General features: G+C 68.2%; 54 protein-coding genes and 1 tRNA gene (2 of these 55 cut by a window edge). 30 read left to right on the forward strand and 25 right to left on the reverse strand.

Annotation, left to right across the window (positions count from 1 at the left end):
• Together sbcB and GT347_RS24395 are read left to right on the forward strand one after the other, a co-directional pair.
• On the forward strand, positions 1-182 hold the final stretch of the coding sequence (gene sbcB, locus GT347_RS24390) for an exodeoxyribonuclease I (protein WP_160554659.1). It extends 1,285 nt beyond the left edge of the window; only the last 182 of its 1,467 coding nucleotides appear in the window; its start codon lies off the left edge, out of view; it ends in the stop codon at positions 180-182.
• Positions 183-206: 24 nt separating this feature from the next.
• Positions 207-1,448, forward strand: a complete 1,242-nt coding sequence (locus tag GT347_RS24395; RefSeq protein WP_160554660.1) for a cystathionine gamma-synthase family protein — start codon at positions 207-209, stop codon at positions 1,446-1,448.
• Between the two features lie 71 nt (positions 1,449-1,519).
• Here GT347_RS24395 and GT347_RS24400 read toward each other — a convergent pair whose 3' ends face one another.
• Positions 1,520-1,873, reverse strand: coding sequence for an SWIB/MDM2 domain-containing protein (locus tag GT347_RS24400; protein WP_160554661.1), 354 nt, complete (start codon positions 1,871-1,873; stop codon positions 1,520-1,522).
• A gap of 225 nt (positions 1,874-2,098) precedes the next feature.
• Here GT347_RS24400 and GT347_RS24405 point away from each other — a divergent pair, with 225 nt between their 5' ends.
• From GT347_RS24405 to GT347_RS24480, 16 genes are all read left to right on the forward strand, one after another.
• Complete coding sequence (locus tag GT347_RS24405; RefSeq protein WP_160554662.1) at positions 2,099-2,512, forward strand: gamma-glutamylcyclotransferase family protein; 414 nt, start codon at positions 2,099-2,101, stop codon at positions 2,510-2,512.
• A 235-nt stretch (positions 2,513-2,747) separates the two neighbouring features.
• Positions 2,748-4,067, forward strand: coding sequence for an isocitrate lyase (gene aceA, locus GT347_RS24410; protein WP_160554663.1), 1,320 nt, complete (start codon positions 2,748-2,750; stop codon positions 4,065-4,067).
• Between the two features lie 241 nt (positions 4,068-4,308).
• Positions 4,309-6,216 (forward strand): threonine--tRNA ligase, encoded by a 1,908-nt coding sequence (gene thrS, locus GT347_RS24415; protein WP_160554664.1) that lies wholly within the window; start codon positions 4,309-4,311, stop codon positions 6,214-6,216.
• Positions 6,217-6,377: 161 nt separating this feature from the next.
• Positions 6,378-6,905, forward strand: coding sequence for a translation initiation factor IF-3 (gene infC / locus GT347_RS24420; protein ID WP_229722480.1), 528 nt, complete (start codon positions 6,378-6,380; stop codon positions 6,903-6,905).
• A gap of 197 nt (positions 6,906-7,102) precedes the next feature.
• A complete protein-coding gene (gene rpmI / locus GT347_RS24425; protein ID WP_160554665.1) occupies positions 7,103-7,306 on the forward strand; it encodes a 50S ribosomal protein L35 in 204 nt (67 codons plus the stop codon).
• Between the two features lie 26 nt (positions 7,307-7,332).
• Positions 7,333-7,692: a 50S ribosomal protein L20 gene (gene rplT / locus GT347_RS24430; protein WP_160554666.1), complete on the forward strand. Its 360-nt coding sequence runs from the start codon at positions 7,333-7,335 to the stop codon at positions 7,690-7,692.
• Positions 7,693-7,798: 106 nt separating this feature from the next.
• Positions 7,799-8,851: a phenylalanine--tRNA ligase subunit alpha gene (gene pheS / locus GT347_RS24435; RefSeq protein ID WP_160554667.1), complete on the forward strand. Its 1,053-nt coding sequence runs from the start codon at positions 7,799-7,801 to the stop codon at positions 8,849-8,851.
• A gap of 42 nt (positions 8,852-8,893) precedes the next feature.
• Positions 8,894-11,332, forward strand: coding sequence for a phenylalanine--tRNA ligase subunit beta (gene pheT, locus GT347_RS24440; protein ID WP_160554668.1), 2,439 nt, complete (start codon positions 8,894-8,896; stop codon positions 11,330-11,332).
• An 11-nt stretch (positions 11,333-11,343) separates the two neighbouring features.
• Positions 11,344-11,670, forward strand: coding sequence for an integration host factor subunit alpha (locus GT347_RS24445; RefSeq protein ID WP_160555504.1), 327 nt, complete (start codon positions 11,344-11,346; stop codon positions 11,668-11,670).
• Between the two features lie 90 nt (positions 11,671-11,760).
• Positions 11,761-12,240: a MerR family transcriptional regulator gene (locus GT347_RS24450; protein WP_160554669.1), complete on the forward strand. Its 480-nt coding sequence runs from the start codon at positions 11,761-11,763 to the stop codon at positions 12,238-12,240.
• Between the two features lie 17 nt (positions 12,241-12,257).
• Positions 12,258-12,334: transfer RNA gene (locus GT347_RS24455), tRNA-Pro, on the forward strand.
• Between the two features lie 308 nt (positions 12,335-12,642).
• A complete protein-coding gene (locus GT347_RS24460; RefSeq protein ID WP_229722481.1) occupies positions 12,643-12,948 on the forward strand; it encodes a hypothetical protein in 306 nt (101 codons plus the stop codon).
• Between the two features lie 46 nt (positions 12,949-12,994).
• Complete coding sequence (locus GT347_RS24465) at positions 12,995-13,561, forward strand: ankyrin repeat domain-containing protein (RefSeq protein ID WP_160554671.1); 567 nt, start codon at positions 12,995-12,997, stop codon at positions 13,559-13,561.
• A 192-nt stretch (positions 13,562-13,753) separates the two neighbouring features.
• The gene (locus tag GT347_RS24470; RefSeq protein ID WP_160554672.1) at positions 13,754-14,653 is read left to right on the forward strand and encodes a transporter substrate-binding domain-containing protein; all 900 of its coding nucleotides are present in this window, start codon (positions 13,754-13,756) and stop codon (positions 14,651-14,653) included.
• A 55-nt stretch (positions 14,654-14,708) separates the two neighbouring features.
• Complete coding sequence (locus GT347_RS24475) at positions 14,709-15,584, forward strand: MurR/RpiR family transcriptional regulator (protein WP_160554673.1); 876 nt, start codon at positions 14,709-14,711, stop codon at positions 15,582-15,584.
• Positions 15,585-15,706: 122 nt separating this feature from the next.
• Positions 15,707-17,044, forward strand: coding sequence for an aspartate aminotransferase family protein (locus GT347_RS24480; RefSeq protein WP_160554674.1), 1,338 nt, complete (start codon positions 15,707-15,709; stop codon positions 17,042-17,044).
• A 5-nt stretch (positions 17,045-17,049) separates the two neighbouring features.
• Here GT347_RS24480 and GT347_RS24485 read toward each other — a convergent pair whose 3' ends face one another.
• Positions 17,050-17,550 carry an FxDxF family PEP-CTERM protein gene (locus GT347_RS24485; RefSeq protein ID WP_160554675.1) on the reverse strand — a complete coding sequence of 167 codons (501 nt, stop codon included), beginning with the start codon at positions 17,548-17,550 and terminating at the stop codon, positions 17,050-17,052.
• Positions 17,551-17,666: 116 nt separating this feature from the next.
• Positions 17,667-21,566: a trifunctional transcriptional regulator/proline dehydrogenase/L-glutamate gamma-semialdehyde dehydrogenase gene (gene putA, locus GT347_RS24490; RefSeq protein WP_407704122.1), complete on the reverse strand. Its 3,900-nt coding sequence runs from the start codon at positions 21,564-21,566 to the stop codon at positions 17,667-17,669.
• Between putA and GT347_RS24495 the strand changes: the two genes are divergently transcribed.
• Complete coding sequence (locus tag GT347_RS24495; RefSeq protein WP_229722482.1) at positions 21,529-22,032, forward strand: Lrp/AsnC ligand binding domain-containing protein; 504 nt, start codon at positions 21,529-21,531, stop codon at positions 22,030-22,032. The two genes, putA and GT347_RS24495, sit on opposite strands and share 38 nt — an antisense overlap.
• A 43-nt stretch (positions 22,033-22,075) precedes the next feature.
• On the opposite strand, the gene GT347_RS24500 is transcribed toward GT347_RS24495, so the two are convergent.
• A complete protein-coding gene (locus GT347_RS24500; protein WP_160554677.1) occupies positions 22,076-22,267 on the reverse strand; it encodes a hypothetical protein in 192 nt (63 codons plus the stop codon).
• Between the two features lie 290 nt (positions 22,268-22,557).
• On the opposite strand from GT347_RS24500, the gene GT347_RS24505 reads away from it, so the two are divergent.
• Positions 22,558-22,839: a hypothetical protein gene (locus GT347_RS24505; RefSeq protein ID WP_160554678.1), complete on the forward strand. Its 282-nt coding sequence runs from the start codon at positions 22,558-22,560 to the stop codon at positions 22,837-22,839.
• Here GT347_RS24505 and GT347_RS27885 read toward each other — a convergent pair.
• From GT347_RS27885 to GT347_RS24520, 4 genes are all read right to left on the reverse strand, one after another.
• Entirely contained in the window at positions 22,836-22,967 is a 132-nt protein-coding gene (locus tag GT347_RS27885) for a hypothetical protein (RefSeq protein WP_268236185.1), read from the reverse strand. The genes GT347_RS24505 and GT347_RS27885 overlap by 4 nt on opposite strands.
• 176 nt (positions 22,968-23,143) lie before the next feature.
• On the reverse strand, positions 23,144-24,367 hold the full coding sequence (locus tag GT347_RS24510; protein ID WP_160554679.1) for an MFS transporter: 1,224 nt from the start codon (positions 24,365-24,367) through the stop codon (positions 23,144-23,146).
• 2 nt (positions 24,368-24,369) lie between these two features.
• Positions 24,370-24,810 (reverse strand): MarR family winged helix-turn-helix transcriptional regulator, encoded by a 441-nt coding sequence (locus GT347_RS24515; protein WP_160554680.1) that lies wholly within the window; start codon positions 24,808-24,810, stop codon positions 24,370-24,372.
• A 65-nt stretch (positions 24,811-24,875) separates the two neighbouring features.
• On the reverse strand, positions 24,876-25,763 hold the full coding sequence (locus GT347_RS24520) for a LysR family transcriptional regulator (protein ID WP_160554681.1): 888 nt from the start codon (positions 25,761-25,763) through the stop codon (positions 24,876-24,878).
• Positions 25,764-25,861: 98 nt separating this feature from the next.
• Between GT347_RS24520 and metE the strand changes: the two genes are divergently transcribed.
• Positions 25,862-28,153: a 5-methyltetrahydropteroyltriglutamate--homocysteine S-methyltransferase gene (gene metE, locus GT347_RS24525; protein WP_160554682.1), complete on the forward strand. Its 2,292-nt coding sequence runs from the start codon at positions 25,862-25,864 to the stop codon at positions 28,151-28,153.
• 62 nt (positions 28,154-28,215) lie between these two features.
• On the opposite strand, the gene GT347_RS24530 is transcribed toward metE, so the two are convergent.
• Positions 28,216-28,620: a hypothetical protein gene (locus GT347_RS24530; protein ID WP_160554683.1), complete on the reverse strand. Its 405-nt coding sequence runs from the start codon at positions 28,618-28,620 to the stop codon at positions 28,216-28,218.
• Positions 28,621-28,898: 278 nt separating this feature from the next.
• On the opposite strand from GT347_RS24530, the gene GT347_RS24535 reads away from it, so the two are divergent.
• The 3 genes from GT347_RS24535 to GT347_RS24545 all read left to right on the forward strand — a co-directional run bounded on the left by GT347_RS24535 (position 28,899) and on the right by GT347_RS24545 (position 32,074).
• Positions 28,899-30,680 (forward strand): glycoside hydrolase family 15 protein, encoded by a 1,782-nt coding sequence (locus tag GT347_RS24535; protein ID WP_160554684.1) that lies wholly within the window; start codon positions 28,899-28,901, stop codon positions 30,678-30,680.
• The gene (locus GT347_RS24540; protein WP_160554685.1) at positions 30,677-31,195 is read left to right on the forward strand and encodes a GyrI-like domain-containing protein; all 519 of its coding nucleotides are present in this window, start codon (positions 30,677-30,679) and stop codon (positions 31,193-31,195) included. The genes GT347_RS24535 and GT347_RS24540 overlap by 4 nt, the downstream gene beginning before the upstream one ends.
• Positions 31,196-31,303: 108 nt before the next feature.
• Positions 31,304-32,074, forward strand: a complete 771-nt coding sequence (locus GT347_RS24545; RefSeq protein ID WP_160554686.1) for a class II aldolase/adducin family protein — start codon at positions 31,304-31,306, stop codon at positions 32,072-32,074.
• Positions 32,075-32,086: 12 nt separating this feature from the next.
• Here GT347_RS24545 and GT347_RS24550 read toward each other — a convergent pair whose 3' ends face one another.
• Both GT347_RS24550 and GT347_RS24555 read right to left on the reverse strand, forming a co-directional pair.
• Positions 32,087-33,676 (reverse strand): gamma-glutamyltransferase family protein, encoded by a 1,590-nt coding sequence (locus GT347_RS24550; protein ID WP_160554687.1) that lies wholly within the window; start codon positions 33,674-33,676, stop codon positions 32,087-32,089.
• 45 nt (positions 33,677-33,721) lie between these two features.
• Entirely contained in the window at positions 33,722-34,702 is a 981-nt protein-coding gene (locus GT347_RS24555) for a Bug family tripartite tricarboxylate transporter substrate binding protein (RefSeq protein ID WP_160554688.1), read from the reverse strand.
• 185 nt (positions 34,703-34,887) lie between these two features.
• Between GT347_RS24555 and GT347_RS24560 the strand changes: the two genes are divergently transcribed.
• The gene (locus GT347_RS24560; protein WP_160554689.1) at positions 34,888-35,571 is read left to right on the forward strand and encodes a GntR family transcriptional regulator; all 684 of its coding nucleotides are present in this window, start codon (positions 34,888-34,890) and stop codon (positions 35,569-35,571) included.
• 4 nt (positions 35,572-35,575) lie between these two features.
• Here GT347_RS24560 and GT347_RS24565 read toward each other — a convergent pair whose 3' ends face one another.
• Together GT347_RS24565 and GT347_RS24570 are read right to left on the reverse strand one after the other, a co-directional pair.
• Positions 35,576-36,469, reverse strand: a complete 894-nt coding sequence (locus GT347_RS24565; protein ID WP_160554690.1) for an NAD(P)-dependent oxidoreductase — start codon at positions 36,467-36,469, stop codon at positions 35,576-35,578.
• Positions 36,470-36,498: 29 nt separating this feature from the next.
• Positions 36,499-37,476 (reverse strand): 2-hydroxyacid dehydrogenase, encoded by a 978-nt coding sequence (locus tag GT347_RS24570; RefSeq protein ID WP_160554691.1) that lies wholly within the window; start codon positions 37,474-37,476, stop codon positions 36,499-36,501.
• A gap of 87 nt (positions 37,477-37,563) precedes the next feature.
• Between GT347_RS24570 and GT347_RS24575 the strand changes: the two genes are divergently transcribed.
• The 4 genes from GT347_RS24575 to GT347_RS24590 all read left to right on the forward strand — a co-directional run bounded on the left by GT347_RS24575 (position 37,564) and on the right by GT347_RS24590 (position 41,636).
• Complete coding sequence (locus GT347_RS24575) at positions 37,564-38,370, forward strand: FadR/GntR family transcriptional regulator (RefSeq protein WP_160554692.1); 807 nt, start codon at positions 37,564-37,566, stop codon at positions 38,368-38,370.
• An 80-nt stretch (positions 38,371-38,450) separates the two neighbouring features.
• Positions 38,451-39,470, forward strand: coding sequence for an NAD(P)-dependent oxidoreductase (locus GT347_RS24580; RefSeq protein WP_229722483.1), 1,020 nt, complete (start codon positions 38,451-38,453; stop codon positions 39,468-39,470).
• Positions 39,467-40,615: a mandelate racemase/muconate lactonizing enzyme family protein gene (locus GT347_RS24585; protein ID WP_160554693.1), complete on the forward strand. Its 1,149-nt coding sequence runs from the start codon at positions 39,467-39,469 to the stop codon at positions 40,613-40,615. Before GT347_RS24580 ends, GT347_RS24585 begins: the two co-directional genes overlap by 4 nt.
• A 37-nt stretch (positions 40,616-40,652) precedes the next feature.
• A complete protein-coding gene (locus tag GT347_RS24590; RefSeq protein WP_160554694.1) occupies positions 40,653-41,636 on the forward strand; it encodes a tripartite tricarboxylate transporter substrate binding protein in 984 nt (327 codons plus the stop codon).
• Positions 41,637-41,660: 24 nt separating this feature from the next.
• Here GT347_RS24590 and GT347_RS24595 read toward each other — a convergent pair whose 3' ends face one another.
• From GT347_RS24595 to GT347_RS24650, 12 genes are all read right to left on the reverse strand, one after another.
• Complete coding sequence (locus GT347_RS24595; RefSeq protein WP_160554695.1) at positions 41,661-43,646, reverse strand: 3-hydroxybutyrate oligomer hydrolase family protein; 1,986 nt, start codon at positions 43,644-43,646, stop codon at positions 41,661-41,663.
• Positions 43,647-43,651: 5 nt separating this feature from the next.
• Complete coding sequence (locus GT347_RS24600) at positions 43,652-44,617, reverse strand: Bug family tripartite tricarboxylate transporter substrate binding protein (protein WP_229722485.1); 966 nt, start codon at positions 44,615-44,617, stop codon at positions 43,652-43,654.
• A gap of 137 nt (positions 44,618-44,754) precedes the next feature.
• The gene (locus GT347_RS24605) at positions 44,755-46,212 is read right to left on the reverse strand and encodes an FAD/NAD(P)-dependent oxidoreductase (protein WP_160554696.1); all 1,458 of its coding nucleotides are present in this window, start codon (positions 46,210-46,212) and stop codon (positions 44,755-44,757) included.
• Positions 46,209-46,511, reverse strand: coding sequence for a (2Fe-2S)-binding protein (locus GT347_RS24610; RefSeq protein ID WP_160554697.1), 303 nt, complete (start codon positions 46,509-46,511; stop codon positions 46,209-46,211). The genes GT347_RS24605 and GT347_RS24610 overlap by 4 nt, the downstream gene beginning before the upstream one ends.
• Positions 46,495-47,655: an NAD(P)/FAD-dependent oxidoreductase gene (locus GT347_RS24615; protein ID WP_160554698.1), complete on the reverse strand. Its 1,161-nt coding sequence runs from the start codon at positions 47,653-47,655 to the stop codon at positions 46,495-46,497. The genes GT347_RS24610 and GT347_RS24615 overlap by 17 nt, the downstream gene beginning before the upstream one ends.
• A gap of 113 nt (positions 47,656-47,768) precedes the next feature.
• A complete protein-coding gene (locus tag GT347_RS24620) occupies positions 47,769-48,668 on the reverse strand; it encodes a LysR substrate-binding domain-containing protein (protein ID WP_160554699.1) in 900 nt (299 codons plus the stop codon).
• 65 nt (positions 48,669-48,733) lie between these two features.
• On the reverse strand, positions 48,734-49,543 hold the full coding sequence (hpaI, locus tag GT347_RS24625; RefSeq protein ID WP_160554700.1) for a 4-hydroxy-2-oxoheptanedioate aldolase: 810 nt from the start codon (positions 49,541-49,543) through the stop codon (positions 48,734-48,736).
• Between the two features lie 22 nt (positions 49,544-49,565).
• A complete protein-coding gene (locus tag GT347_RS24630) occupies positions 49,566-50,528 on the reverse strand; it encodes an NAD(P)-dependent oxidoreductase (RefSeq protein WP_160554701.1) in 963 nt (320 codons plus the stop codon).
• Positions 50,529-50,537: 9 nt separating this feature from the next.
• On the reverse strand, positions 50,538-51,527 hold the full coding sequence (locus GT347_RS24635) for a Bug family tripartite tricarboxylate transporter substrate binding protein (protein ID WP_160554702.1): 990 nt from the start codon (positions 51,525-51,527) through the stop codon (positions 50,538-50,540).
• A 53-nt stretch (positions 51,528-51,580) separates the two neighbouring features.
• A complete protein-coding gene (locus GT347_RS24640) occupies positions 51,581-53,140 on the reverse strand; it encodes a UxaA family hydrolase (protein WP_160554703.1) in 1,560 nt (519 codons plus the stop codon).
• 10 nt (positions 53,141-53,150) lie between these two features.
• Complete coding sequence (locus GT347_RS24645; protein ID WP_160554704.1) at positions 53,151-54,149, reverse strand: tripartite tricarboxylate transporter substrate binding protein; 999 nt, start codon at positions 54,147-54,149, stop codon at positions 53,151-53,153.
• A gap of 64 nt (positions 54,150-54,213) precedes the next feature.
• Positions 54,214-55,314, reverse strand: a complete 1,101-nt coding sequence (locus tag GT347_RS24650) for a tartrate dehydrogenase (RefSeq protein ID WP_160554705.1) — start codon at positions 55,312-55,314, stop codon at positions 54,214-54,216.
• A gap of 88 nt (positions 55,315-55,402) precedes the next feature.
• Between GT347_RS24650 and GT347_RS24655 the strand changes: the two genes are divergently transcribed.
• Positions 55,403-56,039, forward strand: the 5' portion of a protein-coding gene (locus GT347_RS24655) for a LysR substrate-binding domain-containing protein (protein ID WP_160554706.1). It continues 293 nt past the right edge of the window; only the first 637 of its 930 coding nucleotides appear in the window; it begins with the start codon at positions 55,403-55,405; its stop codon lies beyond the right edge, outside the window.

The following is a 56,039-nucleotide window of genomic DNA, read 5'->3' on the forward strand; positions in this document are numbered from 1 at the left end:
ACCGCGCCGCGCGGCTTTTCGAAGGCGTTGGCGGAGCGCGCACCGTCGATGACTACCTCGCCGCCCTGGATGTGCTGGGCGAGCAGGCCAGCGAAGCAGAAGACGGCCCCGACGAGCGCACCGAAACCATTCTCTCGGCGCTTTACGATTACGCCGAAGCCGTCGTGCCCGAGCGCGACTGAACCGTCCTGCAGCAAAGCAAAACCATGACCAGTCACCGCGGGTTCACCACCGACGTCGTGCATTCCGACAAAGCCTTCGGCTCGGAAGACGGCAGCGTCCACAAGGCCATCCACACCTCGACCCAGTACGGGTTCGACAAGGTGGAGGACCTGATCGGCGTCTTCCAGGGCACGAAAAAAGGCGCCTACGTCTACTCGCGCCAGGGCACTCCCACCACGGCCGCCCTGGAAGCCAAGCTCACGCAGATGGAAGCCGGTGTCGGCACCGTCTCGTTTGCCAGCGGCATGGCGGCAATCTGCGGCGTCTTTCTGACCTTGCTGCGCGCCGGCGACCACCTGGTGGCCAGCCGCGCCGTCTTCGGCAATACCAACAGCATCTTTGGCACCCTGGGCGATCTCGGCATCGGGGTCTCGCGGGTGGATGCGAGCGAAGTCGAGCATGTGGCCGCGGCCATCACGCCCGCCACGCGGATGGTGTTCGTCGAGACGCTGTCCAATCCGGGCACGCAGATCGCCGACCTGGAAGGCATTGGGCGTCTGTGCCGCGAGCGCGGCCTGCTGTTCGTGGTCGACAACACCATCCTGTCGCCGTACTTGTTCCGGCCCGGATCCACCGGCGCCGGGCTGGTGGTGCATTCGCTCACCAAGTCGATCTGCGGCCACGGCAATGCGCTGGGCGGTGCGGTGGTCGATACCGGGCTGTTCGACTGGTCGGCCTATCCCAACATCAGCGAGGTCTACCGCAAGGGCGACACGCGCCAATGGGGCTTGACGCAAATTCGCAAGAAGGGCCTGCGCGACATGGGCGGAACCCTGTCTGCCCAGCACGCACATGCGATTTCGGTGGGTGCCGAGACCTTGGCGCTGCGCATGCGCCAGACCAGCGCCGCGACGCTGGAAATCGCCCGCTATCTCGAAGCCCATCCGGCCATCGCCAAGGTCTACTACCCCGGCCTGTCGTCCCATCCGCAGCATGAGCGTGCGCAGAAGCATTTCCTGGCCGCGGGCTGGTTGCTGTCTTTCGAATTGAAGAATGCCGACGCCTGCCTGGCGTTCATCGATCGTTTGCAGCTGGCGGTGAAGGCCACCGGGCTGGGCGATACACGTACGCTGGTCATCCCGGTCGCCCACACGATCTTTTGGGAGGCTGGCGCGGCAGTCCGTGCGCAAATGGGCATCAGCGACGGCATGGTCCGGCTCTCGGTGGGCCTGGAGGAAACCGCCGACCTGATCGCGGATCTGCGCCAGGCACTGGAGCGGGCTTGAGCCCAGCAAGGGCGAAAAAAAGGTCTCCGGCAGGAGACCTTTTTTTGCTGCGTGGGCAACGCAGAGGCGTCTTAGCTGACGTGCTTGCCGATCAGGGAAGCCAGTTCGAACATCGAGACCTGGTCCTTACCGAAGATGGCCTTGAGCTTGGCATCGGCGTTGATGTTGCGCTTGTTGGCCTTGTCCTGCAGGTCGTGCTTCTTGATGTAGGTCCACAGCTTGCTGACCACTTCGGTGCGCGGCAGCGGGGTGGCACCCACAACGGCGGCCAGTTCGGCGCTGGGCGTCAAGGCCTTCATGAAGGCGGCGTTGGGCGTGCGCTTGACGGCGGCCTTCTTGGCCGGGGCCTTCACGGCAGCTTTGGTTGCCGGAGCTGCGGCCTTTTTCGCCGGTGCTTTAGCCGGCGCTTTTTTTGCAGTTGCCATGATTCTTCTTCCTAAGGGATTGGTGTGTCGTCACCGGTGGAAAACCTTCTTTCCACTGGCTGCGCGCATGCTACTGGAGAAAAAACGCGTTTCCAAGTGGATTACGTTTTTTTCAAACGAGGACGTGGCAATGTTGCACTCGTGTTTCACCTCTGGTGGAGCCTACCGGACAGCACGGCAGCCCCGGTCGCCGCGGTCCCCCCAAACCTTCAGGAGCGAGCTTTCATGACAACCCAGGACCAGGCATGCGCGGACACGGGTCGATACGTGTTTGTCTACGGCACCTTGCGCCGCGGCGAGGTCAATGACATCAACCTGCTTCGGCCTGCGCCGAAGTATCTGGGAGCCGCCAGCATTCCCGGCCGGCTCTATTCCATGGGCTGGTATCCCGGCTTGGTGATGGACGGCTGCATGGCGGTCGTCGGCGAGGTCTACAGCGTGAGTCATTCGGTCGAGCAACGTCTGGATGAAATTGAAGGGCTGCTACCCGAGCCGACCGGCGAATATGCCAAGCGCGAACTCGAAATCGAGGTGAATGGCAAGCTCATCCGCTGTTTTGTCTATGAGATTGCGCCTGCGCTGGTTGCACACCTTGAACCACTTGCCGATGGCGACTGGCTGGCGCGTCAACCGGACTGAAATTTCGCTGGATGGGGTGAATTTCACATGGCGACAAACATGGATGCTGCACTGCACCAATATTTTTCAATATGGAATATTGAATTTCTCATTGTGAAATTATTTCATAAGTAATTGAGTTTAAAGGAAAAAAACTTAATCCTGTCTGGAGAATTTGCGCGCTTTCGAAGTGCCGCGGTACATAAAGTGGAACCCAGCGCGCCATGTCGGCGTTGCATATTTGAAGGAGTCCACCGTGCCCCATACCCTCAGCGAACAGCTCAGCCGTGAGCAACAAATCACCGCCCTGGAAAAGGATTGGGCGAGCAATCCGCGCTGGAAAGGCATCCGACGCGGATATTGCGCCGCGGACGTAGTGCGCCTGCGCGGCTCTTTTCCGATCGAATACACGCTTTCGCACCGTGGTGCCGAGAAACTGTGGAATCTGCTGCATACAGAGCCCTATCTCAATTGCCTCGGTGCACTGACCGGCGGTCAGGCCATGCAGCAGGTCAAGGCGGGCATCAAGGCGATCTATCTGTCCGGTTGGCAGGTGGCCGCCGACAACAACAGCTACGCGGCGATGTATCCCGATCAGTCGCTGTATCCAGTCGATTCGGTTCCAACGGTGGTCGAGCGCATCAACAGCAGTTTCCGTCGCGCCGATGAAATCCAGTGGGCACGGGGAAGCAATCCGGGCGACGCCGGGCATGTCGACTACTTCGCACCCATCGTGGCGGATGCCGAGGCGGGCTTCGGTGGTGTGCTCAATGCCTTCGAGCTGATGAAGGCGATGATCCGTGCCGGCGCGGCAGGTGTGCATTTCGAGGACCAACTGGCTTCCGTGAAGAAGTGCGGCCACATGGGCGGCAAGGTGCTTGTGCCGACCCAGGATGCGGTCCAGAAACTGGTGGCCGCCCGCCTGGCTGCCGACGTCTGCGGCACGCCGGCACTGGTCATCGCCCGGACCGATGCGGAAGCCGCAGACCTGCTGACCAGCGACCATGACGACAACGACAAGCCCTTCCTGACCGGCGACCGCACCGCCGAGGGCTTCTACAAGACCCGCAAGGGCATCGATCAGGCGATCTCGCGCGCCATCGCCTATGCGCACTATGCCGACCTCGTCTGGTGCGAAACCGGCACGCCTGATCTGGCCTTTGCCAAGCGCTTCGCGGATGCGGTGCACAAGGTGCATCCCGGCAAGATGCTGGCCTACAACTGCTCGCCATCGTTCAACTGGAAGAAAAACCTCGACGACGCGACCATCGCCAAGTTCCAGCGGGAGCTGGGCGCCATGGGCTACAAGTACCAGTTCATCACCCTGGCCGGCATCCATTCGATGTGGTTCAACATGTTCGATCTGGCGCAGGATTACGCCAGCCGCGGCATGTCGGCCTATGTCGACAAGGTGCAGCAACCGGAGTTCGCCGCACGCGAGCGCGGCTACAGCTTCGTCTCGCATCAGCAGGAGGTGGGCACCGGTTATTTCGACGAGGTCACCACGGCGATCCAGGGTGGGCGTTCGAGCGTCACGGCGCTGACCGGCTCCACCGAGGAAGAGCAATTCCACTGAGGGCACTGGCTGGGACCGCGGTGTTAAACTCGCGCGCTCCAGACCATCCATCAGCAAGAGCGAGAAAGGCAAACTGGTTATGACACCGCGAACTCCCTCGGAGACTTCCTCCGGCCGCTAGGCCGATGGGTTCGCGTTTGCCTGCTCGAGGAGCCCTTGCGGCTCGCCTGATCAAAAGCGCGGATCTCCGCGCTTTTTTCGTTTCCATCCCCCGCTTTTTTCTCGCTCTGATTGGCACGCCATGATCCAGATCACGCTCCCCGACAATTCGCAGCGCAGCTTCCCCGGCCCGGTCTCGGTGGCCGACGTTGCCCGCTCCATCGGCCCCGGCCTCGCCAAGATGACCGTCGCCGGCAAGATCGACGGCCGCCTGGTGGACGCCAGCGACCTCATCGAACACGACGCCCGCCTGCAGATCATCACGCCCAAGGATGCCGAAGGCGTCGAGATCATCCGCCACTCCACCGCCCACCTGGTCGGCCATGCCGTCAAGCAGCTCTATCCCACGGCACGCATGGTGATCGGCCCGGTGATCGACGAGGGCTTCTACTACGACATCGCCTACGAGCGCCCCTTCACGCCCGAGGACATGGCCGCGATCGAAGCCCGCATGAAACAGCTGATCGCGCAGGACTACGACGTCGTCAAGAAGATGACGCCCCGCGCCGAGGTGATCGAGGTGTTCCAGTCGCGCGGCGAAGACTACAAGCTGCGCCTGGTCGAGGACATGCCCGACGAGCAGGCCATGGGCCTGTACTACCACCAGGAATACGTCGACATGTGCCGCGGCCCGCACGTGCCGAACACGCGTTTCCTCAAGGTCTTCAAGCTGACCAAGCTGGCCGGCGCCTACTGGCGCGGCGATGCCAAGAACGAGCAGCTGCAGCGCATCTACGGCACGGCCTGGGCCGACAAGAAGGACCTGGAGGCCTACATCCTGCGCATCGAGGAGGCCGAGAAGCGCGACCACCGCCGCCTGGGCAAGGAGCTCGACCTGTTCCACATCGACGACGTGGCGCCGGGCGTGGTGTTCTGGCACCCCAAGGGCTGGGCGATCTGGCAGGCGGTGGAGCAGTACATGCGCCAGGTCTACCGCGAAACGGGCTACTTGGAAGTCAAGGGGCCGCAGATCCTCGACCGCAGCCTGTGGGAGAAGACGGGCCACTGGCAGAACTACCGCGAGAACATGTTCACGACGGAGTCGGAAAAGCGCGACTACGCACTCAAGCCGATGAACTGCCCGGGCCATGTGCTCATCTTCAAGAGCGACCTGCGCAGCTACCGCGACCTGCCGCTGCGCTATGGCGAGTTCGGCCAGTGCCACCGCAACGAGCCCTCGGGCGCGCTGCACGGCATCATGCGCGTGCGCGGCTTCACGCAGGACGACGGCCACGCCTTCGTCACCGAAGACCAGATTCTGGACGAATGCGTTGCCTTCACGGAAACGCTGCAGCGTGTCTACCAGGACTTCGGCTTCACGGACATCCTCTACAAGATTGCAACGAGGCCGGACAACCGTGTCGGCTCGGACGAACTCTGGGACAAGGCCGAGCATGCCTGCATCGAAGCGCTCAAGCGCTCCGGGGTGGAGTACCAAATTTCCCCGGGCGAGGGCGCCTTCTACGGCCCGAAGATCGAATACACGCTGCGTGATGCCATCGGCCGCCACTGGCAGTGCGGCACGATCCAGGTCGACTTCAACACGGCCGAGCGCCTGGGTGCCGAATACGTTACCGAAGCCAATGGCCGCGCACATCCCGTGATGCTGCACCGGGCCATCGTCGGCAGCCTGGAGCGCTTCATCGGCATGCTGATCGAACACCATGCCGGGGCGCTTCCGTCCTGGCTGGCGCCGATGCAGGTTTCCATCCTCACGATCACCGACAGCCAGGCCGAATACGCCCGCAGCGTTGCGAAAACACTGCGCGCGCAGGGGCTTAGGGTTCAGCTGGATCTGCGCAACGAGAAAATTAACTATAAAATACGGGAGCATTCAATGCAAAAGCTGCCTTACATCGCCGTGATCGGCGACAAGGAAATGGCAGCAGGAGCCGTGGCAGTGCGCGCCCGTGGTGGCGTCGACCTCGGTGCAATGTCGGTGGCGGCCTTCGCCGAAAAGGTGGCCTCGGACATCGCTCTCAAGATCTGATCGCCGGTTTCGTCGGGAAACCGGCGAACCTGCATTTCTTACGCGCTCCAAGAGATTTCGCTACGCTGTTGTAGTGTCTTTAAAAGGATTGAGCCATCGCTACTGAATTTCGTGACCGTCGCCAACGCGAGGAACGCAAGCATCGCCTGAACCGGGAAATCATGGCGCCCGAAGTGCGCCTGTCCGGGCCGGAGAACGAGCCCTTGGGCATCGTCAGCCTGGCCGAGGCTTTGCGAATGGCCGGCGAACTCGACGTCGACCTGGTTGAAATTGCTGCCACGGCGATCCCGCCGGTGTGTCGTCTGATGGACTACGGCAAGTTCAAGTACCAGGAGCAGAAGCGCGCTGCCGAGGCGAAAGCCAAGCAGACGGTCATCGAGATCAAGGAAGTGAAGTTTCGCCCCGGCACCGACGACGGCGACTACAACATCAAGCTGCGAAACATCCGCCGCTTCCTGGAAGAAGGCGACAAGTGCAAGATCACCCTGCGTTTCCGCGGCCGTGAAATCACGCACCAGGAAATCGGCATGGCGCTGCTGCAACGCATCCGTACCGACTTGGCCGACACCATCCTGATCGAGCAGTTTCCAAAGCTCGAAGGCCGGCAGATGATCATGATGATCGCTCCCAGCCGCAAGAAGGCTGCAGCAGCGAAGACGGCTTCCGAAGCGTCTTCTGCCGCAGCCTGAGCCGGATCGGCGACAATCGCGGGTTGATGCAAAAAATTCGCCGGGCGGAAACGTTCGGCAATCGGCCGGGAACTGATCTTCTTCAGATTCCCGGACCGCGCGGCACCTTCGGGTGACGCAACACAAGTGGCTCGGGGCCAACAAGTCCACGAAAGCAGTTTTCGAGGCGCCTCACGAGCACGATCAAGGAGCATTTCATGCCCAAAATGAAGACCAAAAGCAGCGCGAAGAAGCGCTTCCGAGTTCGTCCAGGCGGTACCGTCAAGCGCGGCCAGGCCTTCAAGCGTCACATCCTGACCAAGAAGACCACCAAGAACAAGCGCCAGCTTCGCGGCTCCGTCGCAGTGCACGAGACCAATATGGGCCACATGGCCCAGATGCTCCCGTTCGCCGGCCTGTAATCAACTGACGAACAAGGAGTAATTCAATGCCTCGCGTCAAACGTGGTGTAACGGCTCGCGCCCGCCACAAAAAGGTTCTCAAGCTCGCCAAGGGCTTCCGCGGTCGCCGCGGCAATGTCTTCCGCATCGCCAAGCAGGCGGTGATGAAGGCGGGTCAATACGCATACCGTGACCGCCGCACCAAGAAGCGTGTGTTCCGTCAGCTGTGGATTGCCCGTATCAACGCTGCCGCACGTGAACTCGGCATGACCTACAGCCAATTCGCCAACGGCCTGAAGAAGGCTGCCATCGAGATCGACCGCAAGATGCTGGCCGACCTCGCGGTGCACGACAAGGCTGCCTTCGGCAGCATCGTCGACCAGGTGAAGGCCAAGCTGGCGGCCTGACGGTTAGACGCCGGTCCATGCACTGCTGGTGTCTGGACCGGACACGACTTTTGAAGGCTAGGGCTTGATCGGGCACTAGCCTTTTTTCATTTCTACCAAAGCATTTATGAACGAGTTGGACGCGCTGGTCGCCAGTGCCTCGCAGGCTTTCTCCGCCGCCGGGACGCCCGTCGATCTGGAAAACGCCAAGGCGCAGTTCCTGGGCAAGTCGGGCCGCATCACCGAGCTGATGAAGGGCATGGCCACGCTGGCGGTCGATGAGAAGAAGGCGCGCGGCGCCGTCATCAACACCGCCAAGCAGGCGATCGAGGCCGCGCTCAACGCGCGCCGCCAGGCCCTGGCCGATGCCGAGCTCGAACGCCAGTTGCGCTCCGAGTCGCTGGATGTGACCCTGCCCGGCCGCCAGCGCGGCGAGGGCGGCCTGCATCCCGTCTCGCTCACCCTGGAGCGCATCGAGGGCATCTTCGGCTCCATGGGCTTCTCGGTGGCCGAGGGCCCGGAGATCGAGACCGACTGGTTCAACTTCACCGCGCTCAACACGCCGGCCGACCATCCGGCGCGTTCGATGCATGACACTTTCTACGTCGAAGGCGGCGCGGCCGATGCGCCGCTGCTGCTGCGCACCCACACCAGCCCGATGCAGGTGCGGCATGCGGTGCAGCACGTCAAGCGCCATCGCGCAGCCATCGATGCCGGCCAGGCCATGCCGGAGATCCGCGTGATCGCTCCGGGCCGAACCTACCGCGTGGACAGCGACGCCACCCACTCGCCCATGTTCCACCAGTGCGAAGGCCTGTGGATCGGCGAGAACGTCAGCTTCAAGGACCTGAAGGTCGTCTTCACCGACTTCTGCCGCACCTTCTTCGAGCGCGACGATCTGGTGCTGCGTTTCCGTCCCAGCTTCTTCCCCTTCACCGAACCCAGCGCCGAGATCGACATCCAGTTCGCCAGCGGCCCGCTGGCCGGGCGCTGGCTGGAAGTCGCGGGCTCCGGCCAGGTGCATCCGAACGTGGTGCGCAACATGGGCCTGGATCCCGAGCGCTACCTGGGCTTTGCCTTCGGCATGGGCCCGGACCGCCTCACCATGCTGCGCTACGGTGTGAGCGACCTGCGCCTGTTCTTCGACGGCGACATGCGTTTCCTGCGCCAGTTCCAATAAGCCGCACGCACCAGAGCGATACGAAGAAGAGAGAAGCGACAGATGCAATTTCCGGAATCCTGGCTGCGTGCCTTCTGCAACCCATCCCTGGACACGCAGGCGCTGGCCAATACCCTGACCATGGCGGGCCTCGAAGTCGAGGAACTGCAGCCGGTGGCCCCGCCTTTCAGCCGAATCGTGGTCGGCGAGATCCTCTCGACCGAGCAACATCCCAATGCCGACCGCCTGCGTGTGTGCCAGGTCGAGGCAGGGCAGGGCGCGCCGCTCACCATCGTGTGCGGCGCCGCCAATGCCCGTCCCGGCATCCGGGTGCCCTGCGCCCTGGTCGGTGCGGCGCTGCCGCCCGGCGCGGACGGCAAGCCTTTCCTGATCAAGGTCGGCAAGCTGCGCGGCGTGGAAAGCCACGGCATGCTGTGCTCGGCACGCGAGCTGGGCATCGGCGAAGGCAACGAAGGGCTGCTGGAACTGCCCGCCGATGCGCCCGTTGGCACCGACCTGCGGCAATACCTGCGGCTCGACGACACCCTGTTCACCCTCAAGCTCACGCCCAACCTGGCGCACTGCCTGAGCCTCTACGGCATCGCGCGTGAACTGTCGGCCCTGACCGGCGCTCCGCTGCTGACGCCCGCCTTGCCCCAGGCCGCCGTGGCACACGAGGCCACGCTGGCCGTCGACATCCAGGCCAGCGACCTGTGCGGCCGCTTCAGCGGCCGTGTCATGCGTGGCGTGAATCCGCAGGTGAAGACGCCGGCATGGATGGTCGAGCGCCTCGAGCGCTGCGGCCAGCGCAGCGTCTCGCCGCTGGTCGACATCTCGAACTACGTGATGTTCGAATACGGCCAGCCCACACACATCTTCGACCTGGACAAGATCCACGGCGGCCTGCAGGTGCGCTGGGCGAAGGAGGGCGAAAGCCTCAAGCTGCTCAATGGCAACACGGTGGCGCTGGATGCGCAGGTCGGTGTCATCGCCGATGGGCAGCAGGTCGAGTCGCTCGCCGGCATCATGGGCGGCGATGCCACCGCCGTGTCCGACGGCACCACCAACATCTACATCGAGGCTGCCTTCTGGCACCCGCGTGCGGTCGCGGGCCGTTCGCGCCGTTTCAATTTCTCGACGGATGCCGGCCACCGCTTCGAACGCGGCGTGGATCCGGGCCAGACGGTCGCGGCGATCGAACGCATCACCGCGCTGGTGCAGCAGGTCTGCGGCGGCACCGCCGGCCCGATCACCGACATTGCCCCCAACGTGCCCGCCGCCAAGCCCGTAACGATGCGCCCTGCGCGCGCCGCCAAGGTCAGCGGCATGCCGCTGAGTGCGCAACAATGCGCCGACGCGCTGGCCTCGCTCGGCCTGCCGGTGGTCACCGACGCCGCCGGCAGCCTGGTGGTCACGCCGCCGTCCTGGCGCTTCGACATCACGATCGAGGAAGACCTGATCGAGGAGATCGCGCGCATCGTCGGCTACGAGAACCTGCCGACCACGCCGCCGCTCGGCCCGATCACGCCGCATCTGCAGCCCGAAGCCAAGCGCGGCCCCTTCGCCGTGCGCCGTGCGCTGGCCGCGCGGGGTTATCAGGAGACGATCAATTTCAGCTTCGTCGAGGAAAGCTGGGAACGCGAACTGGCCGGCAACACCGACCCGATCCGCCTCCTCAATCCCATCGCCAGCCAGATGAGCGTGATGCGCTCTTCGCTCATCGGCTCCCTGCTGCAGGTGCTGAAGTTCAACCTCGACCGCAAGCTGCCGCGCGTGCGTGCCTTCGAGCTGGGCCGGGTGTTCCTGCGCGATGCGTCGGTGGCCGACAGCGACACCACCGTGCAAGGCTTCGACCAGCCGATGCGTGTGGCCGCCGCCGCTTGCGGCCCGGCGGATGCGCTGCAGTGGGGCAGCGCCGAACGCGCGGTCGATTTCTACGACCTGAAGGGCGATGTCGAGGCCTTGCTCGCGCCGCGCCAGCCGAGCTTCGTCGCGGCCGAGCATCCGGCATTGCATCCCGGCCGCTGCGCCCGTGTTGTGCTGGACGGCCGCGAGATCGGCTTCGTCGGCGAGCTCCATCCGCGCTGGCGCCAGGCCTGGGGCTTCGCCCAGGCGCCGGTGCTGTTCGAGCTGGACCTGGCCGCGGTCGGCCAACGGGTTGTGCCCGCGCCGCAAGGTGTGGCCAAGCACCAGGACGTGGAGCGGGACATTGCCATCGTCGTGCCGGAAGCGCGGGATTACGCCCAGATCCGCGCCGCGGCGCTGGCCGACTCGGCCGACGGCATCCTGCGTCGCGTCGAGCTGTTCGACGTCTACCGCCCCAAGCCGGCCAAGGACGGCACATTCCCTGTGGGCGGCTTGGCACAGGGCGAGAAAAGCCTGGCCCTGCGCCTGACGCTCAACGGCGGCGATGCCGCCCTGACCGAAGAGCAGATCGAGGCCGCGGTGCAGGCCGTGCTGGCGCGGCTTGCCGCCGAGACTGGCGCGCGACTGCGCGCATGAAAGAGCTGATCATGGAAGCCCATCCGGAAGAATTCTCGGTCGAGAGCCTGGAGACCCCGGCGCTCACCAAGGCCCAACTGGCCGAGTTGCTGTTCGACCGCATCGGTCTGAACAAGCGCGAGTCCAAGGACATGGTCGACGCCTTCTTCGAGCTGATCTGCAGCAGCCTGATCGAGGGACAGGACGTGAAGATCTCCGGCTTCGGCAACTTCCAGATCCGCACCAAGGCGCCGCGGCCGGGGCGCAATCCGCGCACCGGCGAATCCATCCCGATCGAGGCGCGGCGCGTGGTCACCTTCCACGCCAGCCACAAGCTGAAGGAACAGCTGCAGAGCTGACACACGCAGGCCCGCTGAGGGGCCCTGTGGCCGCTTGTCGCTGTGCACGGCGATGCGTTAACCTCGCAGCCCTCCAAACCTGAGCTATCCATGGCCAGCACTCCTCTTCCCGCCATCCCTGCCAAGCGCTACTTCACTATCGGTGAGGTGGGCGAACTGTGCGAGGTCAAGCCGCATGTGCTGCGGTACTGGGAGCAGGAGTTCACGCAGCTGCGGCCCATGAAGCGCCGCGGCAACCGGCGCTACTACCAGCACCACGAGGTGCTGATGATCCGCCGCATCCGCGATCTGCTCTACGAACAGGGCTTCACCATCAGCGGCGCGCGCAACAAGCTGCAGGAGTGGATGCAGGCCGAGCGCGGAGCGCGCTCCGCGCTGGCTTCGTCCCTGCCGATGTCCGTCGCATCCGGTGAGCTTGAGGGCACCGACGCCACGGGAGAGTTGGAAGACAGGACGCAATTCGAACCTCTGCCGGTGCCTGTCGCGCCCCGTGCGCCCTTGTCGCTGGCGGCGGTCCGAAAAGAACTTTTGGCGATTCGTTTGTTGCTGGCCGAACCGCTGCAAATTTGATGCTAGAATTTGAGGCTCGGCGTGTAGCGCAGCCTGGTAGCGCACTTGCATGGGGTGCAAGGGGTCGTGAGTTCGAATCCCACCACGCCGACCATTCATTCCTTCGGGAAATAAAAGGGTCAGGACCAAAAGTCCTGACCCTTTTTTCATTGCCTCCTTGCTCAGGTTGGAGTCGATCCGCACCACAACCATGAGGTAACGGCAGCAGCCACTGACCTGCCCGGCGTCGCAAAATGCCGCAGGAGCAGGGCTGGATGGAGGGTGAAGATGTATTTATTCGAACGGCGTATTACCGCGCGGCGTGCGAGTGATTTTCAGCCGGCCGCAACACAGGGCTGGCCAGCGTCCGAGCGGCGACGCAGAGACCGTCGGGCCGCTGCGCATCGCAGGGCGGTGCAGATCTTGAGTCTCAACAGCCCGCTCTTCGCACAAGGGCTGGCGATTCGCATCACCAAGGTCAACTACGTGCTGGAAGCGGACCATTTCACCTGGCATGCGCAGGTGAACATCGGTGAAGTGAATGGCTTTCTGGGGGGATCGGGCCAGATGCGGCATGAGGCGGCCGACCCCGCGCCTTACATCACGCTGGCACTGCTGGAGAAGTTGCGCGAGTGGCTGCTGGTGCTGGGTGACCCGGCTCCGGTGGCGCACCAGACCGCTTCAGGCACTAGAAGCGCAGACACCGAGGGCGCCGGCTTACAAGCCTGAAACCAGCGCTCGCGTAGCTTCAGAGCTTTAACAGGAAAGCTGCAGCATGAGCGACGAGAACACAGCCACACCACCGGCCTTGGTGGCCAGCGAGCAGGATGTGCTGGACTTCGCCCACCGGATGTTCGACCTCGCCCGCGCCGGCGACGCTGCCGCGCTGCAGCCCATGCTGGAGCGCGGCCTGCCGGCCAATATGAGCAACCACAAGGGCGACACCTTGCTGATGCTGGCCAGCTATCACGGGCAGCTGGAAGCCTCTCGCCTGCTTCTGGAACACGGCGCCGATCCCAACCGCTTCAACGACATGGCGCAGACGCCGCTGGCAGGCGCGGCCTTCAAGGGCAATCTGCCCATGGCCGAACTGCTGCTGGAGCGGGGCGCCGAAGTGAACTTCGCGCCGCCGGGCGGCAAGACGCCGCTGATGTTCGCGGCCATGTTCAACCGCCGCGAAATCGTCGATCTGTTGCTCCGGCTGGGTGCCGATCCCAATACGATCAGTTCGGACGGCATGACAGCGCTCTCGCTGGCCAGGACCATGGGCGCGACCGATACCGCGGCGCAACTGGAGGGCCTGGCGGGCCAGGCGCCAGGCCGTCCGCTCGACACCGCCTGAATTCGTGCGCGAGGTCCGGGGTCGTGCTCCGCATTGGTGCATTTGTTCCATAAATGGAAATTAACGAACAAACGTTGCAAATTTTCCATTGATGGATATATTCGTTGCTGTTGAATTTGTGTTGCAACAAACGTTGCCGCATCGGATTCGGCACTCGACCACCACCAATGCATGTCCGGGGAACCCAAGACCATGTCTTTCGCATCTCTTTTCCAGCGTCTGCTGCCCTGCGCCTTGCTGGCCGTATCGGTCATCGGTGCCCAGGCGCAGGACGCCAGCACCTTCAGGAAGATCCAGCAGAGCGGCGCCATCACCTTCGGCTACCGTGAATCGTCCTTCGGCTTCTCCTACCTCGATGGCGGCAGCAAGCCGGTCGGCTACAGCATCGACATCTGCAACCGCATCGTCGAGGCGATCAAGGCCGAGCTGAAGATGCCGGCCATCGAGATCCGCTACCAGGCCGTCACCTCGGCCAACCGCATTCCCCTGGTGGCCAACGGTACCGTGGACATCGAATGCGGCTCCACCACCAACCTGGTCGAACGCCAGCAGCTGGTGGCGTTCTCGCCGGACATCTTCCGCTACAACGTGCGCACCCTGGTCAAGGTGGATTCCGGTATCCGCAGCATCGCGGACCTGCAGGGCAAGGCGGTGGTGACGACCGCCGGAACCACTTCGCTGCGCCTGCTGCGCGACGCCGACCGCGGCCGCAACCTGGAGATCACGCCGCTGTCCGGCAAGGACCACAGCGACTCCTTCCTGCTGGTGGCCAACGGCCGGGCGGCGGCCTTCGTGCTCGACGACATCCTGCTGGCCGGCCAGATCGCCAATGCGCAGAACCCCAAGGATTACGCCATCGTCGGCGAGAGCCTGCGCACCGAGAACCAGTCGCTGATGTTCCGCAAGGACGACCCCGCCTTCAAGGCGCTGGTCGACAAGGTGGTGGGCGGCATGATGGCCTCCGGCGAAATGGAGAAGCTCTACAACAAGTGGTTCATGTCGCCGATCCCGCCCAAGGGCATCAACATCAACTATCCGATCAATGCCGACACCCGGGATGCCTTCCTGCATCCCAGCTCCAAGGGCATCTGAGGAGGGGAGGGCCGCTGTAACATTCGATTCATTCGAGACTACAGCGTGCCGCCCCATGAGAGCCAAGCAGACCATCCTGGATGCCTTCCCGTCGCTGAGCCCCAGGCTGCAGGCCGCCGCGCGTTTCATCGTCGATCATCCCAACGAGGTGGTGATTTCTTCGATGCGCACCCTGGCCGAGCGCGCCGGCTCGCAGCCCGCCACCTTCGTGCGCCTGGCCCAGCAGCTCGGCTACGCCGGCTGGCCGGAACTGAAGGCCGCCTTCGCCACCGACATGGGCTTGAGCGCCGACGGCTACGGCGAGCGGGCCAAGTCGCTGGCGGCGCGGGGCTCGAAGCGCGAACTGCTGGGCGAGATGTTCGATGTGCTGCGCAAGAACCTCGACGACACGCTCGATCATTCTGCGGCGATGCTGCCCAAGGTGGCCGAGCTGATGAAGAAGGCGGCGGTGGTGCATGTCGCCGGCTTCCGGGCCAGCGCGCCCATCGCCTACAGCCTGTTTTATGGCTACCGGCTTTTCCGCCAGTCGGTATTGCTGCTCGATGGCCAGCATGGCGGGCTGGAGATGCAGGCGCGGGCCATCGCCAAGGCGGATCTGGTGTTCGTCGTGAGTTTCGCGCCGTACTCGCGCGAGGCATTGGAGGTGATGGCAGCGGCCAAGGCGGCCGGCGCGAAGACCGTGGCGCTCACCGACAGCAGCGCTTCGCCGCTGGCGCTGGAGGCGGATCTCACCGTGCTGTTCTCGGTCGACAGCCCGTCCTTCTTTCCCTCCGTCACCGCGGGTGTGGGGCTGGTCGAGGCGCTGCTGGAGCTGCTGGTCGCCGCGGGCGGGGACGGTGTCGCCCGAGCCATCGACAAGACCGAACAGAGCCTGTTCGATTCCGGCGCCTACCTGAAACAGCCCACCCGCAGGCTGCACGCCAAACCCTGACACGCGGCGCCCCGGTGCGGCGGGGCCGTCTTGCGTCTTGTTGGAATCAAACGTTGCAATAAATACTTAAATTGATATAGTTGTTGCAAATCAACCGGGGCTGCCGCCCCCCCGAAAAAACCATGAGCAGGATCATCCATCGAAGCCTCCGGTCCACACCGCCGGTCGCGGCCTCCGCAGAAGGCATCTACATCACCGACCAGTCGGGCAAGCGTTACCTGGACGCCTGCGGCGGAGCGGCGGTTTCCTGCCTGGGGCATCGCCATCCGGATGTGATCGCCGCCATGCATGCGCAGATCGACCGGCTGGCCTACACGCACACCAGCTTCTTCACCAGCGAGGTGTCCGAGGAACTGGCCGATCACCTGGTGGCCCATGCGCCGGCGGGGCTGGACCAGGTGTATTTCGTCTCGGGCGGTTCCGAAGCGGTGGAGGCGGCCCTGAAGCTGGCGCGCCAGTACTTCGTCGAGATCGGCCAGCCGCAGAGAACCCGCTTCGTGGCCCGCCGGCAGAGCTACCACGGCAACACCCTGGGTGCGCTGGCGGTGGGCGGCAACGAATGGCGGCGCCAGCAGTTCGCGCCGCTGCTGATGGATGTGGGCCGGGTCTCGCCGGTCTACGAATACCGCGACCGTCGGGAGGGCGAAAGCCAGGACGGCTACACCGCGCGCCTGATCGCCGAACTCGAGGCCGAATTCCAGCGCCTGGGGCCGCAGAATGTGATCGCCTTCGTCGCCGAAACCGTCGTCGGTGCCACCGCCGGCGCGGTGCCGCCGACGCCGGGCTACTTCCGCGGCGTGCGTGAACTCTGCGACCGCCACGGCATCCTGCTGATCGCCGACGAGGTGATGAGCGGCATGGGCCGTACCGGCACGCTGCATGCCGTGGAGCAGGAGGGCGTCGTGCCCGACCTGATGACCATCGCCAAAGGCCTGGGCGGCGGCTACCAGCCGATCGGGGCGGTGCTGGCCAGCGGCCGGATCGTCGAGGCGATCCGCCAGGGCAGCGGTCTGTTCCAGCACGGCCATACCTATATCGGGCATCCGACGGCGGCGGCTGCGGCGCTGGCGGTGCAGAAGGTCATCCAGCGCGACGGCCTGCTGGCCCAGGTGCGCACACGGGGCGAGCAGTTGCGCGGCGCGCTGCTGCGGCGGCTGGGCGAGCACCCCTGCGTGGGCGACATCCGCGGCCGCGGGCTCTTCATGGGCGTGGAACTGGTGAAGGACCGCGACTCCAAGGCGCCCTTCGATGCCGCCGACAAGGTCAACCAGAAAATCAAGCAGCAGGCCATGGCCAATGGCCTGCTGGTCTATCCGATGGGCGGCACGATCGATGGCAGACGCGGGGACCACGTGCTGCTGGCGCCGCCCTTCATCGTGAGCGAGGCGGACATCGAGGACATCGCCGACCGGCTGGGCAGCGCGATCGAGCTATGCCTGGGCCGGGCGGCCCGCTCGTGAGCCGTTCAGCCGCGGCTGCGCTTCTGGCGCTGCCGAACCAGCATGCCCATCACGCCCACGCCGGCCAGCAGCATCGCGTACGTCTCGGGCTCGGGGATGGCCGCCACCCTGAAGGTGGTCATGTAGTCGCCGGTGCCGATGCCGGCGACCTTCAGGCTGTACGAAATGCCGGGCTTGAGCACCGTGCTCAGGTAACCGGTGCTGGCCACGGCGTCCGCATGGACGGTGCCGGTGGTCGTGGTCGTGCCGTCGAACAGCGAGATGCTGTTGATGACCGTCCCGCCGCCGCTCACGATCAGCGCCAGCGAGCCCATGGAGGCCGCGGACATGGAGCCGATCGTGAAGTTGAAGATGTCCGAGAAGGACGGGCTGACGGTCGAACTCGGCTCGTAGGTGGTGCCCAGCGACAGCACGCCGAGGTCGTAGGTCGCGGCGCTGGCCGACAGGGCGGAACCCAGTGTCAGCAGTGCGACCAGCGCAGTCTTCTTCAATGCGTTCCGTGACATGAAGGCCTCCAAATGAAAAAGGAGTTGATATGACTGATACGAAATGTCTCTCCGGTTCAAAGTGGTTGCAATAGTCCGTTCGGACCTTGCGATGCCAACATGCCTTGCCGCGAAACTCAGGCGATCGTCATCAGGCTGGCATTGCCGCCGGCGGCAGCGGTATTGGTGCTGACCGAGCGTTCGGTCAGCAGTGCTTCCAGCGCCATGCCGCCCGCGCCGTCACCGTCGCCGATGGCGAAGCGGCGCAGGCTGACGATGGCCCCCTCCCGGCTTGCCAGGCGGGCGCCGGTGTCCAGCAGGCCCGCCCGGTCGCCCTGGTGGAGAACCAGGTCGAAATCCACGCCAGGGGCGCTCCAGTCGCTGGCCAGGGCGATCTTTTCCTGCACCTGCGGCGGCAGGGTGGAGCGCAGTGCTTGCGTGGCCGTGCTGCTGGGCCAGATCGCCCGGCTGCCCACCGCCAGCACCCCGGCGAGCTGGAACAGCAGGGCCTCGTCCGAATCGGCCAGGCACAGCGCGGCCTCGCGGGGCTGCAGGGCGTAGAGATTGCGCTCGCCGGTGGGCCCGGCGAGCAGCCGCGCGCCGCGCGCCGCGGCCAGGCCGGCGATGCGGCGGCACTGCGCGGCGAGGCGGTGCTCGTCGGGCCGCCGGTCCAGCCAGCCGAGCAGGGCCTGGAAGGCGGGCCCATCGGCCACCGGCGGCTCACCGGCCGACGAGCCCGGCAGGCCGCTGGCGGCGGCGCGCGCCAGCACGTCGTCCGGACGCGCAGACAGCAGCCGGTACAGGTACAGCGGCCCGCCTGCCTTGGGGCCGGTGCCGGAGAGGCCTTCGCCGCCGAAGGGCTGCACGCCGACCACCGCGCCGACCATGTTGCGGTTGACATAGACATTGCCCACATGGGCGCTGCGCAGCACCTGGGCGATGGTTTCGTCGATGCGGGTGTGCAGGCCCAGGGTCAGGCCGTAGCCGATGGCGTTGATCTGCGCGAGCAGGCCGTCGAGATCGCGGCGGGCGAAGCGCACCACATGCAGCACCGGGCCGAAGACCTCGCGGCGCAGTTCGTCGATGCTGTTCAGCTCGATCACCGTGGGCATCACGTAGGTGCCCTGGTCCAGCGTGCCCTGCGGGCAGCGGCCCAGGCGGTGCACCCGGCGGCCGCGCTGGCGCATGGCGGAGATGTGGGCCTCGATGTTGTCGCGGGCCTCGGCGTCGATCACCGGGCCGACGTCGGTCTCCAGCAGGGCCGGGTCGCCGACCCTGGCCTGGTCCATGGCGCCGCGCAGCATGGTCAGCAAGCGCTCGGCCACGTCGTCCTGCACACATAGCACCCGCAACGCGGAGCAGCGCTGGCCGGCGCTGTCAAATGCCGAGGCCACGATGTCGGTGACGACCTGTTCCACCAATGCGGACGAGTCGACGACCATGGCGTTCTGCCCGCCGGTCTCTGCGATCAGCGGCACCGGCGTGCCGTTCGGGCCCAGGCGGGCCGCCAGCGTGCGTTGCAGGATGCGGGCGACTTCCGTCGAGCCGGTGAACAGCACACCCTGTACGCGGCCGTCGGCCACCAGGCGCGCGCCGACCGTGGCGCCGTCACCCGGCAGCAGCTGCAGGGCGGCGGCCGGCACGCCAGCGGCGTGCAGCAGGCGCACCGCTTCGGCGGCCACCAGGGGCGTCTGTTCCGCGGGTTTGGCCAGCACGGTGTTGCCGGCGGCCAGCGCGGCGCAGACCTGGCCGACGAAGATGGCCAGGGGGAAGTTCCAGGGGCTGATGCACACCACCGGGCCCAGGGGGCGGTGCGTGCCGTTGTCGAAATCGGCGCGTGCCTGTGCGGCATAGAAGCGCAGGAAGTCGATCGCCTCGCGCACCTCGGAGATGCCGTTGGCGAAGGTCTTGCCGGCCTCGCGCGCCAGCAGACCGAGCAGCTCGGGCAAGCCTTGCTGCAGCAGGTCGGCGGCGCGCTCCAGCGCGGCGGCACGTTCGGCGGGGGCGGTGGCGGCCCAGACGGGCGCGAAGTCGGCGGCGCTCTGCAGGGCTGCATCGACTTCCGTCGCGCTGGCCTGGCGCACCTGGCCGACCACGTCGCGCAGCCTGGATGGGTTCAGTACTGGCTGCCATGCCGACGATTCCGAGGCCAGCGCCGGCTGCGCCGTCCATTCGCGTTGGGCGCTGGCCTGCAGTTGTGGCTCCAGCGCCTGCAGGGTGTTTTCGTTGGACAGGTCCAGCCCGGCCGAATTGCGCCGCGCCGCGCCATAGAGGCCGGCGGGTTGGGCGATGGCCGGATGGGGCAGGCCGATGCCGCCTTCCTCAGCCGCCATGCGCTCGACCGCCGCCACCGGGTCTTCCACCAGCAAGTCCAGCGAGATCGTCGGATCGGCGATGCGGTTGACGAAGGAGGTGTTGGCGCCGTTCTCCAGCAGGCGGCGCACCAGGTAGGCGAGCAGGGTTTCGTGGGTGCCGACCGGCGCGTAGATGCGGCAGGGGCGGCCCAGCTTGCCATCCTCGCTGCGGCCGACCACCTGCTCGTACAGCGGCTCGCCCATGCCGTGCAGGCACTGAAATTCGTACTGCCCGGGCTGGTAGCTCGCCGGGTCCGCCATGGTGTAGATGGCGGCCATGGTGTGCGCGTTGTGGGTGGCGAACTGGGGATAGATCTGCGCCGGCGCGGCCAGCAGCTTGCGGGCGCAGGCGAGGTAGGAGACGTCGGTGTAGACCTTGCGGGTGTAGACCGGAAAGCCGTCCTGGCCGTCCACCTGGGCGCGCTTGATTTCGCTGTCCCAGTAAGCGCCCTTGACCAGGCGCACCATCAGGCGCTGGCCGCTGCGGCTGGCCAGATCGATCACATAGTCGATGGCATGGGGGCAGCGCTTCTGGTAGGCCTGGATCACGAAACCGATGCCGTTCCAGCCGGCCAGGGCCGGTTCGAAGCAGAGCTTTTCCAGCAGGTCCAGCGACAGCTCCAGGCGGTCGGCTTCCTCCGCGTCGATGTTCAGGCCGATGTCGTAGCGGCGCGCCAGCAGGGCCAGGTCGCGCACGACCGGGTAGAGCTCTTGCATCACACGTGCGTATTGCGACCGGCTGTAGCGCGGGTGCAGGGCCGACAGCTTGATCGAGATGCCCGGGCCTTCGTACACGCCGCGGCCGGCCGATGCCTGGCCGATGGCGTGGATGGCCTGCTCGTAGGACTGCCGGTAGCGATCGGCATCCTCGGCCGTCATCGCGGCTTCGCCCAGCATGTCGTAGGAATAGCGGAAGCCGCGGGCCTCCAGGCCGCGGGCGTGCTGCAGCGCGTCCTGGATGGTTTCGCCGGTGACGAACTGCTCGCCCATCAAACGCATCGCCATGTCCACGCCCTTGCGGATCATCGGCTCGCCGCCCTTGGCGATCAGCCGGGTCAGCAGGGAAGACAAGGAGGTTTCGCTGTGGGTGGCGACCAGCTTGCCGGTCAGCAGCAGGCCCCAGGTGGCGGCGTTGACGAACACCGAGGGGCTGCGGCCGGCGTGTTCGCGCCATTGGCCGTGGGCGATCTTGTCGCGGATCAGGGCGTCGCGCGTGGCCTTGTCGGGAATGCGCAGCAGCGCCTCGGCCAGGCACATCAGCGCCACGCCCTCCTGGGAGGACAAGGCGTATTCCTGCAGCAGGCCCTGCACCAGGCCGGCCCGGCCGGCGGAGTTTTTGCGGTCGCGCAGGCGCTGTGCGATCTCGCGCGCCAGGGCGTTGGCGCGCCCTGCGGTGGTGGGGTCCATCCGGGCTGCGGACAGCAGATGCTGCATGGCCTCAGCCTCCGGCAAGCGATAGGCCGCGGTGATGCGCTGCCGCAGCTCCGTCGCGGCTGCGGGGCCCTGGGCAAAACCGGTGAAGGGCGCGGTGGAACTCGGAAAGACGGGCGTGGTCATGGGGCAGTGCTGCAGAGCGGTAGGTAAGCTGGTGTAATCCGCATGATGCAACCTATGAGACCGAATAAATATTCGATGTGAAGCCGCTGTGACGAACAATTCACTAGAGCAGGCCGGTGAGGCCATCAAACTCGACCGCCTGGACCTGCGCATCCTGAGCGCCCTGCAGGCCGATGGCCGCATCTCCAACCTCAAGCTGGCCGAGGCCATCGGCCTTTCGCCCACGGCGGTGCTGGCGCGGGTGCAGCGGCTGACCCGCGAGGGCTACATCCTGGGGTACGAGGCCCGCCTGAATCCGATCAAGCTGGGCGTGGGCATGCTGGTCTTCGTGGAGGTGCTGCTGGACCGCACCACACCCAATGTGTTCGATGCCTTCAACGCGGCCGTGCAGATCCGCCCGGAAATCATGGAGTGCCACATGGTGGCCGGCGGCTTCGATTACCTCTTGAAGACCCGCAGCGCCGACATGAACGACTACCGCAACTTCGCCGGCACCGTGCTGTGGCAGCTGCCGGGAGTCCGCGAGACACGGACCTATGCGGTGATGGAGGAGGTGAAGAACTCGGCCCGGCTGGCGCTTCCGCAGGGCTGAGTGTTGTGAAGGGAGTGTGGTCGAGGGGGGCGCGGCCGGCAGCTCAGTGGATAGCGCGTGCCAGCCAGAAGGTGAAACCCACCATGGAGGCGCCGAGCCCGGTGGTCCAGCCGATCAGCTTCCAGGTCTGGGCGTTGAGTTCCTTGACCAGGATCCAGGTCTGCTGGTTGAGTTCCTTGTGCAGCGCCACGCTGATGTTCGCCACATCGGACTTCGTTGCGTAGTTGGAAACCATGATGTTCAAGTCCTTCTCGATGGAGCCGAGGCGTTCGCAGGTTTTTTCGGCGAAGGCTTAGAGCTGGGCGACGCGCAGTTCCATGATGCCGCCATTTTCCGGAGGCTCGCCGTTGTCGGCAAGCTGGCGTTTCCGGCTTGCGAAATGATGAGCTGTCATGGGCATCAAGGATTCGAGGTTACGGAGTCAGGCAACATTCTTGCCGCCGGCCGAGCAACCCATGGCACCGTTCGTCGCCCAGACGAACCAGCCAGCGGGCATACTGCGATGCCCAACTCCGATTGCTACCTGTGTCCGACCGACAGCCGATCTCCGGCACCCTAGAAATCGAGGGCTCCCAGTACCCGTTCCGCGGCGCATACGGCCCACAGATCGAGTCGGGCGGCGGCCGGCTGGCCTGGAGCGCCGAGGTCGATGGCCTGGGCCTGCTGCCCGGCAGCGGCCTGGTGGCCTATCCCGGCGGCTACAAGGGCGCCAATGCGCGTGCCGTCACCTACTTCGTGCAGGACCACTTCCAGGGCCGTGTGCGCCTGCGCGACTTCGAAGCCCGCAACGGCGCCGAACGCGTCTAGTCGCAGACCATGCGCATGGTGCGCGCCAGGTCGCGCATCTCCAGGCGGACAAAAGCCAGGGCGATGCTTTCGGCCGGATGGCCGCCGTTGCACCACAAGCGGTTGACCTGGCCGGTACCGGTCACCATGTCGATCGCCCCTCGCCAGCAATCGTCGATATAGACGGCTTTGGGGAAAAGAGTGGCGCCATGAATGTGCAGCGGGAGATGCATGCCGCAAGTGTCTGTCGCAGCAGCATTTTCGATGCATGGCAAAAGGCCGGAAAACCCCGCTTATTCGAACCGCTGGACCGGCCTTCCCAAGCTCAGGCCGCGGCTTGAGATGCCTTCGGCCCGGCGCGCCGCAGGTAGAGCATGCCGATCGCGGCCACCAGCGCACCCGCCGCCGCGCCCACCACCATCGCCCAGCGGGCGCCGCAGGTGTCGGCCACGTAGCCGATCAGCGGCGCGCCCAGCGGCGTGCCGCCCAGCAGCAGGGCCAGCAGGATGGCCATCACCCGGCCGCGCATGGCCGGCTCGGTGCCCAGCTGCACGAGGGTGTTGGTGGTGGTGTTGAAGGTCTGCGCGCACAGCCCCAGCACCACCAGCACGCAGGCGAATACCGCCTCGTTGGGCGAGGCCGCGGCCAGCAGGCAGCCCCCGCCGAACACGCTGGCCGCCAGCACCAGGAAACGGAACTGCGGCTGCGCCCGGCCGGCCGACATCAGCGCGCCGGTCACCGAGCCGATCGCCATCGCCGAACTGAGCAGCCCGAAGGCGCTGGCGCCCAGGTGGAACACACCCACGGCCATGGTCGAGATGAAGATCGGGAAGTTCAGCCCGAAGGTCGCGAAGACGAACAGCATCAGCAGCGCGGCCTTGAGGTCCGGACGCTTCCAGACATAGATCGCGCCCTCGGCCAAGCCGCTGGCGCCGCGCGGCGAGGCGGCACGCCGGTGCAGGTCGGGAATGCTCAAGCGGCGCAGCGACACCAGAACCGCCACGAAGGAGGCCGCATTGAGCAGGAAGACCCAGCCCGCGCCCATGCCCGCGATCAGCACCCCGGCACTGGCCGGCCCGATCATGCGGGCGGCGTTGAAGGAGGCCGAGTTCAGCCCCACCGCATTGGGCAGGTCCTCCTCGCCCACCAGTTCCGAGACGAAGGTCTGCCGCGCCGGCGCATCGAAGGCGCTGGTGCAGCCGAGCAGGAAGGCGAAGACGTACACATGCCAGAGGTGCACCAGCCCGCTCAGCGTCAGCAGCCCCAGCACCGCGGCCAGCAGGCCCATCATCGCCTGGGTGCACATCAGCAGCTTGCGCCGGTCCAGCCGGTCGGCGGCCAGGCCGGTGATCGGCAGCAGCAGCATCTGCGGGCCGAACTGCAGGCCCATCACAATGCCGACGGCGGTGGCGCTGTGGTCGGTGAGCATGGTCAGCACGATCCAGTCCTGCGCCGTGCGCTGCATCCAGGTGCCGACGTTGGACACCAGGGCGCCCATGGCCCAGATGCGGTAGTTGCGGCCGCGCAGCGAGCGGAAAGTGGCGCGCATGTTCAGGGCTCCAGCAGGCGTTTGAGCAGGGCCACCGCCTGCTGGAGACAGGCCTGTTCGGCCTCGTCCATCTTCTGGCCGATGGCGCGGTAGAGCCAGTCGGCGCGGGCGGCGCGGTTGTCCTGCACCGCCTTCAGCCAGGCGGGGGTGAGGGCGATCAGGGTCTGGCGGCCGTCCTGCGGATCGACGCTGCCGGCGAGCACGCCCGCAGCCTTCAGCCCCGCCACCGTCTCGCTCATCGACTGCGGCCGCATGCCCTCGGCCTTGGCCAGGGCGCTCACCGTGGCGGGGCCGTCGCGCTCCAGCCGCAGGATCACCTGCAGCTGGCTCCAGCTGAAATCGCCGATGGTGGATTCCTCGCGCAGGCGCTTGCGCAGGCTGCTCAGCAGCAGGCGAAGTTCGGCGGCCAGGGCATGGCGGTCGTCGTCGGCGGATGGGGGCATGGGTCTTGGTGTTTTTATGCAGGCAACCTGTGCAGTCTACCTGCATATCCCGACCCGTGCACGGCTCAGGCCGAAGACGCCCGCGCCAGCTCCACGAAGGCCTTCAGGTAGTCGATCTCCGTTTCCGTCTCGCGTGCGCCGAGAAAGATCTGCTTGGCGATGCCGCGCGGCCCCAGGCGCACCGGCACCACGTCCATGCGATCGGCGTACTCCAGCGCCAGCCAGCGGGGCAGGGCGGCGACGCCCCGGCCGCTGGCCACCATCTGCAACATGATGTCGGTGGTCTCGATGGTCTTGTGGCGGCGCGGGGCCACACCGGCGGGCATCAGGAACTGGTTGTAGATGTCGAGCCGGTCGGTCGCCACCGGATAGGTCACCAGCACCTCCTCGCCCAGATGCCGCGGCTTGATGTAGGGCTCGCCGGCCAGGCGATGGCCCCTGGCCACCACCAGCACCTGCTCGTAGTCGAACACCGGCTCGAAATGCAGGCCGGGCTTGTAGAGCGGATCGGGCGTGACCAGCAGGTCGACCTCGTAGCCGAACAGCGCGCCTATGCCGCCGAACTGGAATTTCTGCTTCACATCCACATCCACATCCGGCCAGGCGGCCAGATAGGGCGACACGATCTTCAGCAGCCACTGGTAGCAGGGATGGCATTCCATGCCGATGCGCAGCGTGCCGCGCTCGCCCTGGGCGAACTGGCGGATGCGGTCCTCGGCCAGGTCCAGCTGCGGCAGCACCCGGTTGGCCACCGCCAGCAGGTACTGGCCGGCCTGGGTGAGGCGCAGGCTGCGGCCCTCGCGCAGCCAGATGTCGGTGCCCAGGTGCTTTTCCAGCTTCTTCATCGCATGGCTGAGCGCCGACTGGGTCAGGCACAAGACGCCGGCCGCAGCGGTCAGCGAGCCTTGTTTCTCGACCTCGCGCACGATCAGGAGATGGGATCGCTCCAGCATGGTCTATGAATCCAGTTCATGGAATGTTGAAATAAGACCATTTTACGTCATGGATTTGCCTGCTTACGATGCGCCCCATCCCATCACAGACGACCCGCATGACCCTCACCCACAACCTCGGCTTTCCCCGCATCGGCGCCCGGCGCGAACTCAAGTTCGGCCTGGAGGCCTACTGGAAGGGCGAATCCGGCCGCGAAGAACTCCAGGCGCTGGGCGCCCGGCTGCGCCGCCTGCATTGGAGCCAGCAGGCCGGACTGGACTTCGCCCCGGTCGGCGATTTCGCCTTCTACGACCAGGTGCTGGACATGAGCTTCACCCTCGGCAACCTGCCCGAGCGGGTGCAAGGCTTCCACGGCGATCCGCTGGACAACTATTTCCGCGTGGCCCGCGGCCGCTCGGCTCAGGGCGGGCAGGACCACGGCGCCTGCTGCGGCGGTGTCGCGGCCGGCGAGATGACCAAGTGGTTCGACACCAACTACCACTACATCGTCCCCGAGTTCACCGCCGCCACCCGGTTCAGCCTCGATGCCTCGCGACTGCTGGCGCAGCTGGCCGAGGCCCGCGCCCAGGGCGTCAAGGCCAAGCCGGTGATCATCGGCCCGGTCAGCTATCTGTGGCTCGGCAAGAGCAAGGACGGCAGCGATCGCCTGGCCCTGCTGGAGCGCCTGCTTCCGGTCTACGCCGAGCTGCTCGAAACCCTGGCTGCGCAAGGCGTGCAGTGGGTGCAGATCGACGAGCCGGTGCTGGTCACCGAACTCGACGCCGACTGGCAGCATGCCTTCACCGCCGCCTATCACCAACTCAAAAGCGCCCGCGTCAAGCTGCTGGTGGCCACCTATTTCGGCCAGCTGCTGGAGAACACCTACCTGGCCGCCACCCTGCCGGTGGCCGGCCTGCACATCGATGCGGTGCGGGGCCGCGAGGACGTGCAGCCGCTGCTCAACCTGATGACCGGCAACAAGGTGCTGTCCCTGGGTGTGGTCGACGGGCGCAACATCTGGAAGACCGACCTCGCCGCCGTGCTCGACTGGCTGGAGCCGATCGCCGCCCGGCTCGGCGAGCGCCTGTGGATCGCCCCCTCCTGCTCCCTGCTGCATGTGCCGGTGGACCTGGCCAGCGAGCAGAAGCTCGACGGCGAACTCAAGTCCTGGCTGGCCTATGCGCTACAGAAGCTGGATGAAGTGCAGCTGCTGGCCCGGGCGCTCGACCACGGCCGCGACAGCGTGCGGCAGGCCCTGGCCGAGAACAGCGCCGCCATCGCCGCGCGCCGCCATTCGCCGCGTGTGCACAAGCCCGCGGTGCAGGCCGCCGTCGCCGGGCTGAACGCCGCCCTGGGCCAGCGCAAGCTGCCCTATGCCCAGCGCGCGCCCCGCCAGGCCGCGCTGCTGAAGCTGCCGGCCTTTCCCACCACCACCATCGGCTCCTTCCCGCAGACGGCCGAGATCCGCCAGGCCCGCAGCCGCTACAAGGCCGGCGAGCTGGACGAGGCCGGCTACAGAAGCGCCATGCGCGCCGAGATCGCCCGCAGCGTGCGCGAACAGGAAGCCCTGGACCTGGACGTGCTGGTGCACGGCGAGGCCGAACGCAACGACATGGTCGAATACTTCGGCGAGCAGCTCGACGGCTTCGCCTTCAGCCAGTTCGGCTGGGTGCAGTCCTATGGTTCACGCTGCGTGAAGCCGCCCATTCTCTTCGGCGACATCAGCCGGCCCAAGCCGATGACGGTGGACTGGATCCGCTTCGCCGCATCGCTCACCGACAAGCCGATGAAGGGCATGCTGACCGGCCCGGTCACCATCCTCAACTGGTCCTTCGTGCGCGACGACCAGCCGCGTTCGCTCTCCTGCCGGCAGCTCGCCCTGGCCATCCGCCAGGAGGTGCTGGACCTGGAGCAGGCCGGCGTGCGCATCATCCAGATCGACGAGGCCGCCCTGCGCGAAGGCCTGCCGCTGCGCAAGGCGCAGTGGAAGCACTACCTGGACTGGGCGGTCGAATCCTTCCGCATCAGCGCCAACGGCGTGGCCGACGAGACGCAGATCCACACCCATATGTGCTACTCGGAGTTCAACGACATCATCGGCTCCATCGCCGCCATGGACGCCGACGTGATCACCATCGAGACCTCGCGTTCCGACATGGAACTGCTCGACGCCTTCGACCAATTCCAGTACCCCAACCAGATCGGCCCGGGTGTCTACGACATCCACTCGCCCAACATCCCCACGCAGGCCCACATCGAGCAGCTGATGCGCAAGGCGGCCGAGCGGATTCCGGCCGATCGCCTCTGGGTCAACCCGGACTGCGGCCTGAAGACCCGGCAGTGGCCCGAGGTGAACGCCGCCCTGGCCCACATGGTGGCCGCCGCCAAGGCATTGCGCGCCGCGGCCTGAAACAGGCGGCGACGCGCAAAAGGAACCCGGCCTAGGCCGGGCAGGTGCAAAACCGGACCGGCTTACTTGGCCGGCATCGAGCCCGGCGTGGTCTTGAGCGAGCCCTGGCCGCTCATGCCGGTATTGGCACCGGCGCCCATGCCGCCGGAGGCACCCACATTGCCGGTGGTGCCGGTGCTGCTGTCGCCGGCGGCCGAGCCGGGCTTGGCCATGCCGCCGCCGCTCATCGAGCCGCCCATGGAGCCGGTCATGCCGGTGCCGCTGCTGCGTGCGGCGCCGGAGCCCGCACCGTTCATCGCGCCATCCTTCTTCAGGGTGGAGGTGGCGTTGCCGGAGCCGGTATTGCCTTGAACCGAGGTGGAGCCCGAGCCCATGGCCGAGCCCGAGGTCTGGGCCATGGCGGGTGCCGAGGCCAGTGCGCCGGCGCAGGCGATCAGGGCTGCTGCGGTGAGTGCTTTGGATTTCATGAGTAGCTCCTTCGTTTGTGGAAGCCTGCACCGTAGGCAGGCCGCACGCCGCGCCGCGAAGGCGGGCACGGGGCAAAGGCGTAGGACAGCGCCCGCAGCCGCGGTGGGGCCCATGTTCCCACCGCCGTCCTACGGCGCCCGTGCCGCTTTGGCGTACACCACGCCGCCCGCGCTGCTGCCAAGGTGCCGGATCACTTTCGCCATGGCGACATGAAGCCCACACAACAAGCAGACCTCTCCCCCGGGACCTCAAGTCCGTCCAGCGCATCGACGGCTATTTGCCGCTGGAGCAATACGGCATCCTCGGCGACGGCCGGGCCGTGGCCCTGTCGGGCCTGGACGGCGCCATCGACTGGTGGTGCGTGCCCAACCTGGATTCGCCGCCGCTCTTCAACCGGCTGATGGACGCGGAGCAGGGCGGCGTCTTCGCCATCACGCCCCGCGGCCGCTTCCAGTCCCGCCAGCAGTACCGCCGCGACAGCAATGTCTGCGAGACCGTCTTCGTCACTCCCACCGGCACGGCGCGCATCGTCGAATCGCTCAACAGCGGCACCGCCGGGCGCCTGCCCTGGGCCGAACTGGCGCGGCGCGTCGAGGGCCTGGAAGGCTGGGTGGAGTTCGAACTGACCATCATCTTCGGCCGCCGCGCCGATGCCGCCAGCCCCTACCAGTCGACCATCGGCAAGCACTCGGTCTTCCACGTGGACCGGGTGCTCGGCGTGTTCGTGCACGGCGATGCCTGGCAGGTCGAACGCTCCGACGAAGGCGTGCGCGGCAGCCTGCGCATCGAGGCCGGCCAGCGCCAGCTCGCGGCCATCGTGGCGGGCGAGGACGAACCGCTGGTCGTGCCCACGGTGGAAGACATCGACGCACGCATCGAGATCTCCGACCAGGAATGGCGGCGCTGGACCGAAGGCCTCAAATACGGCGGCCCCTTCCGCGACGAATTCCGCCGCAGCGCGCTCGCCCTGAAGCTGCTGCTCTTCTCGCCCACCGGCGCGATCGCCGCCGCCGCCACCAGCTCCCTGCCGGAGAAGATCGGCGGCGGCAAGAACTTCGAATACCGCTACGCCTGGATCCGCGACGCCGGCTACACGGTCAAGGCCTTCCTGGCGGCCGGCGCCAATGCCGAGGCCAAGGCCGCCTTCACCTGGCTGCTCAAGCGCATGGAGGAACATGGCCCGCAGGTCTGCTTCACCCTGCACGGCCAGAAGGTCGGGCCGGAGCAGGAGATCGGCGTGGCCGGCTACCGCCACAGCGGCCCGGTGCGCACCGGCAACCTGGCGGCCGAGCAGCGCCAGCACGGCGTCTTCGGCGACATCTTCGAGACCGCCTCGCGTTTCGTCGATGGCGGCAACATCCTCGATGCCTCCAGTGCGCACCTGCTGGCCCGCATGGCCGACCTGTGCGCCGACAGCTGGCGCCTGAAGGACCACGGCATCTGGGAGCTGGCCGAGGCCGAGCACTACACCAACTCCAAGATCAGCTGCTGGCAGGCCCTGGCCCGTGCCGTGGAACTGGCCGACGGCGGCCAGCTGCCCACCACCTGCCGGGACCGGTGGTTCCGCGAGCGCGATCGCATCGAGGCCTGGATCGTCGAGAACTGCTGGTCCGAAGCGAAACAGTCCTATGTGATGTACCCCGGCACCGAGAAGCTCGACGCCTCGCTCGCCCTGGCCGTGCGTTTCCGCTTCGATGGCCACGATCGCCTGCTGGGCACCGTGGCCGCGCTGGACCGCGAACTCTCCCACGGCGCCTTCCACTACCGCTACACCGGCATGCGCGAGGAGGAGGCCTGCTTCATCGCCTGCACCTTCTGGATCGCCGAAGCGCACCTGCTGCTGGACCAGGAAGAGGCCGGCACCCGCATGATCCGCCGCGCGGTGGACGGCCTGCAGGCGGGCAACGGCGTCTTCAGCGAGATGATCGATGCCGACACCGGCGCCCATCTGGGCAACCTGCCGCAGGGCCTGTCGCACCTGGCGCACATCATGGCGCTGGATGTGATGGAGCAGCGGGCGCGGCGCGAGACGGCATCGGCCCGACAATCCGGCGCATGAACCTCGCCGACCTGTCCTCCCCCGCTGTCGTCTGCCTGCCCGACCTGGCCCGGCGCGACGCCTTCACCGTCGCCGGCCCCACGCGCCGCTTCGACGCCGCGAACGCGGCCGCCATCCCGCAGCTGTGGCCGACGCTCCTGACCGCCTTGCCGCTGGCCGGCCAGACCGGCGGCTGGATCAGCTACGGGCTGACGTGGGGCTACGACCCCGCCACCGGCGGCTTCGACTACATGCCCGGCGTGGCCGTGGAGCCGGGCACGCAGCCGCCGGCCGGCTTCAGCCTGAAGCAGGTGGCGGCGGCGAGTTATGTGGTGTTCAGCATCACCCTGGGTGCGGGCGACCTGCACCTGCAGGTCAAGTCGGCCATGGCGGCGATCTGGGGCGTGTTGCTGCCGGCCTCGGGCCTGCGCGTGGCCGAGGGCCCCAGTTTCGAGTACTACGACGGCCGCTTCCAGCCGGGCCAGCCCGGATCGGTGCTGGAGTTCCATGTGCCGGTGCTGCCGCCGCAGGGCTGATCGCACGGCGCTACGGGCAGGGTTTAGCCGGCTGCGTGGCGAGGGCCGGCTTCGGTATGGTCGTGGCAAGGGCCACGCCCGACATCCTCAGCCTTCCCGACTCCCCCCATGACCATCGCCCAGCTCCAGTTCCCCAGCGTCCGCCACCTCGTCGATGAAACCGAATGGAAGATGCGGGTGGACCTCGCCGCCTGCTACCGCCTGGCGGCGTTGTTCGGCTGGACCGACCTGATCTTCACCCACCTCACCGCCCGGATCCCGGACACCGACCATTTCCTCATCAACCCCTACGGCGTGATGTTCGACGAGGTGACCGCGTCCAGCCTGGTCAAGGTGGACCTGCAGGGCAGGAAGGTGATGGAGTCGGACTACGACATCATCCCCGCCGGCTTCCTCATCCACAGCACGGTGCATGCCGCCCGGCCGGATGCGCATTTCGTGATGCACCTGCATTCGATCAACGGCGTGGCGGTGTCGGCACAGGAGCAGGGCCTGCTGCCGATCTCGCAGCAGGCGCTCTTCGTGATGAACTCGCTGGGCTACCACGACTACGAAGGCATCGCCCTCAAGGACGCCGAGCGCGCGACGCTGGCGCGCGACCTGGCCGACCGGCAGTTCCTGATGCTGCGCAACCACGGCCTGCTCACCACCGGCCGCTCGGCCGCCGATGCCTTTTTGGCCATGCACAAGTTCGAGGCCGCCTGCATGATCCAGGTGCGGGCCCAGGCCGGCGGCGGGGCGCTGCGGACCATCGCGCCGGAGATCATCGCCGGCGCACCCGAGCAGATCGCGGCCGGCCGGCGGGGCCGCGGGCCGGAGGTGGTCTGGCAGCCGCTGCTGCGGCAGGCGGCGCGCCAGAGCCCGGGCTTCGACCAGTAAGGTGGGCGGAGCCTAGAAGCCGACGGCCTGGCCGTCGCGCCGCGAATCGCTGGCGGCCACATAGCCGCCCTCGATGCGGTGGATCAGCTGGGCCGAGCCGAACTCCAGGCTGTCGGGCGGCGCCACCTGCACGTCGTGGCCGCGCGCGATCAGCTCCTGCACCACGGCGGTCGGCATGTGCGCCTCCACATGCACCACCGGCCCGTTCTCCACCCGGAAACGCGGCGCGTCGCTCATGGCCTGCGGGTTCTGATGGAAGGAGGCCAGGCGCAGCATCATCTGCAAATGGCCCTGGGCCTGCATCGAGCCGCCCATCACGCCGAAGGCCATCAGCGGCTCGCCGCCCCGGGTGACGAAGCCCGGGATGATGGTGTGCATAGGCTGCTTGCCCGGCGCCACGCGGTTGGCATGGCCCGGCTGCAGGCTGAAGCTCTCGCCCCGGTTGTGCAGGCCGATGCCGGTGCCCGGCACCACCACACCCGAGCCGAAGCCGCGGTAGTTGGACTGGATGAAGGACACCATGCTGCCCGCCGCATCCGCCGCCGCCAGGTACACCGTGCCGCCCGGCTTGGGCACGCCGGCCATGGGCACCGAGGCGCGGTCCATCTGGATCAAATCCGCGCGCGAGGCCAGGTAGGCGGGACCCAGCAACGCGGCCGGCGGCACCAGCATGTGGGCCGGGTCGGCCACATGGGCGTGCAGGTCGGCGAAGGCGAGTTTCATCGCCTCGATGCCCAGGTGGTAGAAGTCGGCGCTGTCGCGGCCCATGGCCTCGATGTCGAAACGCTCCACGATGCCGAGCGCGATCAGGGCGGCGATGCCCTGGCCGTTGGGCGGCAGCTCGTGCAGCTCGTGGCCTCGAAAGCTCTGCGAGATCGGGGCTACCCAGCCGACCTGCTGGGCGGCGAGGTCCGCCTTCGTGATGCTGCCGCCGGTCTTGGCCGCATGTTCTGCGATGCGTTCGGCCAGCGCGCCTTGGTAGAAGCTGCGGCCGCCGGTGGCGGCGATGTCGGCCAGGGTGCGGGCCTGGTCGGGGAAACGCCAGACCTCACCCGCGCGTGGCGCGCGGCCGTCGATGGTGAACGCCTCCCGGAATCCCGGCTGTTCGATCAGCACCGGCAGCTGAGCCGCCCACTGGCGGGCGATCTGCGGCGAGACCAAAAAGCCGTCGCGTGCATAGCCGATGGCCGGGGCGAACAGGCGCTCGAAGGGCAGCTTGCCGAAGCGGTCCGACAGGGCCTTCCAGCCCGAGACGGCGCCGGGCACCGTCACCGTGTCCCAGCCCACCTTGGGCATGGTCTGGTAGCCGGCGAAATGCTCGGGTGTCCAGGCGGCCGGGGAGCGTCCGCTGGCGTTCAGGCCGTACAGCCTGCCCTCGTGCCAGACCTGGGCGAACAGGTCGCCGCCGATGCCGTTCATCACCGGCTCGACCACCGTCAGCGCGATCGCGGTGGCGATGGCCGCGTCGATCGCATTGCCGCCCTGCTGCAGCATCTGCAGCCCTGCCTGCGCGGCCAGCGGCTGGCTGGTGCTGACGGCGTTGGCCGCGAGCAGCGGCATCTTCTGCGAACGGTAGGGGAAGGACCAGTCGAAATCTTGCATGGGAGGCGGGGAGGGGACAGGGGAAGGAAAGAATGGCGGGCCGGCTTACTGCATGGCCAGGCCGGACTGGCGCACCAGCTTCTCGGTGCGCGGGATCTCGGTCTTGATGAAGGCCTCGAAGTCGGCCACGCTGCCGCCGCGCGCCTCGGCGCCGGTGGCCACCAGGCGCTCGCGGAACTCGGGGTTGTTCAGCAGCTTGTTGATCTCGGCGTTGAGCTTTTCCACGACGGCGGGCGGCGTGCCGTGGCTGGCCACGATGCCGTACCAGGGCGCGATGTCGTAGCCGGGATAGCCCTGCTCGGCGATGGTGGGGATGTCCGGCGCCATCAGGGCGCGGGTGGCGCTGGAGACGCCCAGCGCCCGCAGCTTGCCGGCCTTGACCTGGGGCAGGGCCGTCATGATGGTGTCGAAGTACATCGAGACCTGGCCCGACAGCAGCGCGGGAATCGCCTCGGCCGCGCCCTTGTAGGGCACATGCACGATGTCGATGCCGGCCACCTGGCGCAGCAGCTCGCCGGCCATGTGGGAGGTGGTGCCGGCGCCGAAGGAGGCATAGGTCAGCTGGCCCGGATGCGCCTTGGCGTAGGCCACCATCTCCGGCAGCGTCTTGAAGGGCAGGGAGGGATTGGCCAGCAGCACGTTCGGCGTGATCGCCACCATGCCCACTTTCTCGAAGGCGTCCGGGTTGTAGCTGAGGTTCTTGTAGAGGAAGCGGTTGGTGACCATGGAGGCCGGGCCGCTCATCAGCAGGGTGTAGCCGTCGCCCGGCGCGCGGGCCGCCGCGTCGCTGCCGATCATGGCGGCGGCGCCGGGCTTGTTGTCGATCAGGAAGGGCTGGTTCAGGGCCTGGCTCAGGCCGGTGCCGATCTGGCGGCTCAGCAGATCGGTGGCGGAGCCGGCCTGGAAGGGCACGATGATCTTCACCGGCTTGCTCGGCCAGCCGGCCGGCGCCTGCGCGGCGGCCACGGTGGCGAGTGCGGACAGCACGACGGTGAACAGGGGCAGGCGCAATGTTTTCAGAAGCATGGACAATCCTCGGCAATGAGTGGATATTAGGATATGTGGATCCAATTTGAAGACTGGTAAACCCGAAGCACGAGCCGTGCCCGGATTTACGCGAAGGTCCTGCCCCGCCCTGGTGCAAGGCCTGCGCCGCCTCACCGGACCCTAGAATCCTTTTTTTGTCGCCCCGCCAGCCAGGACCTTCTTCGATGCTTGCCCACCGTCCGCCGCCCTTCGAGCATGGGCATTCGACCGCGCAGGAGGAGGCCTACCAGCACATCCGCCAGGCGATCCGCATGGGCACGATGCGGCCGGGATACCGCCTGGTGCCCGACGAGATCGCCAACGCCATCGGCATGAGCCGCATGCCGGTGCGCGAGGCCTTGAACCGCCTGGCTGCCGAGGGCCTGATCGTGCTGCGGCCCAACCGCGGCGCGGTGGTGCGCGGCCTGACCGAGAAGGAGGTGCGCGAGGTCTTCGAGATGCGCGCCGTGCTCGAAGGCCTGGCCGCCTCCATGGCCGTCTCCCGGGTGACGCCGGCCGACCTGCTGGACCTGGAGCAGCTGCTGATCCGCATGCGCAACAGCGCGGCCAACACCGCCGACTGGATCACCGAGCACCGCCAGTTCCACGAGCGTTTCTGCGCCATCGCCGATGCGCCGCGGCTGATGCACCAGATCGCGGCCCTGCATCTGGTGGTGGAGCCGCTGATGCGGCTGTGGCTGGAGAACCGCTCTTCCAGCGCCTACCTGCAGGACGTGCACGAGGAACTGGTCGCCACGCTCAAGGCCGGCGATGCGGCGCACATGGAAGCCATGATGCGCGCCCATGTGCTGCGCACCGTGCCGGGCATCACGGCGGCGATGCGCGAGCAGGGCGCCCAGGCCGGCTAGGAGCCTAGGCCTGCGTGGCCGGCGCGCCCTGGAACAGCGAGACCAGTTCCGGCATCAGCGCCTGCGGCCCGCCCAGGTCCAGCGCCTGGCCCAGCGCCGCCAGCACGCTGTCGGCGATGTCGTGCTGGGCACCGGCCTCGCGCGCCATGGTGGTGTAGTAGCCCAGGTCCTTCACGCCGTTGGCCACGGTGAACCGCAGGGCCGAGGGATCGCGCGTGGTCAGGTAGGGCTTGACCCGCTCCAGCGCCGCGCCGCCGCCGCCGCCCTTGCCCAACACCTCCACGAACACGGCGGTATCCACGCCGGCCTCCTGCGCGCAGGCCGCGGCCTCGGCCAGCAGCGAGACGAAACCCAGCGACACGAAGTTGTGCAGCAGCTTCATGCGGTGGCCCGCGCCGACCGGGCCGCAATGGCTGATGTTCTCGGCGAAGCAGGCCAGCAGCGGCCGGCATTCGGCGAACAGGGCCGCGTCGCCACCCACCAGCAGGTTCAGCCGGCCCTCGGCCGCTTCCTTGGGCGAGCGGGTCATGGGCGTGTCGAGGAAGCGCCCGCCCGCGCGCTGCACCTCGGCGGCCAGGCGCTCGGTGGAGGTGGGGATGGCGGTGGAGCAGTCGATCACGATGGTGCCCGGCCGCATGGCCTGCAGCACGCCGCCCTCGCCGAGCAGCACCGCCTCGACCTGGGGAGTGCCGGTGACGCACAGGATCACGATGTCGGCGCCCGCCGCCAGCCCGGGGATGCCCGGCTCGCTGCGCGCACCGCTGTTCTTCAGCTCATCCAGCGGCTGGTTGCCCGCATGCTCCAGCACCGTCAGCGCATAGCCGTGCTTGAGGATGTTGCGGGCGATGCCGTGGCCCATCATGCCGACGCCGATCAGGGCGATGCGCGGTTTGTCCATGTCTGTCTCCTTGGGGTTGGGTGTTCGAATCAGGTCAGCAGGTTGTCGGGCGACTGACCGCGGGCCAGGGCCTCGATGCCGTGGATCAGCAGCCAGCCCATGGCATCGCGTGTCTCGTGGGTGGCGCTGCCGATGTGGGGGGACAGGAACACGTTGTTGAGCGTACGGTAGCCGGGGTGCACCTGGGGCTCGTTGGCGAAGACGTCCAGGCCGGCGCCCAGCAGATGGCCGTTGCGCAGGGCGGCGATCAGGGCCTCGTCCTGCACCAGGTCGCCGCGCGAGATGTTCACCACGACCGCACCACGCGGCAGGCGGGCGAGCCGCTCGGCATCGAACACGCCGCGCAGGGCGGGGGAGCCGGGCGCGGCGATCATGAGGATGTCGCTGTGCTGCAGCAGGCCGTCGAGCGAGTCAAAGTAGAGGGCGCCGTCTTCCAGCCCAGGCTCCAGCCGCTGGCGGTTGTGGTACTGGATGCGCAGCCCGAAACCCCGCGCACGGACCGCGATGGCCCGGCCGATGCGGCCCATGCCGAAGATGCCCAGCCGCCGGCCCACCAGGCCCATGCCCAGCAACTGCGTCGGCGCCCAGCCGGGCCAGGCGCCGCTGCGCACCATCTGGTCGGCCTCGTGGCCGCGCCGGCAGGCGTTGAGCAGCAGCATCAGCGCGATCTCGGCGCAGGCATCGCTCAGCACATCGGGCGTGTTCAGCACCCGGATGCCGGCGGCGCGGGCGGCGGGCAGGTCGATGTGGTCGAAGCCGACCGACAGCGTGGCGATGGTGCGCAGGCCGGGCAGCTGCGCCAGCGTCTCGGCGCGCAGCGATTCGGTGGCGGTGACGAAGAGCAGTTCGGCGCCCCGGGCCCGCTGCACGATGTCGGCCGGGGGCAGGATGGAATCGTCCTCGTTGACGGCCAGCTCGAAGCGTTCGTGCAGCGCGGCCTCGATGGCGGGCGTGAGCCGGCGGCAGAGATAGGCGCGTAGGCGGCTGGTCGGGGAGGGTGTGGGCATCGAAGGTATTACAAATACGTCATATCAATTGTCAAGCCGATCAGGGCCCGGTGGTATTCTCGAAATCCCGATTCCGTCCTTTCGTCCATGGCCACTCCCCGAACCTCCGCCACCCCTGGCGCCCGTGCCGGCGCCGAGGGGACGCTCGCCGACCGCATCACCGGCCTGCTGGCCCAGCAGATCCGCAGCCGCGTCTATCCGGCCCATGCCCGGCTGCCCACCGAGCAGTTCATGACCGAGCAGTACGGCGTGAGCCGCACGGTGATCCGCGAGGCGATCTCGCGTCTGAAGTCCGAGGGCCTGGTCGAGACCCGCCAGGGCAGCGGCACGGTGGTGCGCGAGGCCCAGGCCTCGGAGGCCTTCCGCCTGGGCCGCAGCGACGAGGATCCGGCCCAGGCGGTGGTGCGCATCCTGGAACTGCGCCGCGGCATCGAGGCCGAGATGGCCGCCCTGGCCGCCGAACGCCGCACTACAGCCGAGATGGCCGCCATCCAGGCCGCGCTCAAGGACATCGCCCGCGCGGTGAAGGCCGGCGGCGACGGGGTGCAGGAAGACCTGGCCTTCCATCTCACCATCTCGCGCGCCACCCACAACAGCCACTACACCGAGCTGCTGGGCATGCTGACCCGCTCGCTGCACGACACCATCCGCCTGACCCGCAGCAACGAGGCCCGCCGCGCCGACCTGGCCGGCGAGGTGCTGGCCGAGCATGCGGCGCTGTGCGCGGCGATCCGCGCCAGGGACCCGGCCGCCGCGCGGGAGGCGGCCTTCCTGCACATGCAGAACACGGCGGTGCGCCTGCAGCATGCCGGCCAGGAGTTCTGGACCGGCGACAGCCGCGCCACCGCGCAGCGGCTGGCCAAGGTCAAGCTGGGTACCGACCCTCAACGCTGAGCCGGTCTCAGGGTCCTCCACAGGGGCCAGCTTGTCTTCCAACTTGTATGATCTATTCATAAGACAAAAGGATAGACATCGTGGACATCCTGGAGACAAGAAGGCCGGTGGTGCTCTCCACCGACGGCCTGCATCCCGACGTGGCCGAGCGCCTCGCCTGCTGGGCCGAGCTGCAGTACCTGCCGCCCGGCCTGAGCCCGGCGCAGAGCGACGACGCACTGCGCGAAGCGGTGGGCAGGGTGCAGGGGCTGATCGTGCGCCGCCAGCTCCCGGCTGACCTGTTCGAACGCCCGCTGGCCCTGCGCGCCGTGATGCGCCAGGGCGTGGGCCTGGACTTCATCCCGGTGGACCGGGCCACGGCGCATGGCATTCCGGTCGGCAACACACCGGCCGTCAATGCCAATGCGGTGGCCGAGTACGTCTTCGCCGGCCTGCTGGCGCACAGCCGGCAGCTGGCAGCCTTCGATGCGCGGGTACGCGCGGGCGACTGGTCTGCCCGCACCCAGGCCGGCGCCCGCACCTTCGAGCTGCGCGGGCGCACGCTGGGCCTGCTGGGTTTCGGTGCGGTCGGCAGGCGGATCGCGGCCATCGGCGAACACGGCTTCGGCATGCGTATCTCCACCTGCACGCAGACGCCATCGGCCGTGCCCGAGGGCATCGCGGCGATGCCGCTCGAAGCCTTGTTCGAGGCCAGCGATGTCATCGTCATCGCCTGTCCGCTCACCCCCGCCACCCGCGGCCTGGTCGATGCCCGGGTGCTGCGCCATGCCCGGCCGCATGCGCTGCTGGTCAACGTCGGCCGCGGCCCGGTGGTGCAGGAGGAAGACCTGGCCGATGCCCTGGAGCAGGGCCGGCTGGCCGGCGCGGTGCTCGATGTGTTCGCCACCCAGCCCCTGCCGTCCGGCAGCCGGCTGCGCCGCCATCCCGGCGTGCTGCTGACCCCGCACCTGGCCGGTGTCACGCAAGAGGCCGAACGCGCCATGGGCCTGCTGGCGGTGGACACCCTGCAGGCCCTGCTGCGCGGCGAGCGGCCGGCCAATACCGTCAACCCGGCCGTGTTCACGGCGCACCCCACAACACCACAGGAGACATCACCTTGAAGATCACCCGCATCACCGCCGTCCCGCTGTCCTTCCGCCTGCCCGAGGGCAAGACGGTGACCATGGGCATCGGCAGCACCCTGAAGCGCGACGCCATCGTCATCCGCGTCGAGACCTCCGAAGGCATCACCGGCTACGGCGAGGCGCACCCGGGCCGCAGCCCGGGCGCCATCGTCAGCCTGGTGCACAACACCCTGCAGCCGCTCCTGGTCGGCATGGAGGCCACCGACTGCGTGGGCGCGTGGCAGCGGGTGCACCGCATGCAGCTGTCCAGCCACGGCCTGGGCGCGGGCACCTGCCTGGCGCTGTCGGGCATCGACATGGCCTTGTGGGACATCCGCGGCAAGGCCGCCAAGATGCCGCTCTACGAACTGCTGGGCGGCAGCCGGCGCCGCATACCGGCCTATGCCGGCGGCATCGCGCTGGGCTATCAGGCGCCCGAGTCGCTGGCCGAGGAGGCGCAGGAATACGTGGCGCGCGGCTACAAGGCCGTCAAGCTGCGCATCGGCGACACGGTGAAGGACGACATCGCCCGCGTGCGCCATGTGCGCAAGGTGCTGGGCGAGGACATCGACATCCTCACCGACGCCAACACCGCCTACACCATCGCCGACGTGCGTCGGGTGCTGCCGGTGCTCGCCGACATCCAGGCCGGCTGGCTGGAGGAACCCTTCGCCTGCAACGACTTCGCCTCCTACCGCGAGGCCGCCAGGATCACGCCGCTGGTGCCGATCGCCGCCGGCGAGAACCATTTCACCCGCTTCGAGTTCGGCCAGATGCTGGATGCACGCGCGGTGCAGGTCTGGCAGCCGGACCTGTCGAAGAGCGGCGGCATCACCGAAGGCGTGCGTATCGCCGCCATGGCCTCGGCCTTCCGCATCCCGGTGCATGCGCACAGCTCGGCCACCGGGCTCAACCATGCGGCCACGCTGCACTTCCTGGCCGCCACCGAGAACGCCGGCTACTTCGAAGCCTGCGTCTCCAAGTTCAACCCCTTCCGCGACATGTTCGGCGACACCTTCGCCATCGGTGCGGACGGCTGCGTGGAGCCGCCGACCGGACACGGCCTGGGCATCGAGGTGGACGAGTCCATCTTCGACCAATACCCGATGGTGGATGGCCCCGGCTATGTCGTGAAGTTCTGAGACCCGCCATCCGGCGAACCCAAAAAAGGAGACAGCCATGGACCTCAAGATAAGCCGCTTCGCGCGCCTGCTCGCACCCCTGCTGGTGGGCCTCTGCCTGGGCGCCCCGGCGCTGGCCGACGACTATCCGAGCAAGCCGGTCCGCATCGTCGTACCCTACACGCCGGGCGGGTTCAACGACACCCTGGCGCGCACCGTGGGCGAACGCCTGGGCCGCAGCTGGAAGCAGTCGGTGGTGGTGGACAACCGCCCCGGCGGCAACACGGTGCTGGGCAACAACCTGGTGGCCAAGGCGCCGGCCGACGGCTACACCATGCTGATCACGCCGCTGCCCTTCTCGGCGCTGCCGGCGCTCTACGGAAACAAGCTGCCCTACCACGCGCTGAAGGATTTCACGCCGCTGATCTGGGCGGCGAGTACGCAGAACGTGCTGGTGGTGCGCAACGACCTGGGCGTGTCCAGCGTGGCCGAGCTGATCGCCATGGCCAAGGCCCGGCCGGGCAAGCTCAACTACGGCTCGACCGGCTCGGGCTCGTCCAACCACCTGTCGATGGAACTCTTCGAGGCGATGACGCAGAGCAGGATGACCCATGTGCCCTACAAGGGCAGCGCCCCGGCCGTGATGGCCATGCTGGGCGGCGAGATCGACGTGCTCTTCGACAACGTGCCCAACGTGATGCAGCAGATCAAGGCCGGCAAGATCAAGCCCATCGGCGTCACCGGCACCAGCCGCGCGGTGCTGCTGCCGGAGGTGCCGACGGTGGCCGAATCCGGCGTGCCGGGCTACGAGGTGAACGTCTGGTTCGGCATGCAGATGCCGGCCGGCACGCCCAAGGCCATCGTCGACAAGGCCAACCAGGACATCGTGGCCATCCTCAAGGAACCCGAGGTGATCCGCCAGTTCCGCGAGCAGGGCGTGGAGGTGGTGGGCAGCACGCCCGAGGCCTTCGGGCAGCTGCTGCAGAAGGAGGTGCCGAAGTGGACCAAGGTGATCGAGGATGCCGGGGTGAAGCTCGAATGAGCTCCTTCCCCGGCAGTGCCCCGGTCAGTCGGGCACGGTCACCCGGCCGGCCTTGACCAGGATGCGGTCGCGGCGCGCCGGCTGCTGGCGGATCGGCGGCAGGTCGGCCGCCTCCACCTGCGGCTGGCCCTTGGCCATGCCGCTCGGGGCCGCGGTGCGCACCAGCTGGCTGGGCGGCAGGGGCTTGCCGTCGGCCAGGTGCGACCACAGGGCCTCCAGTGCTTGCAGCTGGTAGGGCGACAGGGGCACCAGGCCCCTGGCGCCGGCCCCCGGCTCGCCGTGGGTGGCGTTGGTCACCTCGATGTAGCGCAGGGCATCGGTGTGCGCGGAGACCAGCGAGTTCAGGCCGAGGTAGGCGCGGCTGGTGAAGTCCGGCGGCTCCACCAGGTCGGCGCGGCCGTGCACGATCAGCGTGGGCAGCGCGCCGACGTCGGCCGTCGCCATCACCGAACGCAGGCCCTCCTGCACCCGCAAGGCATCCGCCGAGTGGCCGACCACCAGTTCACGCAGGCACAGCGCCGCGTCGAAGTTGTAGTCCTGCCGGCCGGTGGAGCGCGACACCGACAGCGACGATTGCCGGGGCCCGTTCGGGTCGGCATCGTTGATGACGCTAACGATGCGGCCGTCCGGCGTGCCGCCCAGCTGGGTGGCGAACCATTGGGCGGATTCGGCCGGCGTCGCCGGGCGTGGGCGACCCTCCTTGTCGATGGCGGCGAAGCTCAGGCCGCACAGGTTCTCGGCCACGGTGAAGCGGCCGTACTGGCTGGCCTGGCCCAGCGTGCTCTGTTCGGCCAGGGCGCTGCCGGCGACCTGGGCGTCCGCCTCGGGCTGCATGCCGAAGGCGTGCAGGCGGTCCAGGGCTTCCTGTGCCTGGCTCGCGGTGTCGCCCACCTTCAGCAAGCCCGCTTCGACGAGCGACGTGCAGCGGTTGGCCGCGAACTTCAAACCGGCCGCCCCGGGCGTGCCGGGCAAGGCCAGCGCGGCGCAGGAGCGGTAGAGGTTGGAGTAGCTCAGCAGGTCGAGGATGGTGCGGTTGCCGCCGGCCCGGACGCGCTGGCCCTGCGCGATCACCACACGCGGGTTGGCCGGCGTCATGATCTGCGGCGACATGGCGACCACGCCGTCGAGCAGGTGCCCGCTGTCCTGCTCGGCCGCCTTGAGCACCGCGCCGCCGCCGTTGGAGAAGCCGGCCGCGATCACCCGGGTGTTCGCCCGCGTGACCGTGGCCTGGCCCGGCCAGCTGCGGCCGCCCAGCTCGGCCAGCGCGAACTCCACCGCACGCAGCACCGACTGGCCCCAGTCGGCCTCCTGCGTCCAGCCGCCATGCGCCCATTTGTAGGCCAGGCGGTGCGGATGCGATGCGGAGAACGCACCGGCCGCGGCCGGCATGCGGGCCTCGGCCGGGCCGACGAGGCGGCCGTCGATCCCCACGCCGCGCCCGGCGTCGAGGTCGAACACGCCCGCGCCCAGCCCCTTGTCGGCCCAGGCCACGGCGCAGCCGCGCACCAGGCCCCAGTAGCCGGCGCGCTGCATGTCGCCCCAGACGTTCTGGCTGCCCGGCGTGGCGATGGCCACGATGCAGGCATGGGCCGGATCGAAGCTGCGCGGCACCTGCAGCAGCAGGCCGGCCATGCGCCGCCCGCTGCCGTCGTCGGCATAAGCCAGCACTTCGTCGCCGGCGATGCGGCCGTCGCCGCTCACCCGGCCGGTGCGCGGATCGACGTTGGGGCCGAACAGCCGGCCGAAGCCGTTGGCCGCGCCGGGCGGCCGGTTCAGCACCGCGCGGCGCAGCTCGGCGAAGGTGGGCGCGGCGGGGTCGGCGTAAGGGCCGGGCGTGCCGGTGAGGCCGGCCACGCCCAGGCCGCCGGTGACCAGGTCGTCGTTCACGCCGTCGTAGCTGTCGCGCCGCACCACGTGCAGCCAGTCGGGCGTTGCGGCCCAGGTGTTGAAAGCGCTGGCCAGCAGCAGGCCGGCCCACGCCGCCCGGGTGGGGTTGAAAGGGGTTCGCATGGCGGTCAGTCGAGCTTGATGCCGACCGTCTTCACCACCTTGTCCCACTTCTGCGAATCGCTGTTGACCAGCTGGGTGAAGTCCACCGGGCCGAGGGCGGCGGGCTCCATGCCCATCTTGCTGATCGACTCGCGGATGGCCGGCTGCGCGATCACGGCGGCGATCTCCTGCGCCAGCCGGTTGACCGTGGGCATGGGCGTGCCGCCGGTGGTGAACACGCCGTACCAGGACAGCACCTCGTAGCCCGGCACGCCGGATTCGGCGATGGTGGGGATGTTGGGCATGGTCTCCACCCGCTTCGAACTGGTCACGGCCAGGATGCGCACCTTGCCGCTGTCGGCGCCGGCCTTGGCCGAGGGCAGGCTGGCGAAGGTCATCTGCGCCTGGCCGGCCATCACGTCCTGCATGGCGGGCGCGTCGCCGCGGTAGGGGATGTGGGTGATGAAGACACCGGCCATGCTCTTGAACAGTTCGGCCGACAGGTGCGAAATGGTGCCGTTGCCCGGCGAGGTCACGTTCAGCGTGCCCGGATGCGCCTTGGCATAGGCCACCAGCTCCTGCACGTTCTTCACCGGCAGTTCCGAGTTGACCACCAGCGCATTGGCCGACTTGGCCACCAGCGACACCGCCTGCACGCCCTTGACCGGGTCGTAGGGCAGCTTGCTGTAGATGGAGGGCGCAATCGCCTGTCCGCCCACCGAGCCCAGCAGCAGCACCGAGCCGTTGGGCCGGGCGCGCGCCATCTCGGCGGTGGCCACGGTGCTGCCGCCGCCGGGCTTGTTCTCCACCACCATCACTTCCTTGGTGTTGAGCTGGAACTGGGTGGCCACGGTGCGGGCGATGACATCGTTGCCGCCGCCGGGCGCGAAGCCGACCAGCAGGCGGATGGGGCCGGGCGGCAGGTCCTGCGCGAAGCCGCTCGCGGCGGCCAGGGCGAGTGCGACGGCGGGGACGATCTTGAACAAACCCATGGTGATCCTCGGAAAAAGCGTTGGTGTGGAGATGTCTTCTTTGCTGGCTTGTTCTGGTGTGGCGAGGGTCTGGATGGGGAGGCCGTTCGGGGTCGTGTGTCGCCCCGGTGCTTTTCGCTGGACGGCTGTCTCGGGTCTTATTTCCTGAAGCGCACCACCGACTGGCGCGAGTGATCGGTCTGCGGCAGCGAGGCGATCTCGCCCAGCGTCACCGGCTTGGTGGGAAAACGCAGGCGGTAGTAGCCCACCTCGCGGGGATGGCGCTGCTGCTCGTCGGCGATGAGTTCGGTCACGGTCAGCCCGCAGAAGCGGCCCTGGCAGGGGCCCATGCCGCAGCGCAGGAAGGCTTTGAGCTGGTTCGGGCCCTGGCAGCCCAGGCGGGCGGCGTGGCGCACCTGCTCGGCGGTGGCTTCCTCGCAGCGGCAGACGATGGTGTCGCCCACCGGGCGGCGGAACTGCGGCGGCGCCTGGTACAGGGCCTCGAAGAATTCGCGGCCCCGGGTGGCCAGTGTCAGCGCGGCCCGGTGCGGCGCGGCCTCGCGGTCGCGGGTCGCGGAATCGATGCAGCCCAGCGCGGCGGCGGCATGCACGGCGGCGATGCGGCCCCGGTGTTCGGCGGCCGCCGCACCGGCGATGCCGGCACCGTCGCCGGCGATGGTGAGCTGCGGCACCGAACTCGCGCCCCAGGCATCGACCACCGGCTGCCAGCAGTCCTGCCGCTCGCTCCATTCATGCTCCGCGCCGATGGCGCGCGACAGGTTGGTATTGGGCACCACGCCCTGGTGCAGCAGCAGCTGGTCCACCGCGATGGTGCGGCCCTGGCCGCCGGCTTCGTAGCGCAGCTGGCCGACCTGGCCGGTGGCGTCGGCGATGGCTTCGAGCGAGGTCACGCCCTGCACGATGGGCACGGCCGCACGCACCGCGCGCAGCAGCTTCAGGCCCTTGCCCAGATAGGGCGAGCGCAGGAAACCCCAGGCGAAGGGCAGGGCCTTGCGCCACTGGCCGGGCGGGGCGGTCTCCAGGATGGCTTCGATCCTCACGCCGGCGTTCAGGTACTGCCAGGCCAGCAGGTAGAGCAGCGGCCCGCCGCCGGCCAGCACGGTGCGGCCCTCGGGCACCACGCCGGAGGTTTTGAGCAGGATCTGCGCGGCGCCGGCGGTGATGACGCCGGGCAGGGTCCAGCCCGGGATGGGGAAGGGTCGCTCCTGCGCGCCGGTGGCCAGCACGATGTGGCGGCAGTGCAGCAGGGCGGCCTGCGGGTCCTGGCCGGGTGTGGCGACCGAGTAGGCGACTTCGAAGCCGGCGTCGCCGTCGCGCCGGTTGATCGACCAGACGGTGGCCGAAGCCAGGTGTTTCGCGCCGCTGTCGAAGAAGGGCTGCAGCAGGCCCAGGCCATGCCAGTAGTCGGCGCCCAGGATGTCGCGCGCCTGCACCGGCGTGCTGCTGACGGCGCGGTAGATCTGGCCGCCGGGGGCGGGCTGTTCGTCGATCAGCACCGTGGCCAGGCCCAGGCCGGCGGCGCGGGTGGCGGCAGCCAGTCCGGCCGGGCCGGCGCCGACCACCAGCAGGTCGCAACTGAGGATGTCCAGGCTCATACCGCCACCTCGCGTGCGCCGATCTGGCGCTCGACGGCCATGCCGTCGCGCACCCGGGTCATGCAGGCCTGCTGGTTGGGCCGGCCGTCGATGCCGACCAGGCAGTCGTAGCACACGCCCATCATGCAGAAGGGGCCCCGTGCCGCGCCGCTGACGGCCGTGTCGCGGCAGGCGGCGATGCCGCCCGCGAACAGGGCGGCGGCCACGCTGTCGCCCTCGCGGCAGTCGAGCGCCTGGCCGTCCACGGTGATGCGCACCGGGCGCGGCGCGCTGGTGCCTGCATCAAGTCTTCTGAACATGGAATCTCCGGGTCGAAAAATGGTCCAGCTCGGCCGGCAGCGTGCCGGCGGCGATCATGGGGGCGAGCTTCAGGGCGTGGGTGGCGGCCAGGGTCACGCCGCTGTGGCAGGTGACGATGAAGGCGCCCGGGTGGCTGGCCGACTGCTCGTAGACCGGAAAGCCGTCCTGCGCCCGCACCCGCAGCGCCGACCAGGCACGCACCGCCCGCACCTCCTTCAGCGCGGGGATGGTGCGCACGGCGCGGTCGGCCAGGGTGGCCAGCATGGGCAGGGTGGTGATGTGGTCGGCATAACCGGCCTCTTCCTGCGAGTCGCCCACCAGCCAGGAGCCTTCGTCGTTCTGGCGCAGGGTGACCATGGGCGTGTCGAGCAGGCGCCGGGTGCGTTCCAGCACCAGGATCTGGCCGCGCTGCGGGGCCATGGGCAGGTCGATGCCGACCATCTTGCCCAGATCGCCGTTGCGCAGGCCCGAGGCCAGCACGATCTTGCGGGCGCGCACCGGGCCTTGCGGGGTGTCCAGCGTGAACCCGCCATCGGCCTGCTGCGCGATGCCTGTCACGCCGTGGTGCGGCAGGTAACGCACGCCGCTGCGGTCGAAGGCGGTGTGGAAGGCGCGCAGCAGCTTGAGCGGGTTGACGATGCCGTCGTGCGGCGTCCAGATCGCGCCGGTCACGTCCTTGCCCAGGCCGGGCACCAGGGATGCGGCCTGGTGGTGGTCGAGCAGCTTCCATTCGTAGGGCTCGACTCCGGGCTGGGCCATCAGCTTGTGCACCCAGGCCAGGCGGGCCTCGATCTCGTAGTCGCCCATCAGCGGGGTGAGGCCGCCTTTCTGCTCCAGGGCGACGTCGATGCCGGTCTCCTCCTGCAGCTGCGCGGCCAGGCGCGGCCAGAGCCGGGTGGAGCCCAGCGTCCAGGCGCTGTAGGCACCCAGGCCGAAGCCCTTGCTCTGCAGCCAGACCAGGCCGAAGTTGCCGCGCGAGGCGCGCAGGGCGATGTCGCCCTCGTCCAGCACGGCGATGGATGCGGCGCTGCCGCGCAGGCCGTAGGCGATGGCCGAGCCGACCAGCCCGCCGCCGATGACGGCGACGTCGAAGACCGGCAATGCGGCAGCGGAATGCGGGCCTGGAGCCCTGGGACTTGTCATGTTCTGCACTCGTGGGACCGGGTGTGTTTCCGGTGCGAACGAGTATTGCGGCGCGGCCCTGCCTGGCGCAAATACGAGTCTGTCGGTCGGCTATACGAAAAGCTGATGGGCTCTCAGCTGTCCAGGCCCTGTGTCTCGCTGGCGATGACTTCCTTCATCAGGGCGATGAAGCGGTCCGCCAGCAGGTTGGCCGGCCGGCTGCGCGCCAGCAGCAGGTAGCTCACGAAGGGCACGCCGGGCCGGAAGGGCCGGATGGCGATGCCGGTGTAGCGGTAGTTGCGCGCCACCAGCGGGTTGACGATGCTCACGCCCAGGCCGTGGCCGACCATCTGGCAGATGGTGGCGCCGTAGGGCGTCTCGAAATGCATGAGGCGCCGGTCGTCGCCGGAGAACGCCGCGTCCACCGCCGCACGCAGGCCGTCGCCATGCGACATGGAGATGAAGGACTCGCCCGCCAGGTCGGCCGGCGTGATGACCTCGAGCCCGGCCAGCCGGTGGCCCGGCGGCAGCACGCAGCAGCCCGGCAGTTCGGCCACCGGATGCGCATCGGTGGCGGCGGCGGTGGGCAGGTAGGAGACCAGCCCCAGGTCGCAGAAGCGGCTGCCCACCCAGTCGGCCACCAGCTGGGTGCTGCCGGTGTCCATGGCCACGTTCACATCCGGATGGTCGGCATGGAAACGCCGCAGCACCAGCGGCAGCACCGTCATCGCCAGCGAGGGCACGGTGGCGATGCGCAGCCGGCCCTTGCCGAACTGGCGGATGTTGCGGGCCGCGTCGCGCAGGGAATCCAGGCCGACGAATGCGCGGTCGACTTCGCGCAGGAAGGCCAGGCCTTCCTCGGTGGGGCTGAGCCGGCCGGCGCTGCGGGTGAAGAGCGTCAGGCCGGTGGAGTGTTCCAGCTGGCCGATCAAACGGCTGACGTTGGGCTGCGAGGTGTAGAGCTCGCCGGCCGCGGCCGTCATGGAGCCCGAGCGCATCACGGCGCGGAAGGCGTCGATTTCCTTGAACTTCATGCGGGCGAGTGGCGGTTGGCGGATCAGCCGGGGATTATTGCGGAGCGTCTCCGCACGCCGCGGCCTCAGTAGGCGGCACCCGGCTTGTCGGCGGCCGTGGGCGTGGCGCCGTTCCCCGTGAACTGCCCGCGCAGCTGCCGCGCCGCCTTGGCGAAAACCAGCACGTCCACACCCACCGCCACGAAGGTGCAGCCCAGGTCCAGGAAACGCTGCGCCGCCTTGGTGTCCGAGGTCAGCGTGCCGGCCGCCTTGCCGCTGGCGATGATGGTGCGCATGGCCGCCTCGATGGCCGCCTGCACCTCCGGATGGCCCGGGTTGCCGCGGTGGCCCATGGAGGCCGCCAGGTCGGCCGGGCCCAGGAACACGCCGTGCACGCCGTCCACCGCGCAGATGGCCTCCAGGTTGGACAGGGCGGTGACCGTCTCGGCCTGCACCAGCAGGCAGACCTCGTCGTCGGCGATGTCGAGGTAGTCGGTGCGCGCGCTCCACTGCGAGGCGCGCGCCACCGCGCTGCCCACGCCGCGGATGCCCTGGGGCGGGTAGCGGGTGGCCGAGACCAGTGCGGCGGCCTGTTCGGCCGTGTCCACCATGGGTACCAGCAGGGTGCGAGCGCCGATGTCGAGCATCTGCTTGATCAGCGCCGTGTCGCCCTGCACCACCCGCACCACGGCGTGCGCCGGCCAGGGCGCGACGGCCTGCAGCGAGGCCAGGATGCTGCGCAGGTCGTTGGGCGCATGTTCGCCGTCGATCAGCAGCCAGTCGAAGCCGCTGCTGGCGGCGACCTCGGCCAGATAGCCGTCGGCCATGGAGAGCCAGAGGCCGACCTGGGCCTGGCGGGCGGCGAGGGCGGTCTTGAAGGGGTTGTTTGCGGGCATGGGTGTTGTCTGGGTTGAGGGTTCAGGCGCGGACTTGATGGCCGGCCGGCAGGGCGCGGCCCTGCAGATGGTCCACCACGTTGTGGGCGGTGAGCAGCGCCACGTTGAGCGCCGAGTTGCGGGTGACGCCGGCCACATGCGGCGTCAGCAGCACTTGCGGCAGTTCGCGCAGGGGGGAGCCGGCGGGCAGGGGTTCGGTGTCGAAGGTGTCCAGGCCCGCGCCGCCGAGATGGCCGGCGCGCAGGGCCTCGACCAGGGCGGCTTCGTTCACCACGGCGCCGCGTGCGGTGTTGACCAGCAGGGCGCCGGGTTTCATCAGCGCCAGCCCGGCAGCGCCGATCAGGCCGCGGGTACGGTCGGTGAGGGGGCAGTGCAGGCTGAGGATGTCGAGACGGGGCAGGAAGGCCTGTAGATCGGGCTCGGTCTCGAAGCCATCGGCCTGGCCTTGGAGCCGCAGCACCAGCACCTTCGCGCCCAGCGCGGCGCACAGCTTCGCCGTGGCCTTGCCGATGCTGCCGTAGCCGACGATGCCGACCGTGCAGCCGCGGAAGTCGCGGCCCTGGAAACGCCCGTCGGTCCAGCCGCCCTCGCGCACCAGGCGGTCGAGGCGGGGCAGTTCGCGGGTCAGGGCCAGCATCAGGGCGAGGGCGTGTTCGGCCACCGCCTCGGCATTGGCGCCGGCCGCAACCGCGACGGCGATGTCGCGGCGCTGTGCGGATGCCAGGTCGACGCCGTCCGCACCCGCGCCGTTCTTGGCGACGATACGCAAGGCCGGCGCGCTGGCCAGCACCGCATCGGTGATCGGCTTGGGGCCGCGCACGACGAGGGCCTGCGCGCCGGTCTCGGCGAGGCGCTCGGCCAGCGTGGTTTCGTTCACCGCGCCGGTCATGAAATGGATGCGGCCGCCGGCCGCGTGGACGATGGCCTGGGCTTCTTCAGCCCAGTGTTCGGCGGTGACGAGGACCTGGAAAGGCGTGCTGGGCATGGGGGATTTTCAATCGATCCGGATGTTGTGGGCCTGGATGAGCTGGCCGTAGCGCTGCAGTTCCTGCCGGGTGAAGCGCGCCAGCTCCTGCGGCGGGCCGGACTTGATCTGCACGCCCAGCGCGCCCAGGCGCTCGCGTACATCGGCCTGCGCCAGCACCGCCTGCAGGGTGGTGTTGAGGCGCTCGACGATGGCCGGCGGCGTTTTGGCCGGGGCGTACAGCGCATACCAGGCATTGACCTCGAAGCCGGGATAGCCGGCCTCGGCGAAGGTGGGCACGCCGGGCAGCGAAGGCAGGCGCGCGGGCGCGGCCACGGCCAGGGCGAGCAGCTTGCCGCCCTGCAGCAGCGGGGCGGCGCTGGTGAGGGTGTCCAGGATCATGTCGAGCCGGCCGCTCATCAGGTCCAGGGTGTGGGTGTTGCCGCCCTTGTAGGGCACGTGCTCGATGTTCACCCCGGCCGCCTGCTTGAAGAGTTCCGCCGCCAGATGCAACGGCGAGCCGTTGCCGGAGGAGCCGTAGTGCAGCTCGCCCGGGCGCTTGCGTGCGGCATCGACCAGGCTGCGCAGGTCGCGGTAGGGGCTGTCCTGCGCCACGGTCATGACCATGGGCGAGAGGCCGATCAGGCCGATGGGCGCGAAGTCGGCCACCGCGTCGTAGCCGGGCCTGGCATAGAGATGCGGGCTGACCGCGTGGCTGGCCAGCGAGCCCAGCAGGATGGTCTGGCCATCGGCGGGCGCACGCGCGGCCAGGGCGGTGCCGATGGTGGTGCCGGCGCCGGGGCGGTTGTCCACCAGCAGCGGCTGCTGCAGCGCCTCGCCCATCTTCTGGCCGATGAGGCGGGCCACGGCGTCGTTGGCGCCGCCTGCCGGGTAGGGCACGATCATGGTGACCGGGCGGCTGGGGTAGCTGCCCTGGGCCTGGGCCGGCAGGGCGCAGGCGGCGGCCGCCAGGCAGGCGATGCCGGCCAGGGCCTGCCGGCGGCCGGGGATGTTGCGCATGGTGTGTCTCCTGTTGTTCTTGTCCCGCGCGGCGCGCCCGCGGGCGCGCCGGTTCAGCTCACGATGCCGATGTGCCAGGGCACGAACTCGTGGTCGCCCAAGCCCAGCGCCTCGCTCTTGGTCTTCTCGCCGGAGGCATGGCGCAGGATCTCCTCGAAGATCTTCTGCCCCATCTGCGGCAGCGTGTATTCGCCGTCCAGCACCGCGCCGCAGTTGATGTCCATGTCCTCTTCCAGGCGCTTGAACATCGGTGTGTTGCTGGCCAGCTTGATGGTCGGCGCCGGCTTGCTGCCGAACATCGAGCCGCGGCCGGTCGTGAAGCAGATCAGGTTGGCGCCGCTGGCGATCTGGCCGGTGGCGGCGGCCGGGTCGAAGCCGGGCGAGTCCATGAAGACGAAGCCGGCCTTGTCGATCGGCTCGGCGTATTCGTAGACCTCCTGCAGCGGCGTGGTGCCGCCCTTCATGGCCGAGCCGAGGGACTTCTCCATGATGTTGGCGAGACCCCCGGCCATGTTGCCGTGGCCGACCACGCCGTTGAACTGCGCGTTCTGGCCGGCGGCGTATTTCTCCCACCAGGCCAGGCGGTCGAGCAGCTTCTGGCCGACCTCGGGCGTGACGGCGCGGCGGGTGAGGGTGAACTCCACGCCGTGGATCTCGGGCGTCTCCGACAGGATGGCGGTGCCGCCGTGGCGCACCAGGATGTCCATGGCCTCGCCGAGCGCCGGGTTGGCGGTGATGGCCGAGAAGCCGTCCGAGCCGCCGCACTCCAGGCCGATCTTGATGTGGCTGGCGCTGCAGGGCTCGCGCCGCGCTGCGTTGGCCAGGGGCAGCATGGATTCGATGGCGCGCACGCCGGCTTCGATGGTCACCCGGGTGCCGCCGATCTCCTGCATCACCATGGTCTGCAGCAGCGGGCCGCGGGCGAGCGATTGCGAATCCACCAGGCCATCCACCTGGTTGCGTTCGCAGCCCAGGCCCACGATGAGCACGCCCGCCAGGTTGGGATGGCGTGCATAGCCGGCCAGGGTGCGGCGCAGCAGGTCGAAATGTTCGCTGGGCGAGGACATGCCGCAGCCGCTGGTCTGCGCGAAGGCGACCACGCCGTCCACGTTGGGATACGCGGCCATGCGTTCGGGCGTGAAGTGCGCGGCGATGGCCTTGATGACGGTGGCCGAGCAGTTGACCGAGGACAGGATGCCCACGAAGTTGCGGGTGCCCACACGGCCATCGGCGCGTTTGAAGCCCATGAAGCTGGCGCGCTGGTCTTCGGGCAGGTAGTCCACCGGCCGAACGTCCTGGCAGAAGCCGGGGTCGAAGTGGAAGTCGGACACCCCCACGTTGTGGCCGTGCACATAGTCGCCGGCCTCGATGTCGCGGGTGGCGACGCCGATCACGGTGTTGTACTTGCGGATCGGCTGGCCCTGGGCGATGGCGCTGCGGGCGATCTTGTGGCCGGCGGGCACCTGGGCGCGGGCCCGCACGCCAAAGCGCGGGATCTCGGCGCCCAGGGCGATCTGGGCCTTGGCGACCAGCACGTTGTCCGCGGGATGCAGGAGCAGCAGGCTGTCGTCGAGGGTCTTGTCGGAGATGTCGGGGGCGGTGGCGGTCGTCATGTGGGCTTTCTCATCCCTTCATCAATTCCTTCAGGCGAAGGCGTTCGATGAGGCTGGTTTCCTTGCGGTAGACGGACTCGGCATAGGCCTGGTACTGCGGGCCGTCGAGATACATGATGGGGGCGTCGATCTGGGCGCAGACGCGTTTGAACTCCTCGCTGGCGGCGGCCTGGCGGAAGGCATCGCGCAGCCTGGCCTCCACGGCCGGGTCCAGGCCGCGCGGTGCACCCACGCCGTTGGGCGCGTCGGTCACCACGTCCCAGCCGAGTTCCTTCAGGGTGGGAGTCTGCGCGAAACGCGGCGTGCGCTGCTCGCCCCAGGTGGACAAAAGCAGCAGCTTGCCGGATTCCACATGCGGCGCCCAGGAGCTGGAGTCCACCAGGATGTCCACATGCCCGCCCAGCACCGCCTGCAGTGCCTCGGAGCCGCCCTTGAAGGGCACGTCGCGCATCTTGATGCCGGCCACGATCAGGAACTCCTCCATGCCCACATGGGTGGCGCCGCCCAGGCCCGAATGGGCATAGGTGACTTCGCCCGGATGCGCCTTGGCGTAGTTCACCAGCTCGGCCATGGATTTCCACTTGCCGTTGGCGGGCACGGCGATGCCGAAGGTCTGGCCGGAGGTGCGGGCGATCCAGGTGATGTCCTTGCGCGGGTCCACGGTGGTCATGCCGAGCTGGTAGAAGCGGGTGACCGAGATGGGCACCTGGCCGATGGTGTAGCCGTCGGGCCTGGCGCTGGTGATGGCCTTCAGGCCGATCATGCCGGAGGCGCCGGCCTTGTTCTCCAGCACGACCGGCTGGCCCAGGGCCTTGCCGGCGGCGCTGCACAGGGCGCGCATGGAGGCGTCGGCCGTGCCGCCGGCCGGCCAGGGGCAGATGAAGTTGATGGGGCGTTCGGGGTACGCCTGGGCACGGGCCATGCCCAGGGGCAGCAGCGCGCTGGCGCCGATGGCGGCGGCGCCGCGCAGCAGGCCGCGGCGCTGCGCGGCTTGGGTCTTGTCTTGCATGTCTTGTCTCCGTCTATTTCTTGGTATCTCTCGATGTGCGCCGGCTGGCCCGGCGCGGGCCTTGTCAGGCGGTGGCTGCTTCCTCGGCCAGGGCGGCGGCCACGGCTTCGCCCATTTCGGTGGTGGAGGCCTTGCCGCCCAGGTCCGGCGTGCGCGGGCCTTGCGCCAGCACCTGCTCGATGGCGCGCAGGATCTCGTCGTGCGCGGCGCGGCCGGCGCCTTCGCCCTGCGTCAGGAAGTCCAGCATCAGCGCGGCCGACCAGATCATGGCGACCGGGTTGGCGATGTTCTGGCCGTAGATGTCCGGCGCCGAGCCGTGCACCGGTTCGAAGAGGGACGGGAACTTGCGCTCCGGGTTCAGGTTGGCCGAGGGCGCCAGGCCGATGGTGCCGGTGGTGGCGGGGCCCAGGTCGGAGAGGATGTCGCCGAAGAGGTTGGTGGCGGCCACCACGTCGAAGCGGCCCGGCTGCAGGACGAAGCGGGCGCTGAGGATGTCGATGTGCTGCTTGTCCAGCGTCACTTCCGGGTAGTCCGCGCCGACGGCATCGGCCCGCTTGTCCCACCAGGGCATGCTGATGGCGATGCCGTTGCTCTTGGTGGCCAGCGTCAGGTGCTTGCGCGGGCGGCTCTGGGCCAGGTCGAAGGCGTAGCGCAGCAGGCGGTCGGCGCCGTGGCGGCTGTAGACGGATTCCTGGATCACCATCTCGCGGTCGGTGCCCTCGTACATCACGCCGCCGAGCGAGGTGTATTCGCCCTCGGTGTTCTCGCGCACCACGTAGTAGTCGATCTCGCCGGGCTTGCGGCCGGCCAGCGGGCAGGGCACGCCTTCGAACAGGCGCACCGGGCGCAGGTTGACGTACTGGTCGAACTCGCGGCGGAACTTGAGCAGTGAGCCCCACAGGGAAACGTGATCAGGCACGGTGGCCGGCCAGCCGACGGCGCCGAAGAGGATGGCGTCCATGCCGGAGAGCTGGGCCTTCCAGTCGTCGGGCATCATTTTTCCGTGCTGGGCGTAGTAGTCGCAGTGGGCCCAGTCGAAGTGCTGCAGGTCGAGTTCGATGCCGTGGCGGGCTGCTGCGGCCTTGAGCACACGCAGGCCTTCGGGCATGACTTCACGGCCGATGCCGTCGCCGGGGATCACGGCAATGCGATAGGTCTTGGACATATTCGGTGTTCCTTTGGAGAGTGCCGCATTCTTCGCTGCTATCGCCGTGAATACAATCCGCCTTCCGTAAAACCATTGTTCACGAATCGTGCAGAAAACCCTTTCCAACGACGATCTGCGGGTGTTCGTGGTGGTCGCCCGCAAGGCCAGTTTCAATGCGGCGGCGGAGGAGCTCGGCATGTCCGGCGCATATGTCAGCAAGCGGGTGCGGCTGCTGGAGCAGGACCTGGGCGTGCGCCTGCTGCACCGCACGACCCGGCGGGTGAGCGTGACCGAGCAGGGCGAGCGGGTGGTGCACTGGGCGCAGCAGATCCTCGACGACGTGGACCATCTGCACCAGGAGCTGGCCGTCACCCGCAGCGAGCCGCGCGGGCAGCTGCGCATCGTCAGCAGCTTCGGTTTCGGCCGCAACGTGGTGGCGCCTGCGCTGTCGCGGCTGGTGGAGCGGTATCCGGCGCTGCAGGTGCGGCTGGAGGTGTTCGACCGGCTGGTGGACGTGGCCAGCGAGGGCTTCGACCTGGACATCCGCGTGGGCGACGAGATCGCGCCCCAGCTGATGGCGCGGCGCCTGGCCGACAACCACCGGGTGCTGTGCGCCGCGCCCGGCTACCTGGCACGGCGCGGCACGCCGCGCAGCCTGACCGAGCTGACCGGGCATGACTGCCTGGTCATCAAGGAGCGCGACCATCCTTTCGGCGTATGGCGCCTGCGATCGGGCGCGCTCG

Source organism: Xylophilus rhododendri (assembly GCF_009906855.1).
In the GTDB taxonomy this organism is placed as follows: Bacteria; Pseudomonadota; Gammaproteobacteria; order Burkholderiales; family Burkholderiaceae_C; genus Xylophilus; species Xylophilus rhododendri.

Coding starts and splice junctions, on each gene's coding strand:
- GT347_RS24395 (WP_160554660.1), top strand. CDS start 207: ATGACCAGTCACCGCGGGTTCACCACCGACGTCGTGCATTCCGACAAA.
- GT347_RS24400 (WP_160554661.1), bottom strand. CDS start 1,873: ATGGCAACTGCAAAAAAAGCGCCGGCTAAAGCACCGGCGAAAAAGGCC.
- GT347_RS24405 (WP_160554662.1), top strand. CDS start 2,099: ATGACAACCCAGGACCAGGCATGCGCGGACACGGGTCGATACGTGTTT.
- thrS (WP_160554664.1), top strand. CDS start 4,309: ATGATCCAGATCACGCTCCCCGACAATTCGCAGCGCAGCTTCCCCGGC.
- infC (WP_229722480.1), top strand. CDS start 6,378: ATGGCGCCCGAAGTGCGCCTGTCCGGGCCGGAGAACGAGCCCTTGGGC.
- rpmI (WP_160554665.1), top strand. CDS start 7,103: ATGCCCAAAATGAAGACCAAAAGCAGCGCGAAGAAGCGCTTCCGAGTT.
- rplT (WP_160554666.1), top strand. CDS start 7,333: ATGCCTCGCGTCAAACGTGGTGTAACGGCTCGCGCCCGCCACAAAAAG.
- pheS (WP_160554667.1), top strand. CDS start 7,799: ATGAACGAGTTGGACGCGCTGGTCGCCAGTGCCTCGCAGGCTTTCTCC.
- pheT (WP_160554668.1), top strand. CDS start 8,894: ATGCAATTTCCGGAATCCTGGCTGCGTGCCTTCTGCAACCCATCCCTG.
- GT347_RS24445 (WP_160555504.1), top strand. CDS start 11,344: ATGGAAGCCCATCCGGAAGAATTCTCGGTCGAGAGCCTGGAGACCCCG.
- GT347_RS24450 (WP_160554669.1), top strand. CDS start 11,761: ATGGCCAGCACTCCTCTTCCCGCCATCCCTGCCAAGCGCTACTTCACT.
- GT347_RS24465 (WP_160554671.1), top strand. CDS start 12,995: ATGAGCGACGAGAACACAGCCACACCACCGGCCTTGGTGGCCAGCGAG.
- GT347_RS24470 (WP_160554672.1), top strand. CDS start 13,754: ATGTCTTTCGCATCTCTTTTCCAGCGTCTGCTGCCCTGCGCCTTGCTG.
- GT347_RS24475 (WP_160554673.1), top strand. CDS start 14,709: ATGAGAGCCAAGCAGACCATCCTGGATGCCTTCCCGTCGCTGAGCCCC.
- GT347_RS24480 (WP_160554674.1), top strand. CDS start 15,707: ATGAGCAGGATCATCCATCGAAGCCTCCGGTCCACACCGCCGGTCGCG.
- GT347_RS24485 (WP_160554675.1), bottom strand. CDS start 17,550: ATGTCACGGAACGCATTGAAGAAGACTGCGCTGGTCGCACTGCTGACA.
- putA (WP_407704122.1), bottom strand. CDS start 21,566: ATGGCCTCACCGGCCTGCTCTAGTGAATTGTTCGTCACAGCGGCTTCA.
- GT347_RS24500 (WP_160554677.1), bottom strand. CDS start 22,267: ATGGTTTCCAACTACGCAACGAAGTCCGATGTGGCGAACATCAGCGTG.
- GT347_RS27885 (WP_268236185.1), bottom strand. CDS start 22,967: ATGGTGACCGGTACCGGCCAGGTCAACCGCTTGTGGTGCAACGGCGGC.
- GT347_RS24510 (WP_160554679.1), bottom strand. CDS start 24,367: ATGCGCGCCACTTTCCGCTCGCTGCGCGGCCGCAACTACCGCATCTGG.
- GT347_RS24515 (WP_160554680.1), bottom strand. CDS start 24,810: ATGCCCCCATCCGCCGACGACGACCGCCATGCCCTGGCCGCCGAACTT.
- GT347_RS24520 (WP_160554681.1), bottom strand. CDS start 25,763: ATGCTGGAGCGATCCCATCTCCTGATCGTGCGCGAGGTCGAGAAACAA.
- metE (WP_160554682.1), top strand. CDS start 25,862: ATGACCCTCACCCACAACCTCGGCTTTCCCCGCATCGGCGCCCGGCGC.
- GT347_RS24530 (WP_160554683.1), bottom strand. CDS start 28,620: ATGAAATCCAAAGCACTCACCGCAGCAGCCCTGATCGCCTGCGCCGGC.
- GT347_RS24540 (WP_160554685.1), top strand. CDS start 30,677: ATGAACCTCGCCGACCTGTCCTCCCCCGCTGTCGTCTGCCTGCCCGAC.
- GT347_RS24545 (WP_160554686.1), top strand. CDS start 31,304: ATGACCATCGCCCAGCTCCAGTTCCCCAGCGTCCGCCACCTCGTCGAT.
- GT347_RS24550 (WP_160554687.1), bottom strand. CDS start 33,676: ATGCAAGATTTCGACTGGTCCTTCCCCTACCGTTCGCAGAAGATGCCG.
- GT347_RS24555 (WP_160554688.1), bottom strand. CDS start 34,702: ATGCTTCTGAAAACATTGCGCCTGCCCCTGTTCACCGTCGTGCTGTCC.
- GT347_RS24560 (WP_160554689.1), top strand. CDS start 34,888: ATGCTTGCCCACCGTCCGCCGCCCTTCGAGCATGGGCATTCGACCGCG.
- GT347_RS24565 (WP_160554690.1), bottom strand. CDS start 36,469: ATGGACAAACCGCGCATCGCCCTGATCGGCGTCGGCATGATGGGCCAC.
- GT347_RS24570 (WP_160554691.1), bottom strand. CDS start 37,476: ATGCCCACACCCTCCCCGACCAGCCGCCTACGCGCCTATCTCTGCCGC.
- GT347_RS24575 (WP_160554692.1), top strand. CDS start 37,564: ATGGCCACTCCCCGAACCTCCGCCACCCCTGGCGCCCGTGCCGGCGCC.
- GT347_RS24590 (WP_160554694.1), top strand. CDS start 40,653: ATGGACCTCAAGATAAGCCGCTTCGCGCGCCTGCTCGCACCCCTGCTG.
- GT347_RS24595 (WP_160554695.1), bottom strand. CDS start 43,646: ATGCGAACCCCTTTCAACCCCACCCGGGCGGCGTGGGCCGGCCTGCTG.
- GT347_RS24600 (WP_229722485.1), bottom strand. CDS start 44,617: ATGGGTTTGTTCAAGATCGTCCCCGCCGTCGCACTCGCCCTGGCCGCC.
- GT347_RS24605 (WP_160554696.1), bottom strand. CDS start 46,212: ATGAGCCTGGACATCCTCAGTTGCGACCTGCTGGTGGTCGGCGCCGGC.
- GT347_RS24610 (WP_160554697.1), bottom strand. CDS start 46,511: ATGTTCAGAAGACTTGATGCAGGCACCAGCGCGCCGCGCCCGGTGCGC.
- GT347_RS24615 (WP_160554698.1), bottom strand. CDS start 47,655: ATGACAAGTCCCAGGGCTCCAGGCCCGCATTCCGCTGCCGCATTGCCG.
- GT347_RS24620 (WP_160554699.1), bottom strand. CDS start 48,668: ATGAAGTTCAAGGAAATCGACGCCTTCCGCGCCGTGATGCGCTCGGGC.
- hpaI (WP_160554700.1), bottom strand. CDS start 49,543: ATGCCCGCAAACAACCCCTTCAAGACCGCCCTCGCCGCCCGCCAGGCC.
- GT347_RS24630 (WP_160554701.1), bottom strand. CDS start 50,528: ATGCCCAGCACGCCTTTCCAGGTCCTCGTCACCGCCGAACACTGGGCT.
- GT347_RS24635 (WP_160554702.1), bottom strand. CDS start 51,527: ATGCGCAACATCCCCGGCCGCCGGCAGGCCCTGGCCGGCATCGCCTGC.
- GT347_RS24640 (WP_160554703.1), bottom strand. CDS start 53,140: ATGACGACCGCCACCGCCCCCGACATCTCCGACAAGACCCTCGACGAC.
- GT347_RS24645 (WP_160554704.1), bottom strand. CDS start 54,149: ATGCAAGACAAGACCCAAGCCGCGCAGCGCCGCGGCCTGCTGCGCGGC.
- GT347_RS24650 (WP_160554705.1), bottom strand. CDS start 55,314: ATGTCCAAGACCTATCGCATTGCCGTGATCCCCGGCGACGGCATCGGC.